The organism is Calditrichota bacterium (assembly GCA_020637445.1).
Classification (GTDB): domain Bacteria; phylum Electryoneota; class RPQS01; order RPQS01; family RPQS01; genus JABWCQ01.
On the sequence record JACJVZ010000002.1, the window covers coordinates 1 to 57,671 of the forward strand.

The 57,671-nt window shown below is 53.9% G+C and carries 33 protein-coding genes, 1 tRNA gene, 1 other RNA gene and 1 pseudogene (1 of these 36 running past the window's edge); 20 read left to right on the forward strand and 16 right to left on the reverse strand.

The window, feature by feature from the left end; translation table 11 throughout:
* Window positions 1–298, reverse strand: a transfer-messenger RNA (tmRNA) gene (ssrA, locus tag H6507_07890); the annotation flags it as partial.
* 104 nt (window positions 299–402) lie between these two features.
* On the opposite strand from ssrA, the gene H6507_07895 reads away from it, so the two are divergent.
* Complete coding sequence (locus H6507_07895; protein MCB9369010.1) at window positions 403–843, forward strand: transposase; 441 nt, start codon at window positions 403–405, stop codon at window positions 841–843.
* 110 nt (window positions 844–953) lie between these two features.
* Here the strand turns inward: H6507_07895 and H6507_07900 are convergent, their stop codons facing one another.
* From H6507_07900 to H6507_07925, 6 genes are all read right to left on the reverse strand, one after another.
* A complete protein-coding gene (locus H6507_07900) occupies window positions 954–2,624 on the reverse strand; it encodes a T9SS type A sorting domain-containing protein (protein ID MCB9369011.1) in 1,671 nt (556 codons plus the stop codon).
* Window positions 2,625–2,816: 192 nt separating this feature from the next.
* Window positions 2,817–3,125: a Dabb family protein gene (locus H6507_07905; protein ID MCB9369012.1), complete on the reverse strand. Its 309-nt coding sequence runs from the start codon at window positions 3,123–3,125 to the stop codon at window positions 2,817–2,819.
* A 4-nt stretch (window positions 3,126–3,129) separates the two neighbouring features.
* On the reverse strand, window positions 3,130–4,893 hold the full coding sequence (locus H6507_07910; protein MCB9369013.1) for a VCBS repeat-containing protein: 1,764 nt from the start codon (window positions 4,891–4,893) through the stop codon (window positions 3,130–3,132).
* A gap of 46 nt (window positions 4,894–4,939) precedes the next feature.
* Entirely contained in the window at window positions 4,940–5,140 is a 201-nt protein-coding gene (locus H6507_07915) for a hypothetical protein (protein ID MCB9369014.1), read from the reverse strand.
* Window positions 5,137–6,927 (reverse strand): aminodeoxychorismate synthase component I, encoded by a 1,791-nt coding sequence (gene pabB, locus H6507_07920; protein MCB9369015.1) that lies wholly within the window; start codon window positions 6,925–6,927, stop codon window positions 5,137–5,139. Before pabB ends, H6507_07915 begins: the two co-directional genes overlap by 4 nt.
* An 84-nt stretch (window positions 6,928–7,011) precedes the next feature.
* Window positions 7,012–9,249, reverse strand: coding sequence for a hypothetical protein (locus tag H6507_07925; protein ID MCB9369016.1), 2,238 nt, complete (start codon window positions 9,247–9,249; stop codon window positions 7,012–7,014).
* Between the two features lie 140 nt (window positions 9,250–9,389).
* Between H6507_07925 and H6507_07930 the strand changes: the two genes are divergently transcribed.
* From H6507_07930 to H6507_07945, 4 genes are all read left to right on the forward strand, one after another.
* A tRNA-Gln gene (locus H6507_07930) sits at window positions 9,390–9,464 on the forward strand.
* Window positions 9,465–9,603: 139 nt separating this feature from the next.
* The gene (gene ettA / locus H6507_07935; protein MCB9369017.1) at window positions 9,604–11,274 is read left to right on the forward strand and encodes an energy-dependent translational throttle protein EttA; all 1,671 of its coding nucleotides are present in this window, start codon (window positions 9,604–9,606) and stop codon (window positions 11,272–11,274) included.
* Window positions 11,275–11,287: 13 nt separating this feature from the next.
* Window positions 11,288–12,796: a transglutaminase domain-containing protein gene (locus tag H6507_07940; GenBank protein ID MCB9369018.1), complete on the forward strand. Its 1,509-nt coding sequence runs from the start codon at window positions 11,288–11,290 to the stop codon at window positions 12,794–12,796.
* A gap of 6 nt (window positions 12,797–12,802) precedes the next feature.
* A complete protein-coding gene (locus tag H6507_07945; protein ID MCB9369019.1) occupies window positions 12,803–13,168 on the forward strand; it encodes a diguanylate cyclase in 366 nt (121 codons plus the stop codon).
* Between the two features lie 73 nt (window positions 13,169–13,241).
* Here the strand turns inward: H6507_07945 and H6507_07950 are convergent, their stop codons facing one another.
* Genes H6507_07950 through H6507_07965 form a run of 4 tightly spaced genes read right to left on the reverse strand, consistent with a single transcriptional unit; the run spans window position 13,242 to window position 19,580 of the window.
* Complete coding sequence (locus tag H6507_07950) at window positions 13,242–16,259, reverse strand: glycoside hydrolase family 92 protein (GenBank protein MCB9369020.1); 3,018 nt, start codon at window positions 16,257–16,259, stop codon at window positions 13,242–13,244.
* A 14-nt stretch (window positions 16,260–16,273) separates the two neighbouring features.
* Window positions 16,274–17,530, reverse strand: coding sequence for a sugar MFS transporter (locus H6507_07955; protein MCB9369021.1), 1,257 nt, complete (start codon window positions 17,528–17,530; stop codon window positions 16,274–16,276).
* A gap of 23 nt (window positions 17,531–17,553) precedes the next feature.
* Window positions 17,554–18,609, reverse strand: a complete 1,056-nt coding sequence (locus H6507_07960; protein ID MCB9369022.1) for a carbohydrate-binding family 9-like protein — start codon at window positions 18,607–18,609, stop codon at window positions 17,554–17,556.
* Window positions 18,606–19,580, reverse strand: a complete 975-nt coding sequence (locus H6507_07965; protein MCB9369023.1) for an ROK family protein — start codon at window positions 19,578–19,580, stop codon at window positions 18,606–18,608. The genes H6507_07960 and H6507_07965 overlap by 4 nt, the downstream gene beginning before the upstream one ends.
* 282 nt (window positions 19,581–19,862) lie before the next feature.
* Here H6507_07965 and H6507_07970 point away from each other — a divergent pair, with 282 nt between their 5' ends.
* Window positions 19,863–19,937: a DUF1211 domain-containing protein gene (locus tag H6507_07970; GenBank protein ID MCB9369024.1), complete on the forward strand. Its 75-nt coding sequence runs from the start codon at window positions 19,863–19,865 to the stop codon at window positions 19,935–19,937.
* On the forward strand, window positions 19,934–20,443 hold the full coding sequence (locus H6507_07975; GenBank protein ID MCB9369025.1) for a DUF1211 domain-containing protein: 510 nt from the start codon (window positions 19,934–19,936) through the stop codon (window positions 20,441–20,443). Before H6507_07970 ends, H6507_07975 begins: the two co-directional genes overlap by 4 nt.
* A gap of 91 nt (window positions 20,444–20,534) precedes the next feature.
* Here the strand turns inward: H6507_07975 and H6507_07980 are convergent, their stop codons facing one another.
* The 3 genes from H6507_07980 to H6507_07990 form a co-directional block, all read right to left on the reverse strand.
* On the reverse strand, window positions 20,535–22,310 hold the full coding sequence (locus H6507_07980; GenBank protein ID MCB9369026.1) for a PAS domain-containing protein: 1,776 nt from the start codon (window positions 22,308–22,310) through the stop codon (window positions 20,535–20,537).
* A gap of 94 nt (window positions 22,311–22,404) precedes the next feature.
* Window positions 22,405–23,088, reverse strand: a complete 684-nt coding sequence (locus H6507_07985) for a response regulator transcription factor (protein MCB9369027.1) — start codon at window positions 23,086–23,088, stop codon at window positions 22,405–22,407.
* Window positions 23,089–23,413: 325 nt separating this feature from the next.
* A complete protein-coding gene (locus H6507_07990) occupies window positions 23,414–24,724 on the reverse strand; it encodes a T9SS type A sorting domain-containing protein (GenBank protein MCB9369028.1) in 1,311 nt (436 codons plus the stop codon).
* Window positions 24,725–25,184: 460 nt separating this feature from the next.
* Between H6507_07990 and H6507_07995 the strand changes: the two genes are divergently transcribed.
* The 12 genes and pseudogenes from H6507_07995 (at window position 25,185) to H6507_08050 (ending at window position 52,592) form a co-directional block, all read left to right on the forward strand.
* Window positions 25,185–27,827 (forward strand): TonB-dependent receptor, encoded by a 2,643-nt coding sequence (locus H6507_07995; GenBank protein ID MCB9369029.1) that lies wholly within the window; start codon window positions 25,185–25,187, stop codon window positions 27,825–27,827.
* On the forward strand, window positions 27,828–31,295 hold the full coding sequence (locus H6507_08000) for a hypothetical protein (protein ID MCB9369030.1): 3,468 nt from the start codon (window positions 27,828–27,830) through the stop codon (window positions 31,293–31,295).
* A 32-nt stretch (window positions 31,296–31,327) separates the two neighbouring features.
* Window positions 31,328–32,323, forward strand: coding sequence for a PorV/PorQ family protein (locus tag H6507_08005; GenBank protein MCB9369031.1), 996 nt, complete (start codon window positions 31,328–31,330; stop codon window positions 32,321–32,323).
* Between the two features lie 60 nt (window positions 32,324–32,383).
* Entirely contained in the window at window positions 32,384–33,898 is a 1,515-nt protein-coding gene (locus H6507_08010) for a T9SS type A sorting domain-containing protein (protein MCB9369032.1), read from the forward strand.
* A 148-nt stretch (window positions 33,899–34,046) separates the two neighbouring features.
* A complete protein-coding gene (locus H6507_08015) occupies window positions 34,047–38,255 on the forward strand; it encodes a T9SS type A sorting domain-containing protein (GenBank protein ID MCB9369033.1) in 4,209 nt (1,402 codons plus the stop codon).
* A gap of 11 nt (window positions 38,256–38,266) precedes the next feature.
* Window positions 38,267–40,984 carry a hypothetical protein gene (locus H6507_08020; GenBank protein MCB9369034.1) on the forward strand — a complete coding sequence of 906 codons (2,718 nt, stop codon included), beginning with the start codon at window positions 38,267–38,269 and terminating at the stop codon, window positions 40,982–40,984.
* Between the two features lie 31 nt (window positions 40,985–41,015).
* Window positions 41,016–42,089, forward strand: coding sequence for a sn-glycerol-3-phosphate ABC transporter ATP-binding protein UgpC (ugpC, locus tag H6507_08025; GenBank protein MCB9369035.1), 1,074 nt, complete (start codon window positions 41,016–41,018; stop codon window positions 42,087–42,089).
* Between the two features lie 15 nt (window positions 42,090–42,104).
* On the forward strand, window positions 42,105–44,327 hold the full coding sequence (locus H6507_08030; GenBank protein MCB9369036.1) for a hypothetical protein: 2,223 nt from the start codon (window positions 42,105–42,107) through the stop codon (window positions 44,325–44,327).
* Window positions 44,302–46,411: pseudogene (locus tag H6507_08035) on the forward strand (extracellular solute-binding protein). Before H6507_08030 ends, H6507_08035 begins: the two are co-directional and overlap by 26 nt.
* A gap of 3 nt (window positions 46,412–46,414) precedes the next feature.
* Window positions 46,415–47,233 (forward strand): sugar ABC transporter permease, encoded by an 819-nt coding sequence (locus tag H6507_08040; GenBank protein MCB9369037.1) that lies wholly within the window; start codon window positions 46,415–46,417, stop codon window positions 47,231–47,233.
* A gap of 7 nt (window positions 47,234–47,240) precedes the next feature.
* Entirely contained in the window at window positions 47,241–50,684 is a 3,444-nt protein-coding gene (locus H6507_08045; GenBank protein MCB9369038.1) for a hypothetical protein, read from the forward strand.
* A gap of 57 nt (window positions 50,685–50,741) precedes the next feature.
* On the forward strand, window positions 50,742–52,592 hold the full coding sequence (locus H6507_08050; GenBank protein MCB9369039.1) for an Ig-like domain-containing protein: 1,851 nt from the start codon (window positions 50,742–50,744) through the stop codon (window positions 52,590–52,592).
* Window positions 52,593–52,716: 124 nt separating this feature from the next.
* Here H6507_08050 and H6507_08055 read toward each other — a convergent pair whose 3' ends face one another.
* Together H6507_08055 and H6507_08060 are read right to left on the reverse strand one after the other, a co-directional pair.
* Window positions 52,717–55,344 (reverse strand): hypothetical protein, encoded by a 2,628-nt coding sequence (locus H6507_08055; protein ID MCB9369040.1) that lies wholly within the window; start codon window positions 55,342–55,344, stop codon window positions 52,717–52,719.
* Between the two features lie 207 nt (window positions 55,345–55,551).
* Window positions 55,552–57,345, reverse strand: a complete 1,794-nt coding sequence (locus H6507_08060; GenBank protein ID MCB9369041.1) for a T9SS type A sorting domain-containing protein — start codon at window positions 57,343–57,345, stop codon at window positions 55,552–55,554.
* A gap of 306 nt (window positions 57,346–57,651) precedes the next feature.
* On the opposite strand from H6507_08060, the gene H6507_08065 reads away from it, so the two are divergent.
* A protein-coding gene (locus H6507_08065; protein MCB9369042.1) for a deoxyribodipyrimidine photolyase crosses the window boundary here: on the forward strand, window positions 57,652–57,671 show its 5' portion. Its footprint extends 1,450 nt past the window's final position; only the first 20 of its 1,470 coding nucleotides appear in the window; it begins with the start codon at window positions 57,652–57,654; its stop codon lies beyond the right edge, outside the window.

The following is a 57,671-nucleotide window of genomic DNA, read 5'->3' on the forward strand; positions in this document are numbered from 1 at the left end:
TTAGGAGTTGGATGAAAATCTTGCTTCCGGGTCGTCCCAACCCCAAATCTATCGGAAGCCAGCCACTTAATCTCACCCGTTTGCGCGGCGGTCCACGGGCCAGTCCAGCTAAGTTTTGATATCGCGGGCGGGTTCGCCAGACATTCCCCGGCGGCGACAGACTACCTTATTTTAATTAGGCAGCCATTGCGTAAGTGTCATTGGCACTTAAGGTTTGGAGTCCTGATTAAGGAGGGCACCCCAGCCTCCGCCTGCTCCCAACGCCACCCATACATCCCGTCGAAACCTTGGCGTCCCCGAAGCTCTACAATATACTAACGAATGGCGGATTCTCCAAGTTTCATTTTGCCGACTACCTGCTCATGCAAGTGTCGATTTTTGTGAGTTGTCTTTATCACCGGCATGAAGAACGTCCCGGTGAACCGGCGTGTGAAGCTTTTGAGTGACAACGGATCGGGCTACATCGCCAAGACGTTCAACACGTTCTTGGAAAAGTCCGGCATCCACCATATCTACTCGGCGCGCAACCATCCGCAGACGAACGGAAAAATCGAGCGATTGAACCGCACGGCGAAAGAACGTCTGAACTTAGTCGTCTACACATCGCCGTCGGAACTGCAAGAGGCATTGAATAAGTTCCGCGACTGGTACAACAGCGAACACTACCACAAATCAATCAACAATCTGCACCCCGCAGACGTCTACTTCGGCCGCGACAAAGCCATCCAACGCCATCGTAAACGGCTCCAAAACCAAACAAAAAAGACCCGTCGCCAGGTCAATACAACAACACAACCAAACTCTCAGAAGCTCCGCAACTTACACACCCAACCTACACCTTAAAACAATAGCGCATCCTGTGCCATTTGGTCTGAAGGCTTACAAAACAATCCTCCGAGGACTACTGATAATATTGCAGCGTAGGCAAGCGTTTTCATAATTGATCCTTTTGTTTAACGCAGCAAGCATATCTTTTCCGAATGCGTCTGTACTTGCGAGTTCAGGGTGACGATGTACACACCTGATCCGCTGGGTTGTCCGGTCATGGATTGGCCATTCCAGATTAGCCTGTGTTTGCCGGGGGGGAGTTGCAGGCGGTCAAATCGATAGACTTCCTGTCCCAGCACGTTGTAGATCGAAACCGTGGCATCACGGGCAGGATAGTCAACCGTGATAGGAATCGTCACGCTTGAATTAAAAGGGTTGGGGAAGGCTGGACCCAGTGTAATCTCCCGGGGAATCGACGGACGATCTGAAGGCACATCCAATCCAAAGTTCGGATCACCGGAGACGATGGATAATCTGACTCTAAACCCTTCCGGTGGAGGAGGCCAATGGTAGTCAACAATGCTTGTGAACATCCAATCGTCAAGTCCATCGCCGTTGAAATCCCCAGCGCGTGATAAAGTTGTAGCAATGAGAGTGTCTTCATAACTTTCCTGGATATACGCTGCCTGCTGCTGTATGGGGTTTCCACCTAAAAAGATGTAGAGGACACCTCCACCCTGATTGAATCCCATATCTTCGAATCCGTCTCCGTTTATGTCTCCCAGTCGCTGACCTTGTGACGCAGCAAAAAAGTTTAGCGGGGTGTCCCAGAAAGCATCCACACCTTCCAGATCCAGCGGGTCACCGCCAAAGTAGATACGGTTGTCTGTTGGTACGGGATCGCGCAGGCCTGGACGCAATGTATGCGCCAAGAGGTCGTCGAATCCATCACCATTCACGTCACCCATGATCTCGAAGGCGCTGACACAGTTGCTTCTCCCCGAACACCTCAACGAGATTTCAGGAATAGAGTCCGCTCCATGTCCGCCAAACCAGAAATCCTGATAGATCGAATCCGTTGCAATACTGTCGTTTGATACAAGATCGAAGTAGGCGTAAAATGTAAAGTCCGGATAGCCGTCGCCGTTGATATCTCCATAATTGTTGGGCTCTCTTGGATACGGTTCATCAATTGTTTCCCCATAGCCGTACGTCCACGTCGGTTCCTGTGACTGCGTCTGCCAGATACTCTCGTAAAACCTGAATTCTCGCGCTTCGCCTGTCGGCCGGGGTAATGTTATTAAGTCACCATAACCATCGACGTTGTAATCGCCGTAATATCCGAAAGAGTACGAGGCCCCAAAATCTGTACTTCGCCAGTCCCAAATAGTATCAAAGAGTTCTGGCCCGCCAAGATAGAGAAACAAATAGAGAGTCTGATCTTGCGATGATACCACGCTTTCAAGAATATCAATAAATCCATCCGCATTATAATCACCGCATGACGTGTATGGTGAAAGCTGATTCCACCAGTACTGGACATTCGATGTGTCCTGCAAGGTTGATGCAAAATCAAGATATCTGTATGGAGGTCCATCTGCGCCGTAGATGATACGCAGGCAGTTTTGCCGTTGCGGCCCAAGCCAGTGCGTCATCAGGATATCGTCGTATCCATCTCCATCCTGATCGCCTAACGCTGCTATGTCCCCCCCCGTCCGCCACTGTTCATCCGACACTTCATCATAAAGAAACTGCAGCTCGTAGGGTTGGGCTTGCGCGGTCAAACCTCCCCCCAACAACAAAACCGCGAACCCTACCCGCTTCAGAAGATTGAATGCAGAGAGAATTCGCGTCATGATCAAGGCCTCCGAGCTAAGTTGTCCAACCAGTTTCCCAAGACCTGAGGTTAAAATAATGAGTTTCAGGGTCGGTGTCAAGGGACGGGGAAAGGAAGAAATGCGCACGAGGAAGAGGAGTCTGACGTATGAACGGTGCGAGGTCACGCACCACGGCGGACATTCTTGCAGAAACTCGTGACGCGCGACTGGCTAACAGTGTGTTTCATAATCCACTACTGCGCGGTCGGAGCAGACTTGGCGAACCATGGTTAAGACTTCTTGATGGAGAGGGTGGACGCGGTATGACTCCAGGCCGGGCCAGTCAGTTATGTCGCAGGTTAGGACGAGATCGAAGGCTTGTTTGTCGGGCGCTTCATTGATACCGACTTCGATTGAATGCAAGGAGTCGATTTTGCCACTAAGGTTTTCAAGCGCGCTTTTAAGGCGGATCGCGTTTTCTTGCTTCTTATGTCCGCCGGCTTCTTCATGGAGCCTGAGCATGACGACATGTTTGATCATGGTGCTATTTTATGAAATGAATTGTTTGTGATTCCGAGACCGCGCCTTGTGTGACCGTGACGATGTATGAACCCGACGACAAAGCTGTGGGCTGCCAGTTTATTTTCAGCACACCCGGTCCGGCGACGCCGCTATGCAGCGTCGTGACTTCCTGACCGAGAGTGTTGAAAACTTGGAAACGAGTTTTGTCGCGGGCCGGAAGATTCGTTTCAAGTGTGACTTGCGAATTGAAAGGATTCGGATAGGACGTTATCACAAGATGGTCCGCGGCGACGGGTGTCTTACGTTCGTCAGCGCTTACGATGCCGCCGTTTTCAATCAGAGTGTACGTCGTATTGGCGGGAAGTCTCCAGCCGTAGACTTGCCGCACTCCGCTCGGCCAATAGACAATCACGGAATCGATTTCAGTGGCCGCGCCAAGTCCGAAATGTACGTCCTGAGTCTGACCGCAGTAGCCCGATTGCCCTTCGACCATGCGAAACTGTGACTGAAAGAAGTCATCCACAAATGTGCGGACTTCGACGCGACAGCCTATGCCGCTCCAGTTTGAGTCCGTGCCGCGCAGCCTGAACACGACACCGTAATATTCAGTTTGATTGTTGCGGTAGAGCAAGTTATCCTCGTTGGCATTACGAGAGCGCGCGATGCTGAGATCCAAGTCTTGGTCGTTGTCAATGTCAGCGAACGCGCAGCCGAAACCCCAGCCGCTGTCGGCTTCGATGGGCTCTTCCGTCGCGCGCCGGAAATTGCCTGCGCCGTCGTTGTCGTACAGATAGTTGTGGCGATAGGTGTTGTTGCTGGGTGCGAAACCGTTGCACACGAGCAAATCCAGATCGCCGTCATTGTCGTAGTCGGCAAACGCGCTGCCGACGGCGAAACGGTTGTCTTCAATCACCGGAGATTCAGTAATCAGCTCGAAGCCGCTTTCGAGCTTTCTGTACAGGCGACTTGGACTGTTGTAGCCACCGACGAAAAGATCAAAGTCGCCGTCGTTGTCGATGTCGCCCCAACTTGCCGTGAAATTCGTGGCGCCGTCGTTGACCGGCGGTTCACCTTCAACGCTTGAAAATATGCCATCGCCGAAGTTGAGATACAGTGCGTCGTTGTCGAGATTCTCGTTGGCGACAAACAGATCGGTCCAACCGTTTCCGTCGACATCACACCATTGGACAGAGCGCGAATCGTCACCATCCAAAGCGAAAGCGGGAATATCCGCGAGCGCAAAAGTTCCGTCACCGTTGTTGTGATAGAGCCAGTTGTGGTGATTCGTACCCGCGCTGTTGGAGACAAAGAGATCCACCCAGCCATCGTTGTCGTAGTCGGCCCAACTTCCGGTTTCGGAATATCCTCGCGACGACGTGACCGGCGGAACTACGCCGCTTTCGAATGTGCCGTCACCGTTGTTGATATAAAGCCGGTTGCTTTGATTCGACCAACGCGCGACAAAACAATCCACGTCTCCGTCATGATCGAAGTCCGCCCACGTTGCGCCGACATTGTGGCCGCCGGTTTCGAGAATAGGGTCGTCTTCGACACTCGAGAAATTACCCGCGCCGTCGTTGGTGTAGAGCAGGTTTCCCTGAACGGCTTCGTCATTGGTTATGAAGAGATCGAGATCACCGTCGTTGTCAATATCGACAAAGCAAACCGCGGCGGACGATCCTCCGTCATTGGCAACGGGTGACTCCGTGACGCGGGAGTAACTCTGAGCATCCGCGGAAAATGTGACGCTCAACACGACAATTAGAGACAAAAAGGCAGCGGCCATGGACTCCTCCGAGCAGGCTTAGTGAAGGGACCCACCGATGTTGCGATCACGCGCGACCGGGTTCGCGCAAAGAAACCAAGAGGTAAACTGCAAACGCGGCGAAAATTGAAAACGTCGCGAGCAAATAGCCTAACTGGCGGCCGGCGATCAAGTAGTCGGACTCGTTGTGTACTTTCTTCGAGACGATCAGGCCAATCGCCAACGACAGACCGATGTAGACCAAGATGCCGATGAATACCGGAGTCACGGCGCGGACGCTCGCTCTTTATAGACTATTGATCCGTCTTCCAAGATAATCTTTTTGACGCTGCCTTCACCTCGCACCGAATTGCCCATGCAGAGCGCCTCTATCTTCTTCAGGTCTTCGAATGTGACGACGCCTTCAGCGACGCCATCTTCATGAACTTGATGATCGCGCCACACTCCGGGAAGGAGTCCGCAGGTGAGTTTCGGTGTAACCCATTTGCCCGCGAGTTTGAATTTGACGTTTGAGATCGAGCCTTCGGTGAATTCGCCGCGCGTGTTCAAAAATAGACACTCATCGGCACCGAGCTCTTTTGCTTTTGAGCGAAAGAGATATTTCTCGGGCCTGTCGGTGGTCTTGTGGTAAAGACGGGGATCGTCAGGATCGAGCCGGACGTCAGGTATCAAAACGGTGACGCCATCCGCCGGCCACGCGAGCTCTTCGGGAATGAGTTTGAACGACACCTCCTCGCCGTTCAGATCAAGGCGTACGCGATTGGGTTTGTCGCCGAGTTCATTTTTCAGTTGTTCTAATTTGCAAAGTATTTTGTCACGCGGAAACGGGCGGCCGAAGTAAATACACGAACGCTCAAGACGGGAAAGGTGGTCTTCGAGATTCCGGTAACCGGAACCGGGAACGAAGCGAAAGGCTTCATACAGGCCGAAATCGTGTATCTTGCTGCTTACGAATTTGACTTTGAGCAGCGACTCTTCCCACTCTTTGTCCGGATCACTGTCAGCTACGATGCCCGAACCGATGCCAATCGTGGCGACGCTGCCGTTTAGTTCGAGCGTGCGAATGGCCACATTGCAAACAAAATCACCGCCCGGAAAGAACATGCCAATACTTCCGCAATAGGCTCCGCGCGGAGTGAATTCGACGTTTTTGATAATTTGCGAAGCGCGAACTTTGGGAGCGCCGGTAATGCTGCCAGCCGGAAAAGCCGCGCGAAAAATGTCGAAGAGAGACGCGTCCGGTTTCTTTTTGCCGACGACGGTGGTGATCATTTGATGTACGGTGGGATATCGCTCGACGCTGCACATTTCACGCACTTGAATGGACCCCATCTCACAAATGCGGCCCAGATCATTGCGCATCAGGTCCACGATCATCGTGTTTTCGGCGCGGTCCTTTTCGCTTTGCTGCAACGCGATGCGAGCTTGCTCATCTTCATCCCAAGACGGCTCGCGCGGCGCGGTGCCTTTCATGGGCTTGGAAATCAGCGTGTCGTTTTTCAGTTCGAGAAAGAGTTCGGGTGAAAAGGAAAGCACCTGCATGTGTCCGAGATCGGCGTACGCGGAATAGGGCATCGGGACGGCTTCGCTGAGATAGCAGTACGCGCTGAAAGGATCGCCGCTGAAATCGCAGTGCGCGCGAATCGTAATGTTGGCTTGGTAGATGTCGCCCGCGCGAATGTGACTCAAGACGCTTTTGAGCGACTCCGTGTACGAAGATTTTTCGGCCGCGACGGTCGGAGCCGAGAGTGTGAACGGTTTCGACGCGGGTTCAAATTGCGACGTTTCTTTTGACACTGCGAACCAAGCTAAGGGAGTTTGTCCGGGCAAGTGAGTGGCGAGCGCGTGATCGAAAGCCCGCGCTGCTTCGTAGCTCAGGACCATCGCGACATAGTATCCGGACTTCTGGTATGCAGCGACACGTTCGAATGAATCGCGCAGATCAGACAAACGCGAGACAATCCATTGCGCGACGGGATTAACCAGCGCAATCCGGCGGAATACGCCGCGCGATTCGGTGGGTGCCGTGAATACGAAGACCGGAGACTTGGACATGCGCAAAATTTACGGATTTCTCCACGAATTCACAAATAAAAAACCCGCCTCGCGGCGGGTTTTCAAATTCTCTTGGCAAATGGTTTATGCTTCCGCTTGCGAAAGATGTAAAGGCAGCGTTACCAGCAGGACGGATCGCCCGGAGTCTTCGGAGAGTTCCAGTTCGCCACCCATGCCGCGCACAACTTCGCGCGCGAAGACGAGATCCCAGCCGTTCATGCCGAGCATCGGCGGCAAGCCTTCGTCCCAGCCGGCAGGATGCGCAGGCGACCCATCGTAGGATAAGGAGAGACTGGCTTGACCGTCCTGCGTCGACAAAGTGTAGCACACACCGCCTCTGCCTTGGAGATTGGCGCTGGCGTGCGACGAGATCATTTCGAGGACCGTGCGCAAACTGTTGGATTCAGCCAAGACCTTGCAGGCTTCTTCGCAAAGCACGACTTGCGGACGCTCAGGATAGACATCAGGTTGAATCTTCTTTACATATTGTTTGATCGTCGCGGCGAGATCATTTTCATGCGCATGACGACCTTGACCGCCCAGAGCGGAAAGTTTGCGTACCAACTGCGCGGCTTCGCGAGCACTCTTTTCGATGGCGACGATTTCGTGTGATGGTGTGCCGTCGTGTTCGGCGGCCGCGAGTGACGCGTGCCCAAGCACACCGGTCAAGAGATTGCTGAACTCATCGGCCAATTCGCGCGACAAAACGCGCATCTGCGAGGGAGAATTCGACGCAAATGAAATCATGCTGTTGGGCATTGCCGGCGGCGCGATTTGCTCGACGATTTCTTCGACATTTACTCCGACCAACGTGCCTTCGTCTTCGGTGATAGCCCAGGCCTTCCACTGCGTGCCGTCGGGAGCGACCAGCTCGCAGCTCGGTTCTTCGCTATTGTCAATCCAGTTGCCGAAGAGTTCCGCTTGGTCATCGCCGAGCCATTGCGAGAACGGTTTGCCGACGGACTGTTCCGGCACGGCACCGATCTTTTCCCAAAACGCGCCGGTCGCACAGAGCAGATTTCCGGACGGATCAAGGTAGCAGGCTCGCTGTGAAATATAGGTTAATAACTCATCAGACGCCGGAGTTTCGGGTTCGGCGGCCTGAGTTTGCGCGGCAGCAGTGTGCGCGGCTTCGAGAGCGGCTTTCAGTTCGGATATTTGCTTTGCGGCAGCGGATTGGACTTCCTGCAAAGAGTCTTGAAGCTCTGACGATTGCTGCTGGGCACCGGCCTGCAAGTTCGTTATCTGCGATTTGAGTTCGGAAATTTGTTGGGCGGAAGCCTGTTGAACTTCTTCCAACGCAGACATCAGCTCTTTGACACGCAGTTCACTTTGGTTGTATTTCTCCTCAAGTTCTGTTTGCGAGTCGTTATTTGACTTGTGAGCAGAATTGAGTTCTTCAATTTTCTTGCGCAGTGCGGAAACTTCGTCTTTGGCGGCGGCGACTTCCGACTCCGTTCCGGTTTGCTGTTCGCGCGACGCTTTCAGCTCCCGGTGCAGTTCGGCGGCCGTTTCCTGCGCGGCCTTCAGGTCATCGTGCAGTTTCGTGACTTCGGCATTGCGCGATTCGAGTTGGGATTCGAGTTTGCCGTTATCGGCCTGCTGCTTTTTCAGTTTATCCAGTTCATGCTGCAAACGGGACGACTTTTCGACGGTTTTTTCCGCGCGTTCGAGAGCTTCTTTCGAATTTTTCTCCATACGCACAGATTTTTCGGTCATCTTCTTGAGCTGTGCTTCGCGCTGGGCGATTTCTTCGAGCGCGGCACGGAGTTTTTCTTGAAGTTGATTGGCCTGCTGCTGGGTCTTTTCGATTGATTCGCGGCCCGTGTGCATTTCGCGGTCACGCTCAATCAATGCCAACCGGTTGGCGTGTTCGCGCGTGATGTCCAAACAATGAACGAAGTATCCGGCGAAGACTCCCTCCTGCCACAACCCCTGAACATGAATTTGCACGTAAAATGGCTTGTCTTTGGTGCCGAGATCGACGACTTGATTATGCACGCCGAGTTCGTCGGAATGCATGGAATGTAGCAGGCTTTCGAAGACGCGACGCTGCTCGTCGTTGCGGAAGAACAACAGGATTGTGCTCCCGAGCATGGCATTTCGGCCCAAATCACCGCGTCCTGAGCGCGCCATAAATTCGTCCCACGAGCGCCCGACCACGGCGAGCTTCAGGTCGGGGGTTACCAACGCGGCTGTCCCAAAAACGGCATCAAGGGCAGATTGGGGTACCTGTCGGAGGAGCGGAGATGTCACATCGTAGGCAAATTGCGACGCTTCCATTTGGCGTTCACCACCTATAGCTTTTCGGATTACAATCATTTAGAATTCTGTTGTCGTAAACAAATCGCAAAAAAACTGCCATCAATTTGGGGGAAACAGGGGCTTGCATATCGCGGGGCTTTGCCTTATATTAGGGGTCGCCGGAAGGTTATGACATTGTAAAGTATGCCTTTCGCTATTGGGGAATCGTCTAATTGGCAGGACAACAGTCTCTGGATCTGTTAATCGGGGTTCGAGTCCCTGTTCCCCAGCCATCGCAACGGGCCTACCATTTCTGGTGGGCCCGTCTGTTTTTATGGATTGTTGGCGCGTGCAGGATTCGTCGGTCCGCGCAGGTTCGAGAAAAATTGCTACATTGTGGCAGAGTAATTTCAAACTGATTTTTTGAGGGACATGGCACCACAGTTTATTTTTGTAATGGAACATCTCGTCAAGCTCTACAGCGGCGAGAAGGTCTTGGATAATATCAATTTGGCTTTTTATCCCGGAGCCAAGATCGGCCTGGTTGGAGACAATGGATCAGGAAAGTCGACTCTGCTGCGGATTATGGCCGGCATCGACCGTGACTTTCAGGGTTATGCTGAACCAGCAAAAGGCGTCCGCGCGGTGCTGGTGGCACAGGAACCTGAGCTTGATTTGACCAAAACAGTGCGCGAAAATGTCGAGCTGGCATTCGCTCCGACTTTGACTTTGATCGAGAAGTACAACAAGATCGCCGAAGAGATGGCCGAGATGGACGGCGGCGCGATGGAGAAAGCTCTCGAGAAGATGCAGAAGCTGCAAGACGAAATCGACAAGGTCGACGGCTGGAATCTCGAACATCAAGTTGAAGTCGCGTCGGATGCACTGTTTCTCCCTGACGGGGACTTGATGATCACACAGATTTCCGGCGGCGAACGGCGGCGCGTGGCGTTGTGCAAGGCGCTGATTGAAAAGCCGGATATTTTGCTTTTGGACGAACCGACCAACCATTTGGATGCGGAAACCGTTTTGTGGCTGGAAAAACAGCTTCGTGAATTCGAGGGCACGGTGATCATTTCGACTCACGACCGTTACTTCCTCGACAACATTACCAAATGGATATTGGAGCTCGACGAGGGCAAGGGTATTCCTTGGGAAGGGAATTACACTTCTTGGCTCGAGCAGAAAATAGAATTGATGGAGCGTGCGGACAAGAAGCCTTCGGCAAAACTTGCTTCGCTGCGGAGAGAGCTTGCTTGGATCAAGCTCAGTCAGCGGGAACGCTTGGCCGAAAGTCATAAGCACGTGCTCGAATACGAGAAGCGCTCCAAGGAAGTGATGGAGATCAGCAATCAAAATCAGGACATTCTGATTGCGCCGGGTCCGCATCTGGGCGACGTCGTGCTGGAGATTAACGGCGTTTCCAAAGGCTTCGGCGGCGCGAATCTGATTGAAAACTTGTCGCTGACGATTCCGCCGGGAAGCATTACGGGCGTTATCGGACCGAACGGATCGGGCAAGACGACTTTGTTTCGGATGATTACGGGCGAACAGCAACCGGATTCCGGGGCAATCCGGATCGGGCCGTCCGTTGTTTTGTCTTATGTCAGCCAGATGCGCGATGATCTCGACGACAAGAAAACCGTGTTCGAAGAAATTACCGGCGGAGTTGACACGATTTCCATCGGGAATAAGGAAGTTTCATCGCGCGCGTACGTGTCGCGATTTAATTTCAAGGGCGGAGACCAGCAGAAATACGTCACGAATCTTTCCGGCGGCGAACGCAACCGCGTGCATTTGGCAAAACTGCTGCGCAAGGGCGGAAACTTTTTGATCTTGGACGAACCGAGCAACGATTTGGACATTACTACGCTGCGGCTGCTGGAGAACGCGCTGCTCGATTTTAACGGCTGTGTGATGGTTATCAGTCACGACCGGTTTTTCCTTGACCGCATTTGCACGCATATTCTTGCGTTTGAAGGCAACGGAGTCGCACGGTGGTTCGAAGGGAATTTTGAAGCCTATGAGCAGCAGCGGCGCGCGGAACTCGGCGCGAACTACGACCGACCGCGGCGATCATTGTATAGAAAATTGACGGCGTAAACGGACCATTTCAATGAAACGTTTCTTAACTTTTGCAGCGGTTTTGCTGTTTTCGACTCTTTGTGCGACAGCATCCGGCACGCATCCGGTTTTACAGGCGGTGCTTGATCATTACTCAGCAAAGAGTGATTCACTCAAGCGCGCTGCGGCGACCTATTTGTTCGACAACATGGAAGGCCACAGCTATGTGATGTTTGATTTGGTGGATTCGACCGAAGCCGTTGTGCCGTTTGACGTGTTGAGTTTCGCTTCGTATGAAGAACTTGAGAACTCGTTTGGCGAACTGGAAGACCGGTACGGCACTTTGGATTTCAAGAAGCACAGCGTCATTGAAGACGATTCAGTCATCAGCGCCGAGTTTGTCATCGATCATATCGACCGCGCGTTTGCCGCATGGACGATGCGGCCGTGGGCGAAGGGGTTTTCATTTCAGCAGTTTTGCGAATACATTCTTCCATATCGAGGCAGCAACGAACCGCTGGAAGAGTGGAGAGAATATTTCGCGACAAGATATGACAGCGCGTTTGCGACGATGTCGAAACACGACGATCCGATTGAAGCCGCGTGCGTGATTAACCGCGATTTGATAAACTGGTTTCATTTCGATCCCCGGTTTTACTATCATCCGACGGACCAGGGTTTGTCCGGGATGTTGGAGACGACGTTGGGACGCTGCGAAGACATGACCAATCTTACGATATTCGCGATGCGCGCGAACGGACTTGCGGTGACGAGCGATTACACTCCGTACTGGGCGAACTCGGGCAACAACCACGCGTGGAACGCGATTGTCACGGCGGAAGGAAAAGTGATTCCGTTCATGGGCGCCGAGGCCAATCCGGGAGAATATCACTTGGCCAATAAGGTCGCTAAGGTTTATCGTAAGACATTTGCCATCCAACGCGACAACCTCGCATTTCAAGTTGCGAATCCCGACGATTTGCCGAAATATCTTTCGTCGAAAAGTTATGTGGACGTCACGCGCGACTATGTACCGGTGCGCGACGTCACTGTGAGTCTTTCATTGCCGGACTCCGTGTCGATCGCCTATTTATGTGTTTTCAATTCTGGAGAATGGCAAGCGATTCAATGGGCCAAGGTGGAGCAGGGTCGGGCCGTGTTTCGGGACATGGGAGCTGACGTGGCGTACTTGCCGGGATACTTTGCCGACGGCAAGATCGTTCCTGCCGGAGACGCGCTGTTGCTGACTGCCAACGGCGACATCAAAGAACTGATTGCAAACGAGTCTGCAACAACTTCCATCAAAGTTGTCGCCACAACCAAAAAGAAACTTGACGAATCGACCGACAGTGTGAAGAAATCGTTCCTGACTTCGGGCGAGACATACACTTTGCACTATTGGAATGACGGGTGGCAGCAGGCAGGCAAAGCCACTGCCGGCGACGAACCGTTGGTTTTTGAAGACGCACCAAGCGGCGGACTTTATTGGCTGACGGCGAGCGACTCTGATCATGAGGAACGGATTTTTTCAATCGACCATAACTCGCAAGTCTGGTGGTGACGCACGATGGCACAAACAAAAAACACTCCAACAAACGAGCCGCACTGGTCAAGCGAGTTGCCGATTTCAATCACGGTTTGCGATCGAGAGGGGATCATTGTCGACATGAATGACAGGGCGAAGACGACGTTTGCGACGGACGGCGGCTCGAAGTTGATCGGCACAAACGTGCTGGACTGCCATCCGGAACCGTCGCGCTCGCAGCTTTCCGTGATGCTCAAGCACGCGACGCAAAACGTGTACACGATTGAGAAGAACGGCGTGAAGAAATTGATTTACCAAACGCCATGGTATCGCGACGGTGAGTATCAGGGGTTCGTCGAGTTGTCGCTGCAGATTCCTGAATCAATGCCGCATTTTGTGCGCAAATGACTTTTGAATCCAATTCACGCAAAAAAAGGAAGGCTTTTGCCTTCCTTTTTCATTTGCAAAACTTGGGCGACGCTTATTTCGGATGCGGACCCATTTGAAACTCGAGTGTCCCGCCGTTGACGACGTCTGCATGACGAATCATGTTGTCTCTTACCGGACTGCCATTCATCGTGACGGATTGGACATAGAGGTTTTCTTCGGACAGGTCGTTCGCAATCATATTGAAAGTCTTGTCACCCAATTTGATCGAAGCGGATTTAAGCAGCGGCGTGCCGATTTGATATGTTTGATCGGCGGGATTTACAGGATAGAAACCCATCACACTGAAGACATACCACGCCGACATTTGGCCGCAATCTTCGTTGCCGCACAGTCCGTCAACACGATCAGTGTAAAAGTCGCGCATGATTTGCCGCACACGCCGTTGAGTTTTCTCCGGTGCGCCGGCGTAATTGTAGAGATAGGCTATGTGGTGGCTCGGCTCATTACCGTGAGCATATAAGCCGATCAATCCGGTAACGTCGCTGGTATTTCCTAGCCCGTCCAAATCCGAATCGTGATCGAAAAGCGAATCGAGCTTATTCACAAAGTTTGATTTCCCGCCGTGCAATTCGATTAGGCCCGCGACATCCTGCGGAACGTACCAACTGTACTGCCACGCGTTGCCTTCCGTGTATTGCGGCTGTTTTTCTGTGCCGAAGCGCGGATCGAACGGACTTACCCAACTTCCGTCGGAGTTGCGGCCACGCATGAAATGTGTCTCGGGATCGAAGAGATTCTTATAATAATCCGAACGCGCGAAAAACTTTTGTGCGGTCTCCCGTTCGCCTAATGCTTCGGCCGTCTTCGCGATACACCAATCGTCATAGGCATACTCGAGAGTTTTGGAAACCGACTCACGTTCCTCGTCGGCGGGAATGTAGCCATACGGTTCTACGGGCCGCAATGAAATGGTTTCGTCGAACGAACCAAGAATCACGTTGGCCGGAGTGGCCCTTGAAACCGCTTTGACGGGGACGTCAATGATCGTCAATCCGGGTGGCAGCGCAGCGATGCTCTCGACGATTGGCGTGCGGCCATCCACTTCGATTCGCAACTCCTGAGACTCAACGGGCTCCAAAGTTTCAATTTGCACACTGAGAATTTGATAGGCGTCGCCATTCGAATCCGCCAAAGCATATTCTTGTACGATGGTCACCGTGTCACTCGTCGCGTGTTCGAAAGTCATGTACCAATCCGAGCTGCCGCCGTTTTCGCCGACAACCCGGAGAGTCAGTGGTTGTCCGGGTTTCAGAAGTTTTGCGGGAACGGTTAAGTACGCTTCGCCGAAGAAGTCGTCGAACACGTCGAGATAGGTTGGCAAGAAGGTGAGGGTTACGCCGTTTTCGCCGGACGCGCTCCAGAACTTTTCTGTCGTGTCGCGTGCGGACTGAAAACTTAGCCACTGCTCACCGTCGCCGTATAGATCGAAGCGATGGCCACCGCGAAACGTGCAAAGCCCTGCGACCCACACGAACGTGACGGTATCGGATTCGAGGTTTGCGGGAACAGGCTCCGTTTGCCATTCGATCTGCATATTACCGTCGGTCGCGCGGACGAGCAACGCATCTTTGACGTATTCGTATGACGAGTGATAGTTTATAACTTGGCCGCCGAGACTTTTCGCATAGCCGCGCAAGAACGGAGCATGCGAAGCCGCTTTTTGCTTTAGCGAGTCAGGCGGCGATTGCGCACCGAAACGAAGTTCGGCCATTTTCTCGCGGATGGGTTTCGACTCGACCAAGTTGTAGAACTGCAAGCCGCGCTCATTTTGGTACGCGCTCTTTTGCATCGCGCGCAGCGCTTCTTGAGGATCGAAACCTCTAAAGCCCTTTAGGTACGCGTCGGCGATCACGGGAATTGAGTGATAACCGATCATGCACCACGTTTCGCAGCCCTGTAAATTCCACACGGGAAGAAGCCCGCTCTCGCGCTCGAAGGCGAGCATCGAGTTGACGAAATCGGGCACGCGCTCCGGCTCGAGGATCGTGTAGAGCGGATGCGCGGCGCGGTAGGTGTCCCAAAGCGAGAACGTGCAGTGGTTTTTGAAACTCTGAGTGCGATGAATCTGACCGTCGCCGCCGCGATAGGTTCCGTCGGCATCGCAAAACAGAGTCGGCGCAAGCAAGCTGTGATAGAGCGCGGTGTAGAACGTGCGCTTGTCGGCGTCGTTCATGGCTTCGACTGCGACTTTGCCGAGTTCACGATCCCATGTTTGATGAGCCGCTTCGCGAACGGCGTCAAAATCCCAATGTGGAACTTCTTTTTCGAGGTTGCTTTTGGCTCCGTCTACGGAAACCTGCGAAATGCCTACTTTGATTAACAATGGTTGACCAGACGGCGCACCGAAATCGAGCGTGCCGATGCAGCGCTTGGCCGTGACGGTGTTGCCGTCGACGGTGTGATCGCCGTCTTCGAAAATCGAATAGCTGTGGATGGGCTGCGAGAATTTTGCCACGAAATAGACGTGCTGTTCGCGCGACCATCCGGCGGAGATTCTGTAACCTGAAACCGTCGAGTCGTTTTCAACGGTGAATTGCGTTTTGACGGGTGAATCGTCTTGACCGTACCCGAGGTCGATCACGATTCCTTCAGTTTGCTGATTTGAAAACGTGCAGCGATGAAAACCAACCCGTTCAGTCGCCGTAAGCTCGACTTTTATGCCGCCGTTGAGTGTTACTGAATAGTAACCGGGGTGTGCTGTTTCGTGGTCGTGGGAAAACGTGGCAAAGGTTCGTTCGCTGGGTTGGGCGAGACCAGATCGCGGCATGAAAAGGATGTCACCAAGATCGGCACAACCGGTCCCGCTCAAATGCAAATGGCTAAATCCGACCAGCGTGTCGCATGAATAATGATAGCCTGAGCACCAGTCCCACCCACTCTTGCCATTGTCCGGTGAAAGCTGCACCAAACCAAACGGCAACGTCACCCCGGGATACGTGTGGCCGTGCGCGTCGGTGCCGATCAGTGGATCGACAAACTCCGTGACTGAAGATGCGGCGAAGGCCGTGAGTGAAACGAGAACGGCGAGAATAAATACTGAGACTTTCATGACTTTTCCTCGGGCTATCGTGCCGCGGGCGCTACGGGATGGTGCGAGCCCTTTACAGCATAATAGATAATGTATAGATAACAGACGGCAGGCAAGATAAAGGCTTGGTGAATGCCGATTGTGTCCGCAAGCGCACCTTGCAGGACGGGAATGATTGCGCCGCCCACGATTGCCATGACGAGCACCGACGATCCTTGACTGGTTAGCGGTCCAAGATCCTCGATGCCAAGCGTGAAGATGATGGGGAACATCACCGAGTTGAAGAATCCGACGGCGAGAATCGTCCACATCGCAACGTGTCCCGATGAGAGAATCGTGACAAATACGAGCAAAGACGCGAATGTCGCGGCGACGGCGAGTACCAAGCGCGGTTTCATTTTTTGCAGCAGCGCCGAGCCAATGAAGCGGCCCACCATGGCGCTGCCCCAATAGTAGGATACGAAACCGGCCGCGGCAGCTTCCACGAGCCCCGCGATATCGGGCTGACCCAGAAAGTTCACGAGAAAACTTCCGATCGAAACTTCGGCGCCGACGTACAGGAATATTCCGACAGCGGCCAAGCGAAGGTGACGGTATTTTAGAGCGTCGCTGAGTCGCGCGTGCTTTGATTCGGCGTCTTCTACGACGGGAATCTTGGGCAGTTTCACGAGCGCCATGATGATTGCCAAGACAAACAACGCACCCGCGAGCAGCAAGTACGGCATTTGAACCGACGCGGCCTTTTCGAGTTTTGCGGCCAATTGTTCCGACTCAGGAAGCAGAGAAAGCTGTTCGGCGGAAAGAGTTGTACCCAAGATTAAGAGCCCACCGAGATAAGGAGCCGTTGTGTGACCGAGCGAATTGACGGCCTGGGCAAGATTCAAACGGCTCGAAGCGGTTTCAGGTTTGCCGAGCACGGCAGCATAGGGATTGGCGGCGACTTGCAGCACGGTGATGCCGGTTGCGAGCACGAACAACGCCGTGAGAAAGAGCGGATAAGACAGATTTCCCGCCGCGGGGTAAAAAAGCAGCGCGCCCACTCCCGCGAAGGCCAACCCCACAACGACTCCGCGTTGATAGCCGATCAGCGCGATCATTTTGCCCGCCGGTATCGACATCAAGAAATAAGCAGCGAAAAACGTGAATTGAATGAACATCACTTTGGTGTAGTTCAAGTCGAACACGGGCTTCAAATGCGGCACAAGAATGTCGTTCAGGCAGGTCAGAAATCCCCACATGAAAAACAAAATGGTCACGATCGCAAACGCAGATTTGTAGGAGGAGTTTTGCATGGAGAAGTACGGTGTGATAAATTTCAGGGCGTGCCGGAAAAAGTTTTGCTGATGAAGAGAGCGTCATCCCGAATCAGTGCGCCGAGATAGTGTGTGCTGTCCTCCAGCATGTCGACGTGAACCATCCAGCCTTTTGGCAACGGGAGAATTTCCGCGTACAACGGAGGCTTCAGCGAGATTCCCAATTCCGCAAGAGCCGTGGCTGGCCAACCGTATTGCTTCGTGAACGCGCGTTGAGAATAGTAGATCTCGTGGGCTATTTCGCTGAGCCGCCAACTGCCGGGTGTGATCGATACGGAGGTTTGCGTCGACGAATCCGCAAACACGACCGCGCCCCACATTTCGGGGCGGTGCATGTCGATTACTCCTTGCGGCGACCAGACCCAATTGTGCTCGGGACGACCTTCAATCTTATGGTACTTTCCGTCTTTGATTTCGGAGTCCCACTCCACACGCGAGAAGTTGATGCGCCAATCGCCTAACTCCGGAGGGCTGAACGAATGACTGCACATTTCGAGACCGCGCCACGGCAGCGCAATTTCCAACGTCCAACCGCTGTCGATATCCGAGGGATCATTCAGCGTGCCGTCAATATGTACGGCAGATTGCAGCCCCTCGATGTTCCATTCGTTCAGAGCGTGGCCGTCGTCCTTGTAAGGTTTCGGAAGAAAGAGATCCCATTGCGTGTTGAGAGCATTGATTTCCAATTCACCGTATTGATGGCTGTCTCCGTCGGGATCGAGGAAGACTTCGAAATCATTGTCATGGAAGATAACTTGATCGCGTTCGGTGATCGTGGCCCACACATGCGGCTCTTGCAGTTCGGCGCCGATATAGAGATAGACGTCGTCGCGAAGCATTTTCACATGTGTACGCAGATTGGGAGCAGGCTGCTTGGCTCCTTCGATATCGACGAAATCGTCGCTCCATGCCGCGGCGGTCCATGCTTCGTCGTCGAGCCTGCCGTCGATAACGATGGCCGGAGTCGACGATACCGGGACCGTAAGACAATTGTACGTCTTGGGTAATGGGGCGGCGAATAGCACGAGCGGAAACAAGATCAAGAAGAGTTTTGTCATCCTGCATTCTCGCTTGTTTTACTCAGCTCGTTCCAGATTAATGCAGCGGCTCCCAAGACGGCGACATTGCCTTGTTTCAAACCGGACGGAAGAAGTTTGACTTTGCCTTTGAAGATATTCAACATGTAGTGTTCCATCCAACGGTATGTCGGCTCGAAAATGAGATTAGCGGAGTTGGCGAGTCCGCCGAACAGGAAAATTGCTTCCGGACTTGTGTAGGCGACGGAGTCGGCAAGTTTCAATCCGAGGATTTGGCCGGTGGTCTCAAAAACTTCGAGCGCAATTTTGTCTCCACGCGAGGCGGCTTCCGCAATAGCAACTGCTGTCAAATTCGATCCAGAGAGACCGCGCAGCTCGGAAGGTTGTGAATCACGGTCAAGCAGCTCACGCGCAGTTCGGCAGACTCCTGTGGCTGACGCGTAGGTTTCGAGACAGCCGCGACGTCCGCAGTTGCACTGGCGGCCGTTTGGATCGTAGATTGTGTGTCCGATTTCGCCGGCAAAACCGTCGTGACCGTAGACCAATTCACCGCCGCTGACAATTCCGCTGCCGACTCCCGTACCGAGAGTGATGACGATGAAGTCTTTCATTCCTTGCGCGCCGCCGAAAAGCATCTCGCCGATGGCCGCGGCGTTGGCGTCGTTCGTCAACGCGGAAGGTAAATGAAAACGCTCGCGAAACATTTCCGCGAGCGGGATGATACCTTTCCAAGCGAGGTTCGGAGCATATTCGACGGTTCCGCGATAGTAGTTTCCGTTCGGAGCGCCGATTCCGATTCCGGTTAGAGACAAATCTGACCGGGAGGCGAGCAGTTTGCGAATCTCGTCGGTCATGGCGGCGGCAAAATCGTGAGGCTCGGGGAAGTCCGACGTGGCAATTTTGCCATCTGCGAGACAATTTCCGGACCGGTCAACAAGGCCGAAGACGACGCTGGTTCCGCCAATGTCAATCCCGGCAACAACGGGGGTCATAAGGGAGATTTCAAGTTTTCTGGTTGAGAATGCTGAGGCAGGAAGACTTAAGCAGATGTTTGAATGTATTATTTAATCCTTTATTAATCAACGAAAGTTTTTCTATATTTTGGCATGACACAGGAGTTTTTTGCTGACTTGGCGCTGAAGCAAAAATCTGGAACTGGATGAACTCCGAGTCAGGTTGGAAATAAACTTATTGGAAATAGCAACTTCTGTAATCCCGGCGCCTCTCGTCGGACATCTGTCACAAGCCCGAACTCCCACAAAAGGATTCGATACATGTCAACTTCCCGGCTTGAAGCCTTCAGCGATGCAGTGATTGCGATCATTCTCACGATTATGGTTTGGAAATGAAAGTCCCGCACGGCACATCTTTCGCGGATTTGATGCCGGTCGTGCCGTTTTTCCTGACCTTTGTGATGAGTTTTGTCTATTTGGGAATCTATTGGAACAATCATCACCATTTGCTGCATCTCACGGATCGAGTCACGGGAGGAGTGCTGTGGGCGAATCTGCATTTGCTGTTTTGGCTGTCTCTCATTCCGTTTGTCACGGGATGGATGGCCGAGAATCACTTCGCCCGCGAACCGGTGATGCTGTATGGAATCGTCTTGCTCATGGCCGGAGTTGCCTACGGAATATTGGTCAAAGTATTGACCTTGGGATGTACGCCGAACTCACGGCTGCGCCAGGCCGTCGGCAGGGATGTTAAGGGCAAACTCTCCGTCGTTTTCTATGCGATCGCACTCGGTGCGGCCTTCTGGAATTCTTGGATCGCCGTGGCGATTTACGTTTTGGTGGCCTTGATTTGGGTCATTCCTGACCGGCGAATTGAAGGACGGACATTTGCCTCAGAGTAACATGGTTCGTGAGTGCAGTTCGACTCTACAAGAAAACCCGCAGAATGCTCTGCGGGTTTTGTTTACTGAAGACCAAAGAATCTGCTTGCGGCTATCTGTTTAGGGGCACGCGGATAAAGAATGTGCTGCCTTTGCCCAGCTCGGTTTTGACATCGGCATTGCCGCCGTGTGCAAGTGCGGCGTGTTTGACAATGGCCAAGCCCAATCCGGTGCCGCCGTACTTGCGGTTGCGCGAGGCTTCGATGCGGTAGAAGCGCTCGAAAATCCGCGAAAGATGTTTTTCTGCTATGCCGGGACCTTGGTCTTCGACTTCGATCATCAGGCAATTGGCTTCCTGCTTGGCCGAGACTTTGATAGCCGTGTTCTCCGGACTGTATTTGCAAGCGTTGTCAATCAGATTGATGACAGCTTGCCGGATCAGGAAGGCATTGACAGCAGCACGGAGGTTGGGCGGACAGTCTATTTCGATTTTCTGTCCCCGGATATCCGCAGCCGTGGCTGTGGCCTCTATGGCATCTTGCAGGATGAGCAGGATTGGAGTGTCTTCGGCCGCGAGTTTGTTCGACTCGGAAGCCTGTTCGATGCGGGCAAGACTTAACAGATCTTCGATAATGGACTGTAAGTAGTCGGCTTGACGGGCAATGATGTCCAAGAACCGCTCGGCATCCTGCGGGTTGTCGATTGCCCCTTCGCGGAGGGTTTCGATGGACGCCATGATGGCCGTGACGGGAGTTTTCAATTCGTGGCTGGCATTGGCCACGAAATCGCGGCGAGTGACTTCAAGTTTGCGAATTTGAGTGACGTCATTGATCACGACCAAGACACCTACGACTTCTCCGAGGTCGAGAATCGGTGTTCCGCGAAGCTGCAGGATGCGCTCTTTGTTGTCAAAACGAACGATTTCGCGTTCGACGGGTTGAGAAGCCCGTTGTGTGAAATTGACGAACTGTTGAATATCCGTGCTGCGGACGGCTTCTTCGATCAGCCGCCCTTTGACGCGCTCGGAGTCGACTTCAAAGAGTCGCGCGGCTGCGGCATTCAACATGATGACCCGGCCTTCGCGGTCCACGGCGAGCACGCCTTCGATCATGGCGGCGAGAATTGCGTTCTGCTCTTCGCGCTGCCGTTCTACGGTGCGAATGCGGTCGTCGAGTTCGACGGCCATGTTGTTCAAGGCGCGGCTGAGTGAACAGAGTTCAGTTGTGTCCGGTTCTTCAATAAGTTCATCGAGCTTGCCTGCCGCGAAGCGGTCGGCCCCCTGTTTGATCGTTTCAATCGGAGTGGCAATCCGGCGGACGACCAAGAAAATCAGGACGGTCCCGAACATAATCAGCAGGACAGAGATGACAATCAGCCTGCCGATGCTCCAGAAGAGGTCCCAGCGGGAGGCTTCGACTCGTTCACCGCCGCGGAGGACGGCCACCAACAGCCCGGACTGATAAACGGGTATGGCGACGAACGAGAAATTGCGTCTGAATTCGTGGCTCAGCCGAACGGACTTGCCGGTCTTGCCTTGAAGCGCGGCGGCGACTTCGGCGCGGTTTTTCTGATTCGGGATGGCGGACGGCAGCGTGTCCGATTCGGCGGTAACGTTGCCCAAACTGTCCATCAGGGTCAAACGCAAAGAACCTGCTCGAGCATGGGCTTGGAGCAGGTTCTGAAGTTGTTCGGTCGAAGCAGTGGGCAGCTCGCTTGCAACGAGCAAACGGATCAAATCAACTCGATTTTCAATACTGTTTTCGAGTTGCCGGAGTTCCGCCCGGCGGAAAGCTGTTCCAATAAAGAAGAGTAAGAGGACCAGCGTCGCGATGGCGACCGCGACATACGGGATGTAAAGTCTGCTAAAAAGGGGTTTGGTGCGGGCCATTAGCGACCATTTCTAAATCCGGCCGGGCGCTCAGGTTTCGGCAGTATGACCGCTGGAAGAAGGTCTTCCTCCCTCCACCCGCTGCTGCAAACGGTTACGGTCTGAATCTGTAGCCTACGCCGCGGACGGTTTCGATGTAGTTTCCACAATCCCCGAGTTTGCGACGCAGTCCGACGATCATCACATCGACCGAGCGATCGGACACCGCGTGCTTTTCACCATGGACGGCATCGACAAGCTGGTAGCGGGAAAAAACCCAGCCGGGACGGCGCGCCATGTGGTGGAGAATACGGAATTCGGAATTTGTGAGATCGACCAATCTGCCATCCACCAAGACTTCATGACGTCCCGGGTGAATGGTCAATTGGCTGAAATTCAGGACTTCGTCCTCGCCATGCGCGGTTTCGCTCAGTCGGCGAAGGACGGCACGGGCACGGGCGACCACGACTTTGGGGCTAAAGGGTTTGGTGACATAGTCATCGGCACCCAGTTCAAGTCCGGTCACGACGTCTGATTCCTCATCTTTTGCTGTGAGCATCAGGATCGGAATGTTGGCCGTGGTGGCATCTGACTTCAATTTGCGGCAGACCTGAAGTCCGTCAATTCCGGGCAGCATCAGGTCGAGGAGAATCAGGTCGGGCGGCATGGTGGTGACGGCTGAAAGAGCCTGTTCACCTGTTTCGACGGCGCGTACACTGAATCCGTCCCGTGTTAGATTGTACTCAAGCAGGGCGCGAATATCGTGCTCGTCTTCAACAACCAATACGGTATTCTTCATCTTATCACTCATGTAAAGGTGGGACAATGAAACGCCCAAGAGTAATAGAATATTGTGAAAGAAGTGTGAGCGTGTTAGGAAATACCGCCGCGATAATTTTAGTAGTTAGAAAGTTGGAAAAATCAAGGCGTGACCAAGACAAAAATTTGTGCAAAGTTTTCTGTCGATTTTATCTATTGATTTTTATTGTTTTGCGATTTGATTTGCGACTTCTTGCAAAAGGCTTTGCCATAGCTGGACATTTCTCGGCATACATGCAATTTGCGATGTGTATTCAACAAAATATTTATTTTTAATTATTTACATCATTTTCTGATACTTTGTCTCATTTCAGGAGGATCATCTTGACGGTTTGAGTAATTTGTCCGGCTGTAAGTCTTGCAAAGTAGATTCCCGAGGGTAAACCCGCTCCATCGAATACGAAATCAAAGCTGCCAGATTCAAGAACCTCTTTTGCCAACGTATCTACGACTTGCCCTTGCAGATTATAGACAGTAAGGCTGACGTAGCTTCGGCGGGTGAGGTTCAGAGTGAGCGTGGTTGACGGGTTAAACGGGTTGGGGAAATTCTGACTTAGTGAAAATTCGTCGGCAAGCTCACCGGTGCGCGGCTCCGAACTGGTCTGTGCGGGGTACAAATAAAGCAGAGCTTCGTCGAAATGGGCGCGCCAATTGCCCCAACTGTGACCATCGTGGTGAAATTGGTAAAACTGCTGATAATTTTGCGTTTGCAGCAACTCATGCAGATTTTCGGTCAAAGGAATTAGCTGCGGAATGTCATAGGTCCCGATGTCGAGATAGAACTTCAAACCAAGGTCATCGCGGATCGCCAAGGTATCGGTGATCGAAGATTGGACAAACGGGGATTGGGCGAGCACCAAACCAAAGACCTCAGGATAGGTGACTGCCAGCCAAAGTGATATGTTTCCACCATTTGAGGCCCCCGCTGAGCCGCGACTTTGGGGAGCCGAACAGGTGTTGTACTCTTCATCTATCCACGGCAACAACTCTTCGGTGATAAACCGACCAAATGCGGCCTGTTGATTGCCGGTATACTCGGGATTGCGGTTGACCGCCGGAACGAACACTGCGATAAGAGGTGTGATCTGGCCGTGGTAGATCAGATAGTCGAGAATGCGGGTAGCCGATCCAAGGTTGATGTAATCCAGTCCGTCATGGACCAACAAAAACGGATAGCAGTCGCTATCCGGATCATATCCAAAGGGAGTATAGACCCGAACGCGGCGGGTATTGCCGAGAAACTCGCTGGTGAACATGGTGTCCCGCAGGGAGCCGTGGTCTATGTCAGGGTAGTTAATAATTTCGAGGGGTTGGACAAAACCGGGCATTCGCAGCTCTGAATTGGGACCAAAGCCGCCCGTCACCGTGTTCGGATTAAGCGGATCGAGAATCCAATTTGAGTTGTTTACGACAAATTTGTAGTCCAAGCGGGCATCGTGCTCAAGCAACTTACTGCGATACCAAAGATCTGTGCCCGAGATGCGAGTCATCACATCGGAATCGGGAGACCAGTTGTTCATATCCCCGGGGATCATGACAGATGTGGCCTCGGCCCGATACAAGAAATGGACTTGATCCGTCTCCTCGATCATGGGAAATCCCGGAACCGCTGCCATGAAGCTGTCGACTATAGCGGGACGTTCAGCATTTGGCGCAGAATTTATCCTTGAAAGAAAAGCAGAAAAAGTTTGCGCATGAACGGGAAGCACGAGGAGTAGCACATATAGAATGAGACATTGTCTCATGGCAACCACCAAAAAAGTAGAGAGTGACAACTCCTCAATATATGGGAGTTCGTGCAAAGTTGCACGTTTTGGAGAGCTTTACAATCCCGTAAGAAGAGGCACAAAGGAGAAGTTTCAGGCTCTAATGTGCCAAACTCCTAACCGTTCAAGTGCAGAAATGTTAGGCAAACACTTGACAAACATAAAGCTCTACCGTACTTTATAGGTACGAATAAAATAAGGAATAATGCCATGCTGTTCTTGGCGACCGGTTAGTACAGAGGTTATACATATGTGGTTGGGAAATCGGAGTTTCCGAGGTGGAACGGCCGGGCTGTGGCTATTTGTAGTCATGTGCTCGGCTGTTTTTGCTGGTACGACGGGGAAGATCGCGGGGAGGGTCACCGACGCTGAAAGCGGCGATCCCGTGATTGGGGCCGCAGTTATTATTGAAGGGACAAGCCTTGGTGCGGCTGCGGACATAAATGGGGAATATTTTATCCTAAATGTTCCACCGGGCAATGTGACACTCAAGGTGAATGCACTGGGATATGCTCCCAAGGTGCTGCAGGGCCTGCGAGTGATCACTGACCAGACTTCAAATGCAGATTTCGTATTGGGTGTGGAAGCCATTTCGACCGGAGAAGTCGTGGTGACTGCCGAACGGAAGCTGATTGAAGCGGACCGGACGTTTGCCACATCAACCGTGGGAAGCTCGGATATCGAAGCCTTGCCGGTTACAAATTTGAGTCAGGTAGTTGAGATTCAGGCAGGCGTCGTGGACGGTCACTTCCGCGGAGGACGCTCGAGCGAAGTGATGTATCTCGTGGACGGCATTTCCGTGACGGACGCGTACGACAACAGTCAGGGTACGCAGGTCGACAACGGAGTCGTGCAGGAGCTGCAAGTCATCAGCGGAACGTTTAACGCCGAGTACGGCCAGGCGATGTCGGGCGTCGTGAACATTATTACGAAAGAAGGCGCCAAAGATTTCCACGGCACGGCGAAGTCCGAGTTCGGCGACTATGTCTCGTCGCACGACAATACTTGGATGAACATCGACCACGTGTCGCCGCTGGATATCCAGGATTACAACGTCACGCTTTACGGTCCCGTTCCACTTGTCAAGAAGCTCTCGTTTTACGGGAGCTTCCGTTATTTGGACGATGACGGTTGGCTGTACGGCCAACGCCGCTGGAACGTGTATTATCCGAACAACTACGACTCGACCTACATTTTGCGCGACGGCGACAACACGTACGCCTCGATGAATTACAATCTGGAACGCTGGGGAAACTTGAAATTGACTTATCCGCTGACGGACCAGATCAAGCTCAATTACTCGACGTTCTACAGCGCGCGCAATTATAAGGATTATTCGCACGACTGGAAGTACGTACCGGACGGGATATTGCGCCGGTACCGCGACGGGCGGACGAACGTTTTGAGGATGAACCACGCACTCAACGCGTCGATGTTCTACGATTTGGCATTGACGAACACGTTCAGCAAATACCATCACTTCCTGTACGAAAACTACGACGATCCGCGCTACTTGCATCCGGAATATCAAGACGTCAACCCGCCGTACACTCTGAATGTCGCGGGAACGGATCTGGCACGATTCAACCGCTGGACGAACACGAATCAGGGAACGGGCGATCTGTCTTATCAGGCCAGCAAGCTGCATTTGTTGAAGATGGGCTTTGATGTCAAGCTGCACGAAGTATTCTACGAAGATATCAACATCGTGCCGGAAGATGCTACGGGAACAGAGTTTTTCAAACCCATTATTCAGGACATCAGCAGCCCGTCGCACGACAAGTATACGAACAATCCTTATGAGTTCGCTTTGTACGCGCAGGACAAGTTCGAATTGCCGTCGCTGATCGTGAACTTTGGTTTGAGATTCGACTATTTCAATCCGGACGGACGAGTACCTGCCGACCCGAAAGATCCGAACGTTTACATTCCGCTGCTTCCGGAGCGTGCCGCACAGACTTTGGAAGAGCGGCTCTCCTATTGGTATAAGAAAGTCGACGCCAAGTACCGTGTCTCGCCGCGACTGGGTATTGCTTACCCGATGTCGGATCAAGGTGTGTTCCACTTCGCTTACGGCCACTTCGTACAACGTCCGACGTTCGAACGTATGTACGCTAATCCGGAATTCGAGCTGGAATCGGGCGTAGGGTTGAATACCGTGATGGGGAATCCCGATTTGGATATGGAAGAGACTGTTTCCTACGAATTCGGATTCCAGCAGCAGATTCACGAAGACGTTTCGATCTCGACATCGCTGTTCTTCCGCGATATTCGCAGTCTCGTGGCGACGGATCGAATCGTCGAGACGTATTCCGCGGGTACGAAATACGCGCAGTATGTGAACCGCAGTTTCGGCGAAGTGAAGGGTATTACGTTGTCGCTGGATAAGCGAATGGCGAATAATTTCAGCGCGTTCGTGGATTACACCTATCAGATCGCGGAAGGCAACGCCAGCGACCCGCAGTCGGCTTACAACGATCTTAAAGGCAGCAACCCGCGCGAACCGGAACAGCAGCTTGTGCCGCTGGACTGGGACCGCCGTCATACGCTGAACGCGAGTTTGACTTATGCGAAGCCGGGACAGAGAGGTTACGGCGCGACGCTGCTTGGAAAATACGGCAGCGGTCTTCCCTATTCGCCGACGGATGATGGCATTCGTACTGGATTTGAAAACGACGGACGCCGTCCGGACTATTACAATCTTGATTTGAACTTGTTCAAATCGTTCCCGGTCGGAAAGAACAAACTTCTGTTGACGGCGACCGTTCAAAATGTTCTCGATATTAAGAATGAAGACGGCGTCTACGACGATACCGGCCGCGCAGGCTACACGATTGTCGAGAACGAGGCCGTGGAAGTTCCGTCGATCAACACGCTGGCCGAAGTTTATCCCGATCCGTCGAAATACTCACGACCGCGACTGGTCAAACTTGGCGTGAGCTACGAGTTCTAAATGATGAAATTCTTGAAATATTTTCTGCTTACGGCATGGACATTTTTGTTTACGGCGACGGCTTTCGGGCAAGCCGACTCCATGCTAAACTACAGGGGTAATCCGCTGTACCGCGCGAAGAACGTGATGAGCGGCAACCTCGTGCGCACTACTTTCTACAATTACGGCTTGGTCGGCAACATCGGAGAAATTTCCGGTGAATGGCCGATCGGCACGGGAGACGAATACGTCGGCGATGTTTCGCCGCTGGTAGGAGTCGAGTTCATCCATCCTTCGGGTGATACACTGCGCTCCGTTTGCACGTCGGACGGCCCGCGCAGCAATCCGGACGGCCCTCCCGGTGGCGGCGCCTTTTGGGGATTTGAGCCGCTGAAAGGCTTTGCGGCTCCGCCAGTCGTGGGAGAAGATCCGCTGGTGGCGATGAGCAACCAGCCTAATACTTGGCCTTCGGTTTGGCCGGACAAGAACATCACGGACTCGCTTTCAAATGACGTCGCGTGGGTGCGGGATGAAACCGATCCGGGTTGGCCGCGGTCTTGGAACGGCTATTTCGGCAAAAACGTTTCGAACGCCGATCAGGAAAGTTATTTCCAAATGGACGACCAAGCGGATATGGAGTGGTTTCAACGTACGGACAGCTCGGGAAATGTCTACTATTACTATCCGAGCGCTGACGATACGGCACGCCGCGGTTTGGGTTTGCGTGTGTCCGTGCGCGGATTGCAGTGGTCGCATTTCTTGGCGCAGGACGTGATTTTCTGGCTGTATGAAATCACCAATATCAGTACCCACACTTATGATAAGGTGGCGTTCGGTATGGTGGTGGGAACGCTTTCAGGCGGACGGCAAGATTCGGAAGACGATCTCGCATACTTCGATTTGGAAAACGACATCACGTACAGTTTTGACAGTGACGATCAAGGTTCGCCGGGTTGGGTGCCTGTATCGGAAACGAATAACGTCGGTTATGTCGGCTATGCGTTCTTGGAATCTCCGGGCAATCCGGTGGACGGTATCGACAATGACGGTGACAGCCGCGATCCAAGCAGTCCGCATTTGACGGGTGACGTGCTCGGTCAATTCCTGCAACCGCGTTCGTATGGACCGGGACAGCAATTGGTTTTGATTGACTACGACACTTATGAGCGCACGGTTACGACGTTTCCGACGAGCGGTCCACTTACCTACATGATTCGTGACCGACAAGTAACCGTCATGCCGGGCGAACAATTGGTCGAGAACGGCGGCAACGGGATTGACGACAACTTGAACGGTTTGATCGACGAGCGAATTGACCACCAGGACCTCGCGTATATCGACTACATCACGGGCCGCGGATTGAATGATCCGCTGTTGGACGAAGCTCGCGACGACGGAATTGACAACGACGGTGACTGGGATCCGTTGACGGACGACGTGGGCGCGGACGGCGTTGCGCTGACGGGTGACGCGGGTGAAGGCGACGGACGGCCGACCAACGGCGAGCCGCATTTCGACAAGACGGACGTTGATGAATCGGATCAAATCGGTTTGACTTCTTTTGACTATTTTTCACCACCGGGCGCGGTGCGCATGCGTGACGATCAAGCGTTGTGGGACCGCATGGTGCCGGGACGATTCGACGTCGTTTCCAATGAGCCGCAGGACGGCGACTTTATTTACGGTTCGGGATACTTCCCGCTGCGACCGGGTCAGACGGAACGCTTCTCGATGGCGCTGGCTTACGGTCAGGACTTGTTGGACATCACGGACAACAAGATAACCGTACAGCAGATTTACAACGAGAATTACAACTTTGCTCGTCCGCCGGACAAGCCGACGATTTGGGCTGTGCCGGGTGACGGACGGGTGACTTTGTATTGGGACGACATCGCCGAAGCGTCGTTCGATCCGGTGACGGGTATGGACTTCGAAGGCTACAAGATCTACCGCGCGACCGATCCGGGTTTCAACGAAGTGTTCACGATTACGGACGGATTGGGCCGCAAGGTATTTCACCAGCCGATCGCGCAGTTCGACCTCGACAACGGCAATGCCGGGTTCTTTCCGGTGATTCGCAACTCGGTGATTTACTTCCTTGGCAACGATACCGGTTTGCAGCACGCGTGGACGGACACGACGGTTGAAAACGGACAGCGGTACTATTATGCAGTTGTGGCCTACGACCGCGGTGACGTCGAGAAGGAAATCCTGCCCGCCGAGAACAGCAAGACGATCGTCGTTGACGCGGGCGGCAACATCACACTCGACATCAATACGACATATGTGACGCCGCGCGCACCGGCGAACGGCTATGTTGAACCTGAGTTTAGCATGATAGAGCATGTCAGCGGTGTTGCGACCGGAACGATCGCAATTCAAACCATCGACCCGGGACTTGTCGCTGACGGCCGAAATTATAGATTCGTGTTCGACCAAGCGACAGACACATCACAAGTCACATACAATGTTGTGCGGACTGGTGACGGCGTGTCTGACACGCTTGTTCGTAATCAATTGTTGTCAGTTCAAGAGAATCTTTCGCCGCAAGCCGCGCGATTTGCGAGCTACTATGATTCGTTGTACAACCTGCCCCCCGGATCGTACGACCCGGCACAATATTTCGGAGTGGCGGGCACGGATCTGTTTGACGGACAACAAGCGTTTATGCTGTCGCCCATAAAGGTTACGTTGATTCGACAGGCATCCGGCTGGGCGGATACGTCGCGTGGGCTCTATGAATTCAACTTTGGGCTCGCAAATCTTTATGATGGCTTTCTGTTAGGTAAAGCTGTGCCCGGCGATTTTGCAATTGAATGGTATGATGGAGTCGTGGATACATCTGCGTACTTCAATTGGTTCGATTTGGTTGTTTACCCGGCCACGCCCGTGAATTTCAGAGTAAGAGATCTCAATTCGAACGAATACGTTCCCTTCGTTTTTCACGAACTCGCCAGCAGCCAAAATGGAATCGTCGACGACGGAGAGTTTGTGGGATTTTTGAGCGATACGTCCCTTACATGGACGACTTCGTTCAGAAAACGTATTGCGAGCGGAGATTCGATACGACCAAGCGACGGAGACGTCTTGAACTTACATCTGTATCAGCCCTTCAGCGGCCAGGACGTGTTTGCTTATGACACTCGCGGTGCGCGCATTGACCGGGCCGGTATTGAGTTAGACAGGATTAACGTTTATCCCAACCCGTATGTGGCCGCAAACGTGCAGGAACCTTCGAATCCATTTAACGAAGGACGCGGTGAACGACGGCTCACATTCAATCACTTGCCGGACCGATGTACGATCCGGATCTATACGGTCAAGGGAGAGCTGGTGGACGTGCTGGAACACAACGCAAGCATCGACGACGGAACCGAAAACTGGAATTTACGCACAAGGGACGGACTGAACGTGGCTTACGGCGTTTATCTGTATCATGTTGACTCACCGTACGGCGAGAAGACGGGAAGGTTTGCGGTGATCAAGTGAACAGATTGTTAAGCTGGCTTTGCGCTGGCGCAATGACTTTAAGTTTATTTGTGTCTTCTCCGTTGTTCGCAGTCAGTAAAGTCGGATCAACCGCCGCTCCGTTTTTGAATATTGCGGTCGGCGCTCGCGCCGTGGGAATGGGCGGAGCCTTCACGGCAATGGCGGACGACGCCACTGCGCTGTTTTGGAATCCTTCCGGCATTGCGGGGATCGACAAGTTCGAGGCCTCGCTGGTGCACACGGATTGGCTGACGGACTTGCGCTTCGACGTCATCGGCGCGGTATTGCCGCTCGAACACGACGACGCTATCGGCGCACAGATTACGCTTTTGACGATGCCGGATCAGGAAGTCACGACCACCAAGCAAGACGAACAGGACGGCGCGGGATACTATTACAGCGCGGGTTCGATGGCCTTGCAACTTACCTACGGCAAGCAATTCACCGACCGTTTCAAGCTGGGTCTTTCGGGCAAATATATTCACGAGTGGATCTGGCACGAAACGGCCTCGACGATGGCTATCGATCTGGGCAGCATGTATCGAACGGATCTAAACGGCATGCGGATCGGCGTGGCGATTTCGAATTTCGGCGGCAAAATGCAAATGACGGGACGCGATCTGACTCGCCTATATGACGTAGATCAAACCCGCGAAGGCAACAACGCGAGCGTGCTGGCCGATTTGGCAACGGATAAGTGGCCGCTCCCGCTGGTGATGCGGTTCGGATTGGCAATGGAAGCCTTTCAGAAAGAAGACCACCGCGTGTCCGTGGCAGCGGAAGCATTGCATCCTAACGACAACGACGAATCGGTCAACGTCGGAGCGGAATACGCTTTCCGCGAGCAGTTCTTCTTCCGTTCCGGATACAAATCGCTTTTCTTACGGGACTCGGAAGAAGGGCTTACCTTAGGCTTTGGAGTCAGATTGAAAACTCGCGGCGGCCCGATCTTCGTATTGGACGCTGCTTACGAAGACTTCGGCCGTTTTGACGCAATTTATAAGTATTCTTTGGGGATTAGCTACTAACAGACATTCGCACATTTTGTAAGCGATATTTTCAATATCATGGTCAAGGAGGACCTTAAAATGTTTCGGTTTAGAACTATCGCGCTGCTGATTGCGATTTTGACTTTCAGCATCGCGCAAGCATGGGCGACTACGGTCACTTTCCAGATTAATATGAGCGTCCAGGTTGATCTGGGCAATTTCGATCCGGACAATGACGACGTGGTTGTGCGTGGAGATTTCAATGGTTGGGCAGGCAATGCCAACACGTTGGATTTGGTTGACGGAATCTATAAGACAGACGTGGACATCACCGCAAGCTCGATTGAATTCAAGTATGTGATTGTGCATCCGGCAGAAGACGTGTGGGAATCCGTGGACAACCGCACAGCCAATGTCGCCGGCGATACACAAGTTCTCGATGTGGTTTACTTCAATAACATCGAGTCGTCAGAAAGTGCGGACGTGGAAGTAACCTTCCGTGTCAACATGCAAGTGCAGTTGCTGTCGGGTAATTTCGATCCGGAGTTTGACCAGATCGTGATTCGCGGCGCACATGACAGCCTTGGTCAGTGGGGTGGTGCAGTGGTACTGACGGAGGAAACAGAAAATCCGGGAATCTACTCGCGCCGCATACAATTCAATAGTCTCCCGATTAATGCCGCAGTCGAGTACAAGTTCAAGATCAACTACAACAGCGATCCGAACGACAACAATGGATGGGAGTCGCTTCCGAGCAATCGCAGCTTTACACCGACGGGCAATGAGCCAGACAACCTGCCGCCGCCCAGCGGAAACGGATATGGCGAAATCAACCCAGAACTTGTGTATTACTCCAACATCACGGCTGACGACATCATTCTTCAAGACGTTGCTGTCACGTTCCAAGTGGAAATTACGCCGTTGCTCGGTCGACTTAGCGACGATGGATATGTAGTTGACGTTCAAACCCAAACGGATACCGTTTTTACCGTTGAAGATATTCAAGTGGCCGGTGGTTCGCCGCCGTTGACTTGGGGCTGGGCAAACATCGCGCCTGAGTACTTCCTTCACGACGACGGCCTAAACGGAGACGAAACTGCGGGTGACGACGTTTATTCGGTGACGATTACTTTCCCGTCGGGGTCTTCTCGCTTGGTTGAATACAAGTTCGGTGCAAACCAGTACGACGTCGAAGCGCGCAGCGGTGCATCCTACAACCACTATCGTCAAATTGACGACACTAACCCCACTTATCGTTTTGACATTGATTGCTGGGGCTCAACGGACACTCTTTTTGCGCAGTGGCCGTGCACGATTTCCGACGTAGATGATCCGCAGATTCCGGTGATCAGCGAATTCTCGCTGGCGCAGAACTACCCGAATCCGTTCAACCCGACGACGACGATCAGCTTCACGCTGACGCAAGCGAATATCACGTCGCTGAAGGTGTTCGACGTGTTGGGCCGCACTACCGCGACCATCGACATGGGCCGCATGGAAGCCGGACGCCACACGATGTCCTTTAACGGCAGCGATTTGGCAAGCGGTGTGTATTTCTACCAGCTTGAGAGCGGTGCGTTCTCAGCAACCCGCAAAATGTTGCTTCTGAAGTAACCAGCGTAAACGCTGGACCCAATGTGCGGACGCATGGTTTGAAGAACTAAAGCGTTGCACATAAGAGTAGGAAGAGTTTGAAGTTCAACACGGGACGGGGCGCAGATGAAAGTTTGCGCCCCGCCCTGCCCTTAAGAGGTGACCCAGTATGATTAGAATAGCCGTTTTGCTTTTGACTTTCGCAACTTCGCTCTACGCGCAAACGGCATGGTGGGAACCGGCCTCTCCGCGACAAGGTGACGTCGTGACGTTCTACTACGACGCCATCGCAGGCACTCTGCCGGATGCCGGAACTCAAGTTTGGATGCATTGGGGAATTCGCGACGCAAATGGAAGCTGGAGCACTCCGCCCGCGTCCATTTGGCCACAGGGATCCGTGCTTCATACGGATGGCGTCGCCCTGCAAAGCCCGATGACCAACGACGGCAATCAAGTTTGGTCAGTGACGATCGACTTCACGACCGATATTGAAATGATCGGATTCGTGTTCACGGACCGCGGGAGTAACTGGGACAACAACTCGGGAAATGATTGGTCGCTGACTTTCCTGTCTTCGGGAACGGTTTCTTGGTGGACGCCGGAAAATCCCGAACCGGGTGATGACGTGACGGTTTATTACGACGTGGTGGCGGGTGCGCTGCCTAACAACTTAACGAGTGTGATCCTGCATTGGGGAATCAATGAGACCGGCCATGGAAACTGGCACCTTCCGCCGCAAGTGATGTGGCCCGCTGGAACGGTGCAGCAGGGATCGGTTTGCCGCACTCCTATGGTCAGTCAAGGCGGCGGCGTGTTCAGCGTCACGATACCGACCTTGGATTCGATTTATTCAATTCACTATGCGACTACAGACGGTACAAATTGGGACAGCAATAGCGGCCAAAACTGGAATATTTATATGGATGAACCGCCGGTCATACCGACGACTCACGTAATTTTTAGATTTGATCCGCGCTCGGCGTTTTCGCAATACAGCGGAACGGTAAACAGCGTGAATTTGGCGGGAACATTTAATGGATGGAGCACGTCGGCAACTCCGCTGACGAATATCGATCCATACGGCAATCGCTGGGGTGAAGTGGCGATTCCGGTAGGGGACGTAGAATATAAGTTTGTTATCAACGGAAACAACTGGCAGATCGATCCGGATAATCCTCGCAATGCACCGGGAGGATTCAACAACTCTCTATTGACGGTTGAGATGGATTCGCTGCCTCAAGTATATAATATTGCGCCGGGCGAAAACATGGTGTTCGACCTTGGCACGGAGCAGACAATCACGTGCAAAGTGCGCGGAGGAGACTTGGGACCGGGTATCGACGGTACGCCGTTTGTGCGCGTGAACAGTCAGGATCCGGGTGCGACGTACAACGCATCCACCGGCGAGCTTTCGATTCCGCTTCCGACGGACGCGATTTTGGCGCAAGTGATGATTATGCTCACCGACAGCGCGGGACGCACGAGAACGCGCTTTTTGGAATACGGATTTGTTGAAGGTGACGGGTATCTTGCGGTCGACGGTCGCGCGGATATGAACTACACGACCACAGAATCACTCGACTTGCGCGATTTCGGCATCTACGCGTTCGCCGACGGTGACTCGCTGGAAATTCGCCCGCGGTTTTACGACGCGCTGACGGAAAATACGATGGCGATCATCACGATCACCAACGAAGAAGGCAGTTACGGCGCGATAGACGGAATGGACGCGGAGTACGAAGTCGCAGGGCTCGCTTCCAGCGGCGTGATTATTCCTTTGCTGTCGCCGTCCAGTGCGAATTTTGATCCGGCGGTGCACAACCGGATTCACTACGGTTTGATTGGCGAAGAGTCTTTCCCGATTACGGTGGACGCTGCGAATTCGGCGTTTGATTGTTTTGTGGCTGTGCATGATTTGGAAGCGGCACTCGGGAACTACCAAACGGCATGGAAATTCACCTGCGTGAGCGTGAAGGCGGCGAGCGCGGCTGAAGGCTACGTGCACGAAGTCAGCGCGGCGGACGGGGGAAGCGACGAGGAAGGCGATCCCGATTTTTACGACGCTATTTTCTTCATGGCGAACGACGTGCAGTTCAAGAATTCGAAAAACTACGGCTTGACGCGGCGCACGACGTTTGACGCACCGGGCCGCGGGTTGGCTTCGATCGATCCGGATGACATCGGACCGGGCGTCGCGCATCCGGGACCGCTTTGTCAGATATTGACACGCGGCGCTCCGACGCGCGTGGCGAGCAAAACAATCAAGGGACGAGTCACGTCCGTGCTGCCGCTCACGAGCGCGTGGCTGATGCAGAACGACGTGATGCATCCGGTCTCGATGACGGGTGACAGTTTCTCGTTGGCTGTGACCTTGACCGAAGGCGACAATTTGTTCTCGCTGTTTGCGCGGGACGTTAATTCGGATACCGGACGCAGCGCGCAGATGAACTTCCCGCTGATCGTCGACCATGCGCCGAATCCGGTGATTGTCGTCAACATCGGCGGCGCTTCGATTCAGCTCAACGGCACGAGCTCAAACGATCCCCAAGGTGATCCTTTAACCTACAATTGGATTGTCGATCCGAACAATCCGGAAGTCGTGACTCTCGGCGATCCGACGAACAGCGTCGTGTCGTTCCCGATTCCGGCGACCTACGGCGAGTATTACTTTGACCTCGAGGTGACGGATACGGAAGAGAATACGACGCGCGCACGGACCTTTGTGCGGGTGAATGCGGACGGAGAAAGCGCGTTCTTGAACAACCAGTGCGCCGATTGGGTGGACAACGCCATCGTATATGAAATTTTCGTGCGCTCATTTTCGCAAGACGGCGATCTCGACGGCGTCACCGCGCAGATGGGACACATCGCCGAACTGGGCGTCAACACGATTTGGATGATGCCGATTTTCGAAGGACCGTCTGACCACGGCTACGAAATCACGAATTACTACGAGATCGAACAGGACTACGGCACGAAGGAAGATTTGCGCGAGCTTGTCGAAGCGGCGCACGCGAACGGTATTCGCGTGGTTCTGGATATGGTGATCAACCATACGGGCATCGGTCATCCATTCATGCAGGACGCGATTCGCTACGGACGCAACTCCTTTTACTGGGATTGGTACGACCGTGACGGCAGCGGAAACTACACCTACTATTACGATTGGTCGTCATTGCCAAATATCAATTTGGATAATCCGGAAACTGCGCGCTACTACATTGATATGTGCAAATACTGGATTGAGGAGTTTGACGTTGACGGCTACCGCTGCGACGTGGCTTGGGGACCGCTTCAGCGCACGCCGCAATTCTGGGTGGATTGGCGGCGCGAATTGAAGAAGATTAAGCCTGAGTGTTTCCTGTTGGCCGAAGCGTCGGCCTCCGACTTCACGATTTTGAACGACCGGTTCGACATGGCGTACGACTGGGCTTTGCATCACGAAGGCTCGGCTGGATTTTCGAACATGTTCCCGTCGATACCGAATTTCACAAACCTGACGGATTTGATTACGAACTACGGGTTCCCGTGGCCGGAGTACAAGAATCCGTTCCGGTTTATGGAGAACCACGATGAAGCGCGCTATATCTCGATTAAGACGCCGGCGCAAACGAAACTCGTATCGGAACTGCTGTTGAGCTTGCCGGGTGTGCCGATGCTTTATGCAGGTCAGGAGATCGGTGAATCATCGCAACGCGGGACCATCAATTGGAACAGCGATCCGAACAATTTGTATCAGCACTACTACCGTCTGACCAACGCGCGCAAACTGCTGCCTGCGATGCGGACGGGTGATTTTGATTTATTGACGACGGATCAGCCGGGTCCGTGCTACGCATTCGCGCGCACCGGCGAAGGCATGGATCCGGTGATCTTCCTTGGGAATTTCAGCTCCACGTCGCAGCTTGTGAATGTGAATCTGGACGCCGAGCTTTTGGGCATTCATCCGGATTCGACGTATTATGTTTCTGAGATTACGACCGCGCAGAGCTTCTCACGGTTGGGTTCTGAATTGACGACGATCTTTACGAGTCTTTCGTCTTACTCGGGTCGCGTGTGGGTGATTTCGGATTCCGTGATTACTACGGATGCGCCGAATCTGCCTGCGGTCCCAAAGTCCACTGAGCTGCTGGCTCCCTATCCGAACCCGTTCAATCCGGTGGTGACGGTGCCGTTTGAATTGGCGAAGGCTTCGCATGTGACCTTGCGCGTGTTTGACGTGTTGGGTCGCGAAACGGCGCGACTGGCCGACGACGTGATGCTGCCGGGACTCCACTCATTTACGTGGGACGGCTCAAACGTGTCGAGCGGAATTTATTTTGTGATGCTGCAAGCCGACGGCGTGGCGCGGACTAAGAAACTGGTGTTGATGAAATAGTGAACATCAGAGTGTCACTCGGCCGAGTTCTGTTGTGTCTTGCTGTGTCCGTTGTTGCGGCCACTGCGGGAGAGATTACGGTACAACGTGCGAACGATCTGAAACTGAGCACGATTCAAGGCAAATCGCGCCCCTTCCTGTTGGCTGATCGGAGCGGAACGTACCTGTATGGCGCAACGGGTGAAGATTGGGACGCGGGCTGGATGGGGCTTTGGGTGCGGCGGAATCGCGTGCTTGATCGACCAAAATTTGTCGATGCGAACGGCAAGATGCTTTCGCTCGAGGATGCGACTTGTGACGTCTATCCTTCAAACGTATTCTGGACGTGGCCAGAAAAGAAGGACCATTACGTAAACATCTTCTTTGAAGACACGCTGCTTGTCTATTCGGGCAGCAATGTGCGGGTCGAAGGCGGGACATGGATTCAAGAAGACCCGATGAAGGACGTCACGTACATCCAGTGGCCAAAACCGCTCATTTACTGGCAGATTGAAAAGAGTTCGATTCAATGCGGCGACTCCGAGATTGAGAAGATGACACTTTGGGCTCATGCTCAGCTTTTGAATTTGCTCGCCGAAAACGATTCCCTCCTCTACGCCGGAATCCCGTGGTTCAACGAAGGTTGGGGGCGCGATACATTTATTTCGCTGCCGGGTTTATTGGTGACGGGACACTACGACGCGGCGAAGAAATTGTTGATGAGATTTGCCGGATGGATCGACCGCGATCCGAATAGTCCGACTTACGGACGGATTCCGAATCGCGTGCGGCCCGGCGAGGAGATTGTCTATAACACTGCAGACGGCACGCCGTGGTGGATGCGCGAAGTGTATGAATACGGCGTCTACTCGGGCGACTATGCGCTGTGGGATACGTTGATGTCTGACAGCGGCGCGATGCGGATTGCACTCGATGCCGCAGTGGCGAAGAGCGACAGCTTTGGATTTTTGATGCACGGCGACGCGGATACGTGGATGGATGCCGTCGGCCCCGACGGCGCACACAGTCCGCGTGGCAACCGCGCGATTGAAATTCAAGCGCTACATTTTGCGGCCTTTGACAATGCCATGCGGATGACGCATAAGCCGAATCCGAAATGGAAGGAAACCGCCGAGAAGATTCGCAAGAATTTCTTGGCCGAGTATTTCGCGCCGTCGCAGGATCATTTTTATGACCGCTTGATGGCGGATGGCACGCCGGACACGACGATGCGTCCCAATCAGATGTTTGCATTCACCGCGCCGTACACGCCGCTGGTGCCGCCGCAGATTGAAGCGACGGTGACGAAGAAAATCGCGAGCGAATTGTTCTATGAACACGGTGTACTGAGTTTGAGTCCCGAGGATACGTGCTTTCATCCGTTTCATCAGGACTGGCACTATCCGAAGGACGACGCGTATCATCAGGGGATTGTGTGGGTGTGGAATTCCGGGCCAGCGAAATCGCTGTTGATTCGTGAAGGGCGCGGCGATCTCGCGCTGAAGATGATGGACTACGAAGCGTGGCACATGCGCGAACGCGGCATGGTGGGATCGCTGCCGGAGCTCTTTGACGCAGTGAAACGTCCCGGCGCGAAAGACATCGCGTGGTCGGGCACGAGTTCACAGGCGTGGAGTCTTGCGGAATTTTTGCGCGCGACGTATCAGGATTTTCTCGGCATTCGTCCAGTCGTGTTCGGGCGCGTTGATCCGTTTTGGCTGTTTGCGCCGCGCATTCCCGAATCGTGGGGACGCGTGGAGACGACGGTTAGTTGCAGCGGGACTCCGTTGCGCGTCATGATGCAGCAATTTACCGATTCGACGGTTGTTGAAGTAACTGCGCTCGAGACGCCGAAGTACGCACTTCCTGTAAAGTTTTTCGATGCAGCGCGCGGCATCACCGGCGAGATCAACACGACTGAACCCGTGCGCGTGGTCTATCGCATGAAAGACGGCTACATGCTCTACAACGACCAGCCCACGTCAGAGAAGATGCTGACGGGCTGGCCTTACGACAAGGGGCCGAAAGATTTGACGTTTGCGCCGCCGATTAAGAAACTCGACTTTGCATCGTTGAAAGATCCCGACTGGAAGATTTTGACGGGCAAGGATATTCATTGCGATATCGAGTATTCGCTGTTGATGAAACGTGCGGATGATCCCGAAGGCGATGACGGCGGTGACGGCGGCTACGAATATCCGACGGATGAGGATTTCCGCGACGGGATTCTTGATCTCAGGCAATTTGAAGTGCGTGACGCGAAGGACAGCTACTCTTTTTCGCTCACGTTTGACAGTTTGTGGCAGCCGGGCTGGCATCCTGAATACGGTTTTCAGTTGACGTATGCCGCGATTTGCTTGCATACGCCCACGGCAACGCGCACCGATGTACGCGCGAATTCCAATCTGACTCTCGAAACACCGTTTGATCGTGTTATATATGTAGGCGGCGGCGTGCGCGTGGAAGACGCCAATGGAAAAATCCTGGGTGAGTTCATTCCGCGCACGAATGACGATGCTTTCGGCGACGTGAACTCGAAAACGATTTCGTTTTGCCTGCCGAAATCGCTGTTTCCAAAAAAGACCGGCGAGTGGGATTGGACCGTGCTTGCGGGCGCGCAGGATGACCACGGCGGCGCGGGCATCGGCGAGTTTCGCGCGGTGAATGAGACGGCGGAACGTTGGAGCGGCGGCGGCAATACGCATCAAGGTTCGAATATCTACGACAGGCTGAGCACGCTCGGCCGATAAACTTTCTTGACTTCTTTGCAGACTATTATTCATGGCAAGCATTGAACTGCGGAATCTGAACAAACAATTCGGCAACGTAAAAGTGCTCCGCGATATCAGCTTTACGGTGCGCGAAGACGAGTTTGTTGTGCTCGTTGGACCGTCGGGCTGCGGCAAGTCCACGATTTTGCGATCGATTGCAGGATTGGAGACGCCGACGTCCGGCGAAATCTGGATTGGCGGAAAAAATATCACCGACGTGCATCCGCGCGACCGCGATATCGCCATGGTGTTTCAGAGTTATGCGCTCTATCCGCATTTAACGGTTTACGACAACATGGCATTCGGGCTGAAAATGCGGAAGGCGTCGGCGTCCGACATTGATCAGCGCGTCAAAGAGGCGGCATCGTTCTTTGAATTGGGCGATCTTTTGCACCGCAAACCCAAAGAGCTTTCGGGCGGACAGCGTCAGCGTGTGGCGCTGGGACGCGCGGTCGTGCGCAATCCCTCGGCGTTTTTGTTTGACGAGCCGCTTTCAAATCTCGACGCAAAGCTGCGAGCACACACGAGAACCGAAATTGCAAGGCTGCACAAGCGTTTGAAGACGGCGATGGTCTATGTGACCCACGATCAGATTGAGGCGATGACGCTCGGTGAAAGAATCGTCGTGCTCAAAGACGGCACTATCCAGCAGATTGACACGCCGCTGAACGTGTACCGCAAACCGTCGAACAAGTTTGTGGCGGGTTTCATCGGATCGCCGGCAATGAACTTCGTGCAAGGCGCGCGGGACGGCAAAGCCTTTCGCAGCGGAGCTCTGCGGTTTGATCTGCCGGATATCCTGAACGCGACGTGTCCCGAAAAGGTCACGCTGGGTTTGCGCCCCGAGCAGATTTCGATTGGCACAATCGGCAACGGGAAAGTCGGATTCGATTTGAACGTCGACGTCGTGGAGCCGATCGGGAATGAGCTATTGGTATACGGCAGGGTCGGCGAGCAGGAACTTATCGTGCGCTGCGATCCACGCACCGAAGTGCGGACGGATTCCCGCTTGCCTGTGTATTTTGATCCGATGGCAGTACACTATTTTGACACTTCCAGTGAAGAGTCTCTCGTTCGCGACTAACTTCTTGTCTTCGACATGCGCACACTTTTTGTTTTATTCTTTGTTGTTTTTGTTTCCGTGGCACAAGCGGGTAAACTTTACGTAAATATTATCTGGCACCAGCATCAGCCGCTGTATGTCAATCCTGAAACGGACCAGCTTTCCGGGCCGTGGGTGCGCACACATGCGACCAAGGATTATTGGGACATGGCGGAGCGGCAAGGACGGATGCCGGATGTGCATGCGACAATCAATTTGACATCGTCGCTGCTTGTGCAATTGCAAGAGTATTACGTTGCGCGCCTTGCACCCTATTTGTATAAGCACGAAGACGGACACCGCGCCATTGACGCCGACAAGTATTTCGCGAAATGGGGCGGCAAGACCGATCCGTGGATCGATTTGGCACTGAAACCAAGCGCAAGTTTCACGGAGGAAGACATCGCGAAGCTGATCAGCGAACCGTGGAACGCGTTTGGAATGTCTGAGATTCAAATGGCGCATTTCCCGGAATACGAGGCCCTCCGCGACAAAGCGCGCGCGCATCCGGAATCTTTGACCACTGACGACTATACGGCAATCAAGACGTGGTTCTTCCTTGCGCATTTCGATCCTCGGTACTTGGTGTCGTCGTATTCCGCAGGCAGTACGCTGCCTGATCTGGTCGAACGTCGTGACAACAAGTTTTACTTGAAGCATCCGCTAACGGAGCGAGACGCGAACCGCATGGTTGCCGAGGCCGTGTATCTGTGTACGCAAATCGTTCCGATACACAAGGCGATTCAAGATTCCGACTGGCTTCTGAACGAAGTGATCACGACTCCGTTCTATCATCCGATTTTGCCGCTCTTAATTGACACCGACATTGCCAAGGTATGTCAGCCCAAGAGCGAACTTCCCGAGCGATTCGCTTATCCGCAGGACGCTCATGCTCAGGTTATCAAAGGCATGGACTACTACGAAAAGCTGTTCGGCAAAATACCCAACGGCATGTGGCCCGCCGAAGGTTCGATTTCGGCGGATGCCGCGGCGGTCTTCCGCGAATACGGCGTGAAGTGGATTTGCGGTGACATGCATGTGCTGCAGCGCAGCAAGCCCGAAGGATTGGACGTCGCGAAACCCTACCGTTTGCGGACTCCGGCGGGTGACATTGCGATTGTGTTCCGCGAAACGACGCTTTCGGATCATATCGGCTTCACGTATCAGAAGATGGAGCCTGCGGAAGCCGTGAAACACTTCATGGGTGAAATCCGAAAGTACAAACCCGCTGAAGGTGACGACGACCGTTTGTTGACGGTGATTCTCGACGGTGAAAACGCGTGGGAGTGGTACGAAAAGGACAACTGGGACGGCAGCGAGTTTCTCGATGGGCTGTATCAGGAATTGTCGCGCGCCTATTTGAACGACGAGTTTACGTGCGTGACGCCGACGGAGTATTTTGACGGCAATCCCGCGCGCAAAGTGACTGCGCATCCGATTGAAGAGCTGACCGAGATCACCGAATTGTGGCCGGGGTCGTGGATTAACGCGAACTTTGACACGTGGATCGGCGAGCAGGAAGAGAACACCGCATGGGATTATTTGCTGCACACGCGGCAGGATTTGGAGAAGTCCGGTTTGCCGCAGCCTGATCCGCATGCAACGATGCCCGAAGATGCGCATGACGCCGCGGTCTATCGCGCCTACGAATCCATGTACGCGGCGGAAGGTTCGGATTGGTTTTGGTGGTACGGAGCCGATCAAGGTGCGCCGGGAGGAGACAGGCCGTTTGAAGAAGCCTTCTTCTCGCATTTGCGCGCCGTGTACAAGCACATGCGCGAGGCGGGAGTAGAAATTGAAACGCCGGAGTTTGAGCCGATTTTGAGTCAAGCGAAAATCTCGACGCAAGAAACGGGCGGCGTGATGCAGCGCGGCGGTGAAATACGCAGAGTTAGATTTGAGTGCGACGCAAACGGGATTGACATTCCGGAATCCATCTTCATCGTGGGGAATCTATCTTCAATCGGTGAATGGCAGCCAAACGTGATTCGCATGCGAGATGACGGTGCGGCGGGTGATCAGAAAGCCAAAGACGGCATTTGGTCTTTCGAAATCGAAGTGCCGCTGGGCACGGAAGTGCAGTACAAGTATACGAACTCCGGCGAAGCCGGGGTGTGGCAGCCGTCCGAAGAATTTTCACAATCAAACCGCGCCTTTACCGTTGAAGGAGCGCGCGACGAGGTGATTGTGCGCCATGACGTGTTTGGAGTGCGCGACTGACGTGAGAGTTTTAGCACTTCTTCTGACCGTATTGGCTGCGGGCTGCGCGAAACACGACGGAGTGACGCGCATTCAGCTCTGGCATCAGATGCAGCCGGACGACCGCGCCGTGCTTGAGCGCGTGATAGACGCTTATGACCAAAGAGACAGCACGGTTTTGGTCGAGGTTATTTACAAAGAGACCGAAGAACTGCGTTCCAACTATCAATCGGCCGCTCTTGCCGGCATGGGACCGGACTTGGTGTACGGCCCCTCCGATCAAGTTGGGCCATTGGCGACGATGCAGTTTGTGCGGCCCTTGGATGAGTATTTCAGCACCGACGAACTTGCCGGACTTGACGAGCGAGCCGTGGTCAAGTTTAAGGATCAAACGTACCAGCTTGCGGACCGCATCGGCAATCATTTGGCTTTGGTTTACAACAAATCTTTGATGCCTGTCCCGCCCGCGAACACGGACGAGCTGATTGCGATGGGTCAAGAGCTGACTAAGGATTTGAACGGCGACGGCGTGACTGACCAGTGGGGGCTCGTGTGGAATTTTACTGAGCCGTTTTTTTTCATTCCGTGGCTGTCGGGGTTTGGCGGATGGGTGCTGGACGACAACGCACATCCGACGCTAAACACACCTTCGGCAACCAACGCGTTTCGATTCGTACGTTCGCTGCGTGATCAATACAAGATGGTTCCGCCGGACTGCGACTACAATACCGCCGACGCACTATTCAAAGAAGGGCGCGCGGCGATGCTGATTAACGGTCCGTGGTCGTGGGCTGGGTACGGTACAGCCGGTATCGACTACGAAATCGCGCGAATTCCGCTGGTGACGTCGACGGGACTGTGGCCCGCGCCGATGGTGTCGCCGCTCGGCTATTCACTCAATGTAAACAGCGACGGCGAAGAACTTGCGGCGGCTGTGAAACTTCTCAAATATCTTTTGAGCGACAGCGTTCAGCAGCAGTTCGTCGAAGCGACTGGAATCATTCCGAGTTCGATAGTGGTTCGCGAAGACTCCACATATCTTTTGCGTCCGCACGTTGCGGAGAGTTTGTCGCAGTACGAAGTCGGACGGGCCATGCCGATCGTGCCCGAATTGCGCGCGGTGTGGGACGCGATGCGCGCGTCGTATCAATCGGTCTTGGGAGGATATTTGTCCCCTGAGGATGCCGCCGCGAAAATGCAGCATGACGCCGAACAAAAGATTCAGGAGATGAATGAATAGGGAACGCAACTTCGCGCTGTGGATGGTCGCGCCGGCCGCGATTGTGGTTGCGCTCGTCGTCGTCTGGCCGTTCATCTATAATGTGGTGCTCTCGTTCTCGAACATGAGTTTGCTGCATATTCACGATTGGGAATTGATCGGTCCGCGTCAGTACGAAAAGGTGTTTTCCGATCCGACCATATACATGGTTTTCGTGAAGACGTTGATTTGGACCGTCGTAAACGTGTTCTTTCACGTTACTATCGGCGTGGCGTTGGCCGTGATCCTGCACGAGAACGTACCGGGCAAGAGAATGTTTCGCACGCTCTTGATTCTGCCGTGGGCGATTCCGGCGGTGGTGACGGCGCTTACTTGGCGCGGGATGTTCCATTATGAATACGGCGCGGTGAATTTGATCTTGACCAAAGTATTTGCGCAGACGCCGATTCAGTGGCTGAACGATCCGGTCGGGACTTTTGCGGCGTGTATCATCACAAACGTGTGGCTGGGATTTCCGTTTATGATGGTCGTCGCGTTGGGTGGTTTGCAGAGTATTCCGCGGGAACTTTATGAAGCGGCGATGATTGACGGCGCATCGGCGTGGCAGAGATTCAGGACGATTACGCTGCCGATGCTGGTTCCTGTTTTGACGCCTGCCGTGATTTTGGGATTCGTGTGGACGTTCAATAAGGTTGATATTGTCTGGCTGGTCTCGAACGGCGGCGAGCCTGCCGATCAGACGCATATTTTGGTGTCGTACGTCTATCGCGCAGCATTCAATCTCTATCGCTATGGATACGCGGCGGCGGGATCGATGATTATTTTCCTGCTGCTGGTCGTGTTCTCAATGACGTTTATGAAAAGAATGCGGGCAAAGGAGGCGTAGACCATGCTGAAGAAGATTATTCTGGTTACGCTTTTGGTCGTCATCACGGTGGCAACGCTCTATCCGGTGTTGACCGTGATTACGGTGTCGCTGCGTCCGGCAGACCGGCTGCTTTCGACGTCGCTTGAAATTATTCCGGAAGACGCGACATTTCAGAACTACGTCGCTCTCTTCACCGAGCATCCGTTCGGTCGGTGGCTGTTCAACAGCACGATTGTCGCCGCGGCGGTGACGATTTTCGCGACGGCGCTGGCCTCAACTGCGGGTTATGCGTTTTCAAGATTCCGGTTTCCCGGCTACAAAGTGGGTATGAGTCTGTTGCTGATTACGCAGATGTTTCCGGCGACGATGCTTTTGCTTCCGCTGTTCTTGATGCTTGCGAAACTTGGACTCATCAATTCTTATATCGGGTTGATGGTGGTCTATTCGGCGACGGCGCTGCCGTTCACTGTTTGGCAGATGAAAGGATATTACGACACCATTCCCAAAGAGCTGGAAGAGGCCGCGATGCTCGACGGCGCGAACAGGTTCAAGACATTCTATTTGGTGATATTGCCTCTGGCTGCTCCGGCGCTGGTGATTACGGCGCTGTTCAGCTTTTTGACGGCATGGAGCGAATATGTGGTCGCGGCGCAGGTGTTGCTGACCGAAGAGATGTACACACTGCCGATTGGACTGAAGCAATTCCAATCGAGTATGTCAACCGAGTGGGGACTGTACGCGGCGGGATCGATCGTCGTGAGCGTTCCAGTGATATTGTTGTTTATGAAATTGTCAAAATGGTTGGTTTCAGGACTGACATTGGGAAGCGTGAAGGGATAGGATGAGCATGAAAAAGTACCTTTGGATTTTGCTGTTGGCGGTGGCAACCGCACAGGCGCGGATGCACGTTGACACGCCTTGGACGCTCGAACACTGGCTGGCGAAAGACGACATCAATGAAGTCGAACGCGGCGACGCGGATTTGTGCAATCTGTTTTACCGCGAAACGAACGACTCGCTCTTTTGCAAGACAACAGTGCGGGCGGATTGGACGGGCGACGTCGACGTTCGCTGGGACGTGACGGACAAAAACGGATTGACAGCGCGGCTTTCGAGCGCAGGAGTTTCGAGCACGCAAGTGTCCGAGCGGAATTACCGCGGCGTGTTGGAGTGGGCGATTGCGAAACCCACCGATTGGAGCGGTGCGCAGTTAATCAAGGCCGTCACCATCGTCGACAACGCGATTGTCGACGAAATAGACTACGACCGAGACCGCTATACTCCACTGGACGGATCTGTCGGCAACGGCGCGATGGTGCACCACGGGAATCAAGGATTGACTTATACCGACGTGTTTCGCGGATCCGACGGGACGAACGGTTTTGACGAAGTCATGGAATTGCATCAAGGCCGCAGCGCACCGGGGAATTTTCATCTTTCGGGAACATTGATCACGGCTGCCGATTGGTATGACCGTCCGTTCTTGACGTGGATGCAGCAGGGCATCTCCGAAGGTTGGCTGGGAGTTTTGGGATCGGCTTACGCGCAGCATATCATGCCGTTCGTAACCGACAACATGAATAACTGGGCGGTGGAAACCGAACAGGATTTGATTAGCTACAAGCTCGGATATGACCCGCACGTCGCGTGGATTCCCGAGCGCGTGTGGTGCGCGTCGGGACATTATCCTGACGCGGGATTGGTGGATTCGTGGCTCGGCGACAACTGGACACAGCACGGAATCGACGCGGTGATTCTCGACGATTGGCCACACGTTTCCGGTTACAGCGACCGTAAAATTCATTGGATGAACAACGGCTCGGGAATTGTGCTGCGCGTGATTCCGATCGACGGAGACTTTACGGGCAATTGTCATTACAATCCGGGCGCGGCGATTGCGCAATTGCAAGGAACAGGACAGTATCAAATCGTCGTGTACGGAACGGACTGGGAAGCGGCCGCGGAAATGGCGGACTTCAATTGCCCGGACTGTTTGGAAAACTACTCGCAAGTTGTGAATTGGGCGATGGACAATTATCCAGCCGTCGAGTTGTGGAAACTTGACGAAGCGCTCAACAACGGAGATTTCGCAGGCAGCGGTATCGAAGTCGGCAACGGCACCTACGGTTTGATCGGCGGCGACCAAGGATACGGCGGCACGAACAATAGCTGGTACACGCATTGGGCGGGTTCGGCTTCGCTTTCGGATTATCATGCTCCGGCTTGGAACTACGGCACGATTTGGACGGACGTCTATAACTTCCTGCTGACTGTTCCGTCGAACAATCTTTCGGAGACCGCGTGGTACGTGTTGATGACGAATCTGCACGAGACGGCGTGGCACGACTATCTCGGCGGCCCAATTTCCGGCTGGCAGCACCGCTACAGCGCGCACATCAAGAATGCGCGCGTTTACGCCGAAGCGGCACGCTGGGCTGGAGGCCTATACGCGACGACTTGCGGCGCGTTCTTCTCGGATATCGATATTGACGGTGTGGACGAACTTATCATCCACAATGATCGCGTGATGGCGGTCTTCGAATCCATCGGCGGCCGCGCGCAATATGTGTTTGCAAAGGGTCCTGGCGCGGAGAATTTCTCCATCGTAGGCAGCGACAACACTTACTGGGCGGAGACGGACGGCGACTACGACGAGCCGAATTCGAACAACCATCAGGCTGCCTTCGCGGATGTGAGTCCGACGTACCGCAACGATCTCTACTCGATGTTTATCGACGAGAATACGAACTCGCATGCGCAGATTCGCATGAATTTCGGTTCTGTCGAGAAAACGATCGAAGTCACGCCGGGTACGCCGTACCTGAAGGCGACGTACGACGTAGGTAATCAGGATTGCTACATGCGTGCGGGATTTTCGCCGGATCTTCTGAGTATGATTTGGAATGCGGATATGGACCGTGTTTGGGATCCCGATCAAGAGTATTCGGGATTTCGCAATCCGAACACCGGAGCAACCGGCGCACTAATCCGCAACGACGGCGGAACGGATCACATTCTTGAGTTTTCGGGAACACTGCTGCGCGGAGACGAATTGCGCGGACACGGCCAATTTGCCTACTTGCTTTATGCGGGACCGACTTCGGCACCCGACGGCAACGGCCGCGTGGCGGAGCTTGACGCGCTGACGTCGCTTAGTCTGGATACTTTCGGTCCGCGCCTGAATGCGCAGGCGGCATTCGTGAACAACGCGACGATTGAGTTGACGTTCAGTGAAGCAGTGAACGAAGCTCTGGTCGAAAATATCGCGAACTGGTCACTGACCGGTTTTCCGACAGCGCACAATGTCACCGCGGCGGTGAGACAAGGCGATTGGACGAAGGTGCGTCTGACGGTCTCGCCCACGTTGTCCGGGGGTGAAAGCGGCACGGTGAATGTTATCAATGTCACGGACTTGAACGGCAATCTTATCGATCCGAATTTCGACGAAGCGGCACTCAGCGTGCCGAACGGGCTTACGCCACATACGATTGTGATCGACGGACTCGACGATTTCGATCTCGGCAATGAGTGTTTGGTCGTCGGAGCAGACACGCTGTTGGTGACTTGGGACGCGACGTATTTCTACATCGGCTACAAACCCAAAGATCTCGCGACGGGTGACTTGTTCGTGAACATCGACACCGATCAGACGACCAACTCCGGTGCGACGACGGATTCTTGGGGCCGCGTACAGTTTGCCAATCCGTTTAAGATCGAGTACCAAATTGCGATCGAAGGCGGTCCGGGCAATATGCAGATCAATCACTGGAACGGCGCGAGTTGGGACTATCTACAATTCGGTCAGCACGGCGGCGACAGTTACAACGGCTGGTCGGGGAATACGTTCACCGAGATGAAAATCCCGTGGAGCGATTTAGGAAATCCGGCGGCGTTCGCATTTTCCGTTCACATTACGCAAGAAGACAACCAGATGACGACGCGCGCGCTTCCGACGGGAAATCCGACCGGCAGTTTTGTGACGTTGTCTCAATTCTACCGGTTGTATCCGCCTTACGCTTCAGGTCCGATGCCGCTGATGGGCGTGCGCACAAAGAACATCGCGACGGGAGACATTGCAACTGTTCAGAATCTCACAATTGCCTGGCAGTCTGCACCGCATCTGCAATGGTCGGCGGTGTTGGGCGCACATACGTACGAAATCTACCGTGCCCAGACGTTTGAAGGAACGTATGATTTCATTGGCGAAACGTCCGACACATTCTATGATGACTTGTCCCCGCTGCCGGGAGTCAATGCGATCTACTATGTTCGCGCACGCGGAGGAATTTGAAACTATCGACTTTTCGATATACACACCATAAACCGATGAAACGGTAAAGGAGAAAAGATGAGAACTTTCCGCAGGATGTTAGTAGTGGCGCTGCTATGCGCCGCGGCGGCGGCATATGCCGTGCCGTCGTTTACTCCGATTATTGACGGAGTGAAAGACATCGGCTGGGGAATGACCCCCGATGAAAGCTCGACGTCGCAAGCACTTCCCACCGAGTTTAATCTCGACGGTGGATTGTATGTTACGGACGACGCCGAGTGGGTTTACTTCGGGTTTGACGCGGACAACGATCCGTGGGCGGATACCAAGAGCGTGCATGTTCACATTGTACTCGACGTTGGCAGCACGGCGGGCGGCGGTTTGTTCGCGGCGTGGGGCGCAAGCAACGTGGCCTACACCCTTCCGTTCCGTCCGGAGTACGACTTGGTGACTCAGTGGAACACGGACGACCAAAACATTTCGTTTACGGGTCTCAATACGTGGACGATCAACAACTGGGTGCAGCAGCCGGAAATCACGACGGACGCTGGCGGCGGCGGTCAGTGGACTGAGATTGCGATTCGAAAGAATCAGATCGGAACGCCCGGAATGGGCACTCAGCTGCACATCAGCATGTGGCTGCGTCCGACATGGGATACGCAGGGCGGCGTGGCTTGCTTGCCCGCCGACGCGATTTTCCCGAGTGACAACGGCGCCGTCGCGCACCCCCTGTCACAGCAGTTTGCCTACACGATTCAGACGGCGTTCGGCGACCAAGTTGCTCCGCGCTTGCTGTCCGCTCATCAGATTGACCGCCGCTCGGTGGAGCTTTTGTTCAATGAGCCGATGAATCTACAGTCGCTCAACAATTCTTCGCACTATGTTCCTTACGGCTGGCCATTCACCGGTTTCCGTTATACGACCAATTTGACTGCCGGAATCTGGAACTTCAGCAATTTCGTGGACGGCACGGAGTACAGTGTCGCGCTTACTTCGGGTATTACCGACGTGGCAGGAAATTCGATTGACACGGACTATGACTCCGTTGCGTGGACTTCCCCGCTCTATGCCGACGTGTTGTTCCGCGTGGAAGATCCGGGCATGACACATGACACAATTTACGTCAAAGGCTCGTTCAATTTCTATCGTGAATACGACGCGTCATGGCAAGGCGGCAACTACTTGCTGTACGACGACGGCACGAACGGCGACGTGACCGCCGGTGACCACGTGTTCTCGCGCAGGCTTGAGTTGGTTCCGAACGGCGGCACGCCTGAGTTCGAATGGGGTTGCGTTGACGAACAGGACAACTGGCTCGTTCAAGGCGCAAACCAGCATTTTGCGTTGACGGTTCCGGACGGCATGACCGTTACCTACGTGATTCCGAATCCGACGACCAGTGACGTGACTGTCACCTTCCGCGTAGACGTTGAGTGTTTGCTGGGCGTTGCCATCACCCCGGACAGCGTGACCGTGGCCGGTCCGTTCAACGGTTGGAGCGGCACATTGATGGCCGACGGCGACATGGATAACCAATACACAGTTGACGTGCTCTTCCCGGCTGGTTCCACGATTGATCAGGCTTTCAAATTCCGTTACCACGTCGGGGGCGAAACTTTCTGGGAAAACGTCGCGGACCGTCCGTTGACGTTGGATGACCAAGTGTCTACGATGGATGTCGGAAACATCTTCTGGGACGATTGGGTTTGCCCGCCGACGGAAGTTACCCTTGCAACAGACGGCACGGATTTGACTTTGCGTTGGAACGGCCCTGCCTTTGCAAACTTTGAAGTTTGGTCGCACACGTCTTCCGAAGACATTTTGGTAAACGGAACAATCTTGGGTACGACCGACACTCATACTTGGGTGACGCCGGTTGATTTGAATGCGAAGTACTTCCTGATTCGCGCATACAATCCGATCCCGTAAGAGTAGTTCCTAATTTCAATGACTGAGAAGAGAAGCCCTCGCGCGTGCGAGGGCTTCTTCTTTTACAAAAGAAAGCCCCGCTTGCCGAAGCAAGCGGGGCTTGTCAGTCTGCGGAAAGACTTGGTTATTCGTTCACGCCGGTGACAACGTAGAAGTACTTGTCAGCCGAAGCAAGAACGCCGCTATCCGTATAGGTGTTTCCAGCGATCGGAGTCGCGGTCAACAACGTTTGGAACGGATTGTTCAGATCGTTCGAACGGTACACATTGTAACCGGTCGCGCGATTGGCGGGCGACCAACGCAGCACGGCGTCGTTCGTCAACGCGTCACGAATCACCGTCAAGTCGGTAATCGGATCCGGCCATGCCGTCGGCTTGGTCAGAACTTCGATCATGAAACGACTCGGCGAAGCCAAAATAGGCTCACCTGTGATGTCGAGACGGCGCGTGTAGTTGTGGGTATCGGTCGTGTCTTGATCCGGAGTGACCAAGGCAAGCAAACCGGGCAGTCCTGATCCGTCCACTGAATCCAGAGCGCCGACTTCAACCCAGAAGTCGCCTTGAATTCTCTTCAGCTCAGGAACCATGCTCAGGTCAACTTCCCACCAACGATTCAGCAGCGAGTCGCCACCGAACGGAGAAATAGTCTCGTTGGTGTCGATTTCTTCTTCGTAGGTGTAGAGCAATGCACCCGGAGTGCGGTTGTCCGGACCTTGGCCGTAGAACTTGAGCTGGCAGCGAGCCGTACCGTCCGGCAGCGAATTGATGTCGGTCGGATCCCAATTCCACATCACCTGCACCGTGTTGATGTCCATCGTGTCTGCGTCGGCCGCAGGCACACCGGCTTCCGTCGGCGAGTAACGAACCAAGCGCGGATTCGACAGTACGACGTCGTAGTCGCGGTTGTGGTGGGCAAGTTCGTAGCAGCCAGCAGGCTGAACGTCAACCGCGAGGTTGAACAGTCCGTTCAACGGAGCATTGACCGGCGTGCGCGTTGTGTCATTCGAGTGATCTTGATCACCGGGGACGACCGCGACGACGCGGATTCTGTGCGAACCGGCAACTGCGGGCGTCCAAGTGATGCCCGAGATCGTCGCGAACTCGTTCGTGTTCAGAACGGTACCGCTGGCGATCTTCAAAGAGTCGGTGCCTTGATTCGTTCCGTCGGGCTTGGTGTAAAGCTGACGGTAGCGAAGGGTCGGGCCAATCGCGACGACGCCTTCGTTGATGAAGTCAAACTGCCAAGAGCGGGCGAGTCCAACCGTAACGGGGAACGGAACCACGATGTTGTCCGTCGCGCCGTCGGTGTTGTACGCGCGCGTTGCGATGACCATCGGATAGTCCACGTGCAAACCGGAACCAATACCGCCGTCATTGTTGCAGTCCGTTTGCAGACGGAACTCGAGGTAAATGTCATGTCCGCCCCACGGGGTCAGGTTGATGTTGCCCGAAACACCACCGGTCGAAAGACCGGACTCACGACGCACCCAACCCAAACCGGAGTCGCCAGCGTCGGGATGAACGTCCGAGTTGGCATATGCATAGTCATAGGCAATGCGAGTCCAAGTCACTCCACCGTCGTCGGAAACGTAAATTTCGTAAAGGTCATCGAGCGAGCCATCATCGTCGCCGTCGGAATCCAGCAAGTCACACCACACGTAATAGGCCATCTTGAGCTGCTGATACGCGAGGGGATCAGCACCCGGAAGGGACGTGTCGGGCAGGGAGATCAACGGTGAGCGAAGAGCATTGTTCAGACCGGCAATACCACGGTGCTCGGCATTCCACGAATACACTTGATCGGGAATACCCGTCATGCCTGTCGGAGCCGTGGAATCTTCGAAGTCCCACGTGTCGCCAATACCGCCGCCTTCGACCGCATAGGCCGTCCAGCCGCCGCCCGCAACACCGTCATTCGAAAGCAGAGTCGACGCAGCGTCGGAAACGCGGATCGAGTCTACAATCAAACCGTAGTACGACGAATCGTCTGCCGCGCTGAAGCCGGGATCCGAATAGAAGCTGTAGCGGAATTTCAAATCCGCTTGACCTGCATATGAGTTCAGGTTCGCAGTCAACACAGTGTACGCGGCTGCATAGGTGTCGCCGCCGTATGCCGGGATGCCGGTTCCGAGGCACCACTGCTCGCCAAAGGCGTAGGAGCTGGTTCCGGTGTAGGGAATCGACAAGCTCGCGCTGGGAACTACTGCCCACGTCGTGCCGCCATCCGTGGAAACTTGCAGGTTCCAGCCGTCCCACATGTCGTAGCCGACAGGTTCGCCGCCGGGCGATTCGACTTTCCAGCGAGCCTTGAAAGCCAAGGTCACGGGAGCCGAGGAGCCGCTCAAGTCAATCGACGGAGATTCGAGATGCTGCTGCCAAGCGTTGTTGTATCCACCGGGCGCCACGGCGTTGTCCGTCAAGTTGACGTCGCCGACCCACCAAGCGGGAGCGTTGGCGTCGCCGATTGGCACGTTGTCGACATGCCAATAAGCAGGCTGAGTAGCCGTCAAGTCGTAGTGAGTCCAGCCGTTGATCGTTTCCATGTCGTCAATGACGAACGTAGTGTCAAACGCATCCAACGAGCGGCCGTCGCGGCCCGAACGAAGTGCGTCAAACGGCAATTCAATTTCTTCATACGTATCGAATGCCGTTGATTGGGATACAGCGGGGGCTTTCACGGCGTTTACACCTGCATACGCCAATGCTGCAATTCCAATGATCAACGACAGTCGAAGAATAATTTTGCTGACCATACTTAGTCTCCGGAAAATGTTGAAAATCTTTCGGTTGGGACCCGGTGAACCAAAAGCGCACCGGAAATAAATACGGGCATGAGAGCGAATTCTCATGCCCGTATCTGGAAGTTCGTAAGACACCGGACGGATGGACCGCTGTTTGAATTAGCGGCCCATCCGTCACAGATTAGGTAAAACTACGGGACCAGAAACGGGCGATGAAGCTTACTTCATCAACACCATCTTCTGAGTCGCGGTGAAGCCGTTGACCGTCATCTTGTAGAGGTACATACCGCTGGCAAGACCGGAGGCATCAAATTCGACGGTGTGGTGGCCGGCTTCAACCGTGCCATTCACCAACGTCGCGACTTCACGTCCGTCCACACTGTAGACCTTCAGCTCAACGCTGCCGGCTTCGCGCACGGAATAGTCGATCGTGGTCGTCGGGTTGAACGGGTTGGGATAGTTCTGCATCAACGCGTACTCGGTAACGATACCGGCGCCCGTTTGCGGGGTCGCATACTGCGTCTGCGGATAGATGAACTGCGTGCCGTCATAGGCCACGGCAGTCAGCTGATAGGCATACTGCTCGCCGTTCTCGACATGGATGTCTTCGAACGTGTAGTTGTGGCCCGTCGGGCTGTCGCCAAGACCAACGACTTGAGCAAGTTCTTCGCCGTTACGGGCGATGATGTAATGATCAATGTCGCTTTCGGCATTCGTACGCCAGTTGAGCGTGACCTTGCCGTCGCCAGCGATGGCGGCGAAGCTGGAGATCTCAACGGCCAACGCGTTGTCGCCGTTGAACGTCACGTCCACCGGGCAGCAGCAGTTACGCGTGTCGATGTAGAGCGTGTAGGTGTCGGGGAACCAGCAGCCGAAGTCGTCCGCATCGCCATTGCCCGACCAGTTGTAACGCTGGAAGCCGCCGACGCCCGGATAAATGGGCTGACCGGCATCGAGGATACCGAAGCTGTCCAGCAACCAGGAACGAAGACGGAAGAAGTCCGTGCAGCTTTCCGACGGAGCAAGCGTGATCAAGAAGCAGGTCGGATCAGCAATCGACGTGAAGCGGAGAACCGCGTCGCCGCCACGGCCCGTGAAGGAGCCGGCTGCGCCGATAGCCACACGCTGGTCATAGTCGCTGCAGAACGAGCACAGGTCAACCGTGCCGCTCCACGACGGGGAGTCGATGATGATCGGATCGCTGTCGTCGTCACCAGGATAAGTGCGAACACACGCTTCACAAACTGAGGCTGCACAATCATAGCCAGCATCGCCGTTGGCCCAGAGGGACCACGGACCAACCGTCGCACCGCCGCAGCAGCTATAGTCGGTGTTGTTGTTCAGGAAGCAGTAGCCAACACCCAGATCGAAGTAACCCCACGTTGCACAGTCGGGGCCGGCAACGATATCCCAGAAGATACCCGGAGGCGTACCAACGCCGTCCCAACCGGTGAATTCAACTTCTACGAAGAAGGGGCCGTTGACACAAGCATCAACCGGAACGTTCACGATGACGATGCCATCGGTGCTGTCATAGTCAAACTGAGTCACCGAATAGGAACCCATACCGCCGGTACCCATCACGGAACCGTACGGGCCCTTGCACTGGGTCGGGATACCCGCGCTCGCGGCATCTTCCGGGCAACGGATATTCACGTTGAACGACACGGTGCTTTGGGCAGCCGTATCCGCGTCGTTGTTACCAAAAATCACGAGAGCAATGTCCACGGACGAAACGTGGAACGGATAGAACGGCGCGCTGCAATTGCCATCGCCGTCGGTTTCCGGATCGAGCCATTGATAGTAGGCATCGCCGGGATAGCCACCAAAGCTACCATAGATGTTGCCGGGGAATTTCGTCAGCGCACAGCTACCTGTACGGCTTGTGAAATCGGGCATCGTCGGGTTTTCAACCTTCATTTGCTCACGGGTGCGGCTCGGGAGCTGCTCTGCCGTAGCAAACGGCGCGATCACGAAGACCGCCAAGATACACAATATCAAAATCTTACGCATACCGGGACTCCTTAATTTTAGGAATTTTCCACCAAGATCGGTTCTTTTTTATCGCTATTCAAAGTTAGTCTTTCCCAGAGGCAGTATGTAAAATATAGTAAGACTACTTAATCGTCAAGGGAAGCTCACATCCTTCTAAAAAAAGTTGCAGGTTTTGTTATCGGGTGTTCAAGTGAATTTGAGCTTCTAACTTGTGGATTTGTGTAGAGTTTGCTTTAATAACCCACCCACCTTGATCAATTTTGTGTCAGAATCAGAGGCATAGCGTTTCCAATTGCTTCCCGGATTCTTCAATTCTTAAAAATAATGACCCACTCCTTAGCCTC

Coding starts and splice junctions, on each gene's coding strand:
- H6507_07895 (MCB9369010.1), top strand. CDS start 403: ATGAAGAACGTCCCGGTGAACCGGCGTGTGAAGCTTTTGAGTGACAAC.
- H6507_07900 (MCB9369011.1), bottom strand. CDS start 2,624: ATGACGCGAATTCTCTCTGCATTCAATCTTCTGAAGCGGGTAGGGTTC.
- H6507_07905 (MCB9369012.1), bottom strand. CDS start 3,125: ATGATCAAACATGTCGTCATGCTCAGGCTCCATGAAGAAGCCGGCGGA.
- H6507_07910 (MCB9369013.1), bottom strand. CDS start 4,893: ATGGCCGCTGCCTTTTTGTCTCTAATTGTCGTGTTGAGCGTCACATTT.
- pabB (MCB9369015.1), bottom strand. CDS start 6,927: ATGTCCAAGTCTCCGGTCTTCGTATTCACGGCACCCACCGAATCGCGC.
- H6507_07925 (MCB9369016.1), bottom strand. CDS start 9,249: ATGATTGTAATCCGAAAAGCTATAGGTGGTGAACGCCAAATGGAAGCG.
- ettA (MCB9369017.1), top strand. CDS start 9,604: ATGGCACCACAGTTTATTTTTGTAATGGAACATCTCGTCAAGCTCTAC.
- H6507_07940 (MCB9369018.1), top strand. CDS start 11,288: ATGAAACGTTTCTTAACTTTTGCAGCGGTTTTGCTGTTTTCGACTCTT.
- H6507_07945 (MCB9369019.1), top strand. CDS start 12,803: ATGGCACAAACAAAAAACACTCCAACAAACGAGCCGCACTGGTCAAGC.
- H6507_07950 (MCB9369020.1), bottom strand. CDS start 16,259: ATGAAAGTCTCAGTATTTATTCTCGCCGTTCTCGTTTCACTCACGGCC.
- H6507_07955 (MCB9369021.1), bottom strand. CDS start 17,530: ATGCAAAACTCCTCCTACAAATCTGCGTTTGCGATCGTGACCATTTTG.
- H6507_07960 (MCB9369022.1), bottom strand. CDS start 18,609: ATGACAAAACTCTTCTTGATCTTGTTTCCGCTCGTGCTATTCGCCGCC.
- H6507_07965 (MCB9369023.1), bottom strand. CDS start 19,580: ATGACCCCCGTTGTTGCCGGGATTGACATTGGCGGAACCAGCGTCGTC.
- H6507_07975 (MCB9369025.1), top strand. CDS start 19,934: ATGAAAGTCCCGCACGGCACATCTTTCGCGGATTTGATGCCGGTCGTG.
- H6507_07980 (MCB9369026.1), bottom strand. CDS start 22,310: ATGGCCCGCACCAAACCCCTTTTTAGCAGACTTTACATCCCGTATGTC.
- H6507_07985 (MCB9369027.1), bottom strand. CDS start 23,088: ATGAAGAATACCGTATTGGTTGTTGAAGACGAGCACGATATTCGCGCC.
- H6507_07990 (MCB9369028.1), bottom strand. CDS start 24,724: ATGGCAGCGGTTCCGGGATTTCCCATGATCGAGGAGACGGATCAAGTC.
- H6507_07995 (MCB9369029.1), top strand. CDS start 25,185: ATGTGCTCGGCTGTTTTTGCTGGTACGACGGGGAAGATCGCGGGGAGG.
- H6507_08000 (MCB9369030.1), top strand. CDS start 27,828: ATGATGAAATTCTTGAAATATTTTCTGCTTACGGCATGGACATTTTTG.
- H6507_08005 (MCB9369031.1), top strand. CDS start 31,328: ATGACTTTAAGTTTATTTGTGTCTTCTCCGTTGTTCGCAGTCAGTAAA.
- H6507_08010 (MCB9369032.1), top strand. CDS start 32,384: ATGTTTCGGTTTAGAACTATCGCGCTGCTGATTGCGATTTTGACTTTC.
- H6507_08015 (MCB9369033.1), top strand. CDS start 34,047: ATGATTAGAATAGCCGTTTTGCTTTTGACTTTCGCAACTTCGCTCTAC.
- ugpC (MCB9369035.1), top strand. CDS start 41,016: ATGGCAAGCATTGAACTGCGGAATCTGAACAAACAATTCGGCAACGTA.
- H6507_08030 (MCB9369036.1), top strand. CDS start 42,105: ATGCGCACACTTTTTGTTTTATTCTTTGTTGTTTTTGTTTCCGTGGCA.
- H6507_08040 (MCB9369037.1), top strand. CDS start 46,415: ATGCTGAAGAAGATTATTCTGGTTACGCTTTTGGTCGTCATCACGGTG.
- H6507_08045 (MCB9369038.1), top strand. CDS start 47,241: ATGAAAAAGTACCTTTGGATTTTGCTGTTGGCGGTGGCAACCGCACAG.
- H6507_08050 (MCB9369039.1), top strand. CDS start 50,742: ATGAGAACTTTCCGCAGGATGTTAGTAGTGGCGCTGCTATGCGCCGCG.
- H6507_08055 (MCB9369040.1), bottom strand. CDS start 55,344: ATGGTCAGCAAAATTATTCTTCGACTGTCGTTGATCATTGGAATTGCA.
- H6507_08060 (MCB9369041.1), bottom strand. CDS start 57,345: ATGCGTAAGATTTTGATATTGTGTATCTTGGCGGTCTTCGTGATCGCG.